Origin of the sequence: Streptococcus sp. S5, assembly GCF_034134805.1 — a bacterium.
In the GTDB taxonomy this organism is placed as follows: Bacteria; Bacillota; Bacilli; order Lactobacillales; family Streptococcaceae; genus Streptococcus; species Streptococcus lingualis.
This window is the reverse complement of sequence record NZ_CP139419.1, coordinates 1-56,172: the sequence shown is the minus strand read 5'-3', so window position 1 is coordinate 56,172 and position 56,172 is coordinate 1. Positions and strand designations below refer to the sequence as shown.

At 43.7% G+C, this 56,172-nt stretch carries 61 protein-coding genes, 2 tRNA genes, 3 rRNA genes and 1 pseudogene (1 of these 67 only partly in view); 61 read left to right on the top strand and 6 right to left on the bottom strand.

Annotation, left to right across the window (positions count from 1 at the left end; translation table 11 throughout):
- The 3 genes from SM123_RS00335 to SM123_RS00325 form a co-directional block, all read left to right on the top strand.
- Positions 1–983 carry the 3' portion of a V-type ATP synthase subunit B gene (locus SM123_RS00335; RefSeq protein WP_003002370.1) on the top strand. The gene continues 403 nt to the left of window position 1, outside the view, so 983 of the gene's 1,386 nt are visible here — the last part of the coding sequence; the start codon falls outside the window, past its left edge; it ends in the stop codon at positions 981–983.
- 3 nt (positions 984–986) lie between these two features.
- A complete protein-coding gene (locus SM123_RS00330) occupies positions 987–1,610 on the top strand; it encodes a V-type ATP synthase subunit D (RefSeq protein WP_003002380.1) in 624 nt (207 codons plus the stop codon).
- 371 nt (positions 1,611–1,981) lie between these two features.
- Complete coding sequence (locus SM123_RS00325; RefSeq protein ID WP_320909574.1) at positions 1,982–3,115, top strand: VldE C-terminal domain-containing protein; 1,134 nt, start codon at positions 1,982–1,984, stop codon at positions 3,113–3,115.
- An 84-nt stretch (positions 3,116–3,199) separates the two neighbouring features.
- Here SM123_RS00325 and SM123_RS00320 read toward each other — a convergent pair whose 3' ends face one another.
- Both SM123_RS00320 and SM123_RS00315 read right to left on the bottom strand, forming a co-directional pair.
- Positions 3,200–4,369 (bottom strand): CynX/NimT family MFS transporter, encoded by a 1,170-nt coding sequence (locus SM123_RS00320; RefSeq protein ID WP_320909573.1) that lies wholly within the window; start codon positions 4,367–4,369, stop codon positions 3,200–3,202.
- A 418-nt stretch (positions 4,370–4,787) separates the two neighbouring features.
- A complete protein-coding gene (locus SM123_RS00315) occupies positions 4,788–5,705 on the bottom strand; it encodes a helix-turn-helix domain-containing protein (protein WP_320909572.1) in 918 nt (305 codons plus the stop codon).
- A 211-nt stretch (positions 5,706–5,916) separates the two neighbouring features.
- Here SM123_RS00315 and SM123_RS00310 point away from each other — a divergent pair, with 211 nt between their 5' ends.
- The 4 genes from SM123_RS00310 to SM123_RS00295 all read left to right on the top strand — a co-directional run bounded on the left by SM123_RS00310 (position 5,917) and on the right by SM123_RS00295 (position 9,150).
- Positions 5,917–6,519: a hypothetical protein gene (locus SM123_RS00310; RefSeq protein WP_320909571.1), complete on the top strand. Its 603-nt coding sequence runs from the start codon at positions 5,917–5,919 to the stop codon at positions 6,517–6,519.
- Between the two features lie 578 nt (positions 6,520–7,097).
- Positions 7,098–7,379: an autorepressor SdpR family transcription factor gene (locus SM123_RS00305; protein WP_003009465.1), complete on the top strand. Its 282-nt coding sequence runs from the start codon at positions 7,098–7,100 to the stop codon at positions 7,377–7,379.
- A complete protein-coding gene (locus SM123_RS00300; protein ID WP_320909570.1) occupies positions 7,366–8,001 on the top strand; it encodes an SdpI family protein in 636 nt (211 codons plus the stop codon). Before SM123_RS00305 ends, SM123_RS00300 begins: the two co-directional genes overlap by 14 nt.
- Positions 8,002–8,346: 345 nt before the next feature.
- Complete coding sequence (locus SM123_RS00295) at positions 8,347–9,150, top strand: hypothetical protein (RefSeq protein WP_320909569.1); 804 nt, start codon at positions 8,347–8,349, stop codon at positions 9,148–9,150.
- A 446-nt stretch (positions 9,151–9,596) separates the two neighbouring features.
- Here the strand turns inward: SM123_RS00295 and rpmG are convergent, their stop codons facing one another.
- Positions 9,597–9,746, bottom strand: a complete 150-nt coding sequence (rpmG, locus tag SM123_RS00290; protein ID WP_001265622.1) for a 50S ribosomal protein L33 — start codon at positions 9,744–9,746, stop codon at positions 9,597–9,599.
- Between the two features lie 15 nt (positions 9,747–9,761).
- A complete protein-coding gene (gene rpmF / locus SM123_RS00285; protein ID WP_003009516.1) occupies positions 9,762–9,944 on the bottom strand; it encodes a 50S ribosomal protein L32 in 183 nt (60 codons plus the stop codon).
- A gap of 214 nt (positions 9,945–10,158) precedes the next feature.
- Between rpmF and ilvD the strand changes: the two genes are divergently transcribed.
- Together ilvD and SM123_RS00275 are read left to right on the top strand one after the other, a co-directional pair.
- Positions 10,159–11,862, top strand: coding sequence for a dihydroxy-acid dehydratase (gene ilvD, locus SM123_RS00280; RefSeq protein WP_049515503.1), 1,704 nt, complete (start codon positions 10,159–10,161; stop codon positions 11,860–11,862).
- A 587-nt stretch (positions 11,863–12,449) separates the two neighbouring features.
- The gene (locus tag SM123_RS00275) at positions 12,450–13,724 is read left to right on the top strand and encodes a uracil-xanthine permease family protein (protein WP_070586605.1); all 1,275 of its coding nucleotides are present in this window, start codon (positions 12,450–12,452) and stop codon (positions 13,722–13,724) included.
- 161 nt (positions 13,725–13,885) lie between these two features.
- Here SM123_RS00275 and SM123_RS00270 read toward each other — a convergent pair whose 3' ends face one another.
- The gene (locus SM123_RS00270) at positions 13,886–14,227 is read right to left on the bottom strand and encodes a metal-sulfur cluster assembly factor (protein ID WP_003010891.1); all 342 of its coding nucleotides are present in this window, start codon (positions 14,225–14,227) and stop codon (positions 13,886–13,888) included.
- A 170-nt stretch (positions 14,228–14,397) separates the two neighbouring features.
- Here SM123_RS00270 and hisS point away from each other — a divergent pair, with 170 nt between their 5' ends.
- The 16 genes and pseudogenes from hisS (at position 14,398) to SM123_RS00190 (ending at position 32,215) form a co-directional block, all read left to right on the top strand.
- On the top strand, positions 14,398–15,681 hold the full coding sequence (gene hisS / locus SM123_RS00265) for a histidine--tRNA ligase (protein WP_320909568.1): 1,284 nt from the start codon (positions 14,398–14,400) through the stop codon (positions 15,679–15,681).
- Positions 15,682–15,861: 180 nt separating this feature from the next.
- Positions 15,862–17,346: a threonine synthase gene (thrC, locus tag SM123_RS00260; RefSeq protein ID WP_320909567.1), complete on the top strand. Its 1,485-nt coding sequence runs from the start codon at positions 15,862–15,864 to the stop codon at positions 17,344–17,346.
- A gap of 50 nt (positions 17,347–17,396) precedes the next feature.
- Positions 17,397–18,677 carry an MATE family efflux transporter gene (locus tag SM123_RS00255; protein ID WP_320909566.1) on the top strand — a complete coding sequence of 427 codons (1,281 nt, stop codon included), beginning with the start codon at positions 17,397–17,399 and terminating at the stop codon, positions 18,675–18,677.
- Positions 18,674–19,303, top strand: a complete 630-nt coding sequence (locus SM123_RS00250) for an HAD-IA family hydrolase (protein WP_320909565.1) — start codon at positions 18,674–18,676, stop codon at positions 19,301–19,303. Before SM123_RS00255 ends, SM123_RS00250 begins: the two co-directional genes overlap by 4 nt.
- Positions 19,304–19,571: 268 nt before the next feature.
- Positions 19,572–20,000 (top strand): MarR family winged helix-turn-helix transcriptional regulator, encoded by a 429-nt coding sequence (locus SM123_RS00245; protein ID WP_023920160.1) that lies wholly within the window; start codon positions 19,572–19,574, stop codon positions 19,998–20,000.
- Positions 20,001–20,015: 15 nt separating this feature from the next.
- Complete coding sequence (locus SM123_RS00240) at positions 20,016–20,378, top strand: DUF1304 domain-containing protein (protein WP_003009544.1); 363 nt, start codon at positions 20,016–20,018, stop codon at positions 20,376–20,378.
- Positions 20,379–20,879: 501 nt separating this feature from the next.
- Positions 20,880–22,238: an anthranilate synthase component I gene (trpE, locus tag SM123_RS00235; RefSeq protein ID WP_070464646.1), complete on the top strand. Its 1,359-nt coding sequence runs from the start codon at positions 20,880–20,882 to the stop codon at positions 22,236–22,238.
- Positions 22,235–22,795: pseudogene (locus SM123_RS00230) on the top strand (aminodeoxychorismate/anthranilate synthase component II); the annotation flags it as partial. The gene trpE and the pseudogene SM123_RS00230, both read left to right, overlap by 4 nt.
- Before the next feature lie 9 nt (positions 22,796–22,804).
- Positions 22,805–23,809, top strand: a complete 1,005-nt coding sequence (gene trpD, locus SM123_RS00225; protein ID WP_320909986.1) for an anthranilate phosphoribosyltransferase — start codon at positions 22,805–22,807, stop codon at positions 23,807–23,809.
- Positions 23,806–24,573: an indole-3-glycerol phosphate synthase TrpC gene (gene trpC / locus SM123_RS00220; RefSeq protein WP_320909564.1), complete on the top strand. Its 768-nt coding sequence runs from the start codon at positions 23,806–23,808 to the stop codon at positions 24,571–24,573. Before trpD ends, trpC begins: the two co-directional genes overlap by 4 nt.
- Positions 24,560–25,147, top strand: a complete 588-nt coding sequence (locus SM123_RS00215) for a phosphoribosylanthranilate isomerase (protein WP_320909563.1) — start codon at positions 24,560–24,562, stop codon at positions 25,145–25,147. Before trpC ends, SM123_RS00215 begins: the two co-directional genes overlap by 14 nt.
- Entirely contained in the window at positions 25,137–26,342 is a 1,206-nt protein-coding gene (gene trpB, locus SM123_RS00210; protein ID WP_049517954.1) for a tryptophan synthase subunit beta, read from the top strand. The genes SM123_RS00215 and trpB overlap by 11 nt, the downstream gene beginning before the upstream one ends.
- Before the next feature lies 1 nt (position 26,343).
- Complete coding sequence (gene trpA / locus SM123_RS00205) at positions 26,344–27,120, top strand: tryptophan synthase subunit alpha (protein WP_320909562.1); 777 nt, start codon at positions 26,344–26,346, stop codon at positions 27,118–27,120.
- A 141-nt stretch (positions 27,121–27,261) separates the two neighbouring features.
- Positions 27,262–28,725: an alpha-L-fucosidase gene (locus tag SM123_RS00200; protein ID WP_320909561.1), complete on the top strand. Its 1,464-nt coding sequence runs from the start codon at positions 27,262–27,264 to the stop codon at positions 28,723–28,725.
- 257 nt (positions 28,726–28,982) lie between these two features.
- Positions 28,983–31,628 (top strand): DNA polymerase I, encoded by a 2,646-nt coding sequence (gene polA / locus SM123_RS00195; RefSeq protein ID WP_320909560.1) that lies wholly within the window; start codon positions 28,983–28,985, stop codon positions 31,626–31,628.
- A 134-nt stretch (positions 31,629–31,762) separates the two neighbouring features.
- Positions 31,763–32,215, top strand: a complete 453-nt coding sequence (locus SM123_RS00190; protein ID WP_320909559.1) for a CoA-binding protein — start codon at positions 31,763–31,765, stop codon at positions 32,213–32,215.
- A gap of 56 nt (positions 32,216–32,271) precedes the next feature.
- Here the strand turns inward: SM123_RS00190 and SM123_RS00185 are convergent, their stop codons facing one another.
- Complete coding sequence (locus SM123_RS00185) at positions 32,272–33,141, bottom strand: DUF975 family protein (protein WP_320909558.1); 870 nt, start codon at positions 33,139–33,141, stop codon at positions 32,272–32,274.
- Positions 33,142–33,291: 150 nt separating this feature from the next.
- Between SM123_RS00185 and tgt the strand changes: the two genes are divergently transcribed.
- The 36 genes from tgt to SM123_RS00005 all read left to right on the top strand — a co-directional run bounded on the left by tgt (position 33,292) and on the right by SM123_RS00005 (position 56,171).
- A complete protein-coding gene (gene tgt, locus SM123_RS00180) occupies positions 33,292–34,434 on the top strand; it encodes a tRNA guanosine(34) transglycosylase Tgt (protein WP_003010858.1) in 1,143 nt (380 codons plus the stop codon).
- A 432-nt stretch (positions 34,435–34,866) separates the two neighbouring features.
- Positions 34,867–35,175, top strand: a complete 309-nt coding sequence (rpsJ, locus tag SM123_RS00175; protein WP_003009585.1) for a 30S ribosomal protein S10 — start codon at positions 34,867–34,869, stop codon at positions 35,173–35,175.
- An 81-nt stretch (positions 35,176–35,256) separates the two neighbouring features.
- Positions 35,257–35,883 (top strand): 50S ribosomal protein L3, encoded by a 627-nt coding sequence (gene rplC, locus SM123_RS00170; protein ID WP_003010846.1) that lies wholly within the window; start codon positions 35,257–35,259, stop codon positions 35,881–35,883.
- Positions 35,884–35,907: 24 nt separating this feature from the next.
- Positions 35,908–36,531 (top strand): 50S ribosomal protein L4, encoded by a 624-nt coding sequence (rplD, locus tag SM123_RS00165; RefSeq protein ID WP_003009591.1) that lies wholly within the window; start codon positions 35,908–35,910, stop codon positions 36,529–36,531.
- On the top strand, positions 36,531–36,827 hold the full coding sequence (locus SM123_RS00160; RefSeq protein WP_003009593.1) for a 50S ribosomal protein L23: 297 nt from the start codon (positions 36,531–36,533) through the stop codon (positions 36,825–36,827). Before rplD ends, SM123_RS00160 begins: the two co-directional genes overlap by 1 nt.
- 17 nt (positions 36,828–36,844) lie before the next feature.
- On the top strand, positions 36,845–37,678 hold the full coding sequence (rplB, locus tag SM123_RS00155; RefSeq protein ID WP_000512900.1) for a 50S ribosomal protein L2: 834 nt from the start codon (positions 36,845–36,847) through the stop codon (positions 37,676–37,678).
- Positions 37,679–37,774: 96 nt separating this feature from the next.
- On the top strand, positions 37,775–38,056 hold the full coding sequence (rpsS, locus tag SM123_RS00150) for a 30S ribosomal protein S19 (protein ID WP_000533766.1): 282 nt from the start codon (positions 37,775–37,777) through the stop codon (positions 38,054–38,056).
- Positions 38,057–38,067: 11 nt separating this feature from the next.
- The gene (gene rplV, locus SM123_RS00145; RefSeq protein ID WP_000818139.1) at positions 38,068–38,412 is read left to right on the top strand and encodes a 50S ribosomal protein L22; all 345 of its coding nucleotides are present in this window, start codon (positions 38,068–38,070) and stop codon (positions 38,410–38,412) included.
- A gap of 12 nt (positions 38,413–38,424) precedes the next feature.
- Positions 38,425–39,078 (top strand): 30S ribosomal protein S3, encoded by a 654-nt coding sequence (rpsC, locus tag SM123_RS00140; protein ID WP_320909557.1) that lies wholly within the window; start codon positions 38,425–38,427, stop codon positions 39,076–39,078.
- A gap of 3 nt (positions 39,079–39,081) precedes the next feature.
- A complete protein-coding gene (gene rplP, locus SM123_RS00135) occupies positions 39,082–39,495 on the top strand; it encodes a 50S ribosomal protein L16 (protein ID WP_000960947.1) in 414 nt (137 codons plus the stop codon).
- Between the two features lie 9 nt (positions 39,496–39,504).
- On the top strand, positions 39,505–39,711 hold the full coding sequence (gene rpmC, locus SM123_RS00130; protein WP_003002350.1) for a 50S ribosomal protein L29: 207 nt from the start codon (positions 39,505–39,507) through the stop codon (positions 39,709–39,711).
- 23 nt (positions 39,712–39,734) lie between these two features.
- Entirely contained in the window at positions 39,735–39,995 is a 261-nt protein-coding gene (rpsQ, locus tag SM123_RS00125) for a 30S ribosomal protein S17 (protein WP_003009600.1), read from the top strand.
- Positions 39,996–40,020: 25 nt separating this feature from the next.
- Entirely contained in the window at positions 40,021–40,389 is a 369-nt protein-coding gene (rplN, locus tag SM123_RS00120; RefSeq protein WP_003002384.1) for a 50S ribosomal protein L14, read from the top strand.
- Positions 40,390–40,464: 75 nt separating this feature from the next.
- Positions 40,465–40,770, top strand: a complete 306-nt coding sequence (gene rplX, locus SM123_RS00115; protein ID WP_003002315.1) for a 50S ribosomal protein L24 — start codon at positions 40,465–40,467, stop codon at positions 40,768–40,770.
- A gap of 23 nt (positions 40,771–40,793) precedes the next feature.
- Positions 40,794–41,336 (top strand): 50S ribosomal protein L5, encoded by a 543-nt coding sequence (gene rplE, locus SM123_RS00110; RefSeq protein WP_003009606.1) that lies wholly within the window; start codon positions 40,794–40,796, stop codon positions 41,334–41,336.
- A 17-nt stretch (positions 41,337–41,353) separates the two neighbouring features.
- Positions 41,354–41,539, top strand: a complete 186-nt coding sequence (locus tag SM123_RS00105; protein ID WP_001085699.1) for a type Z 30S ribosomal protein S14 — start codon at positions 41,354–41,356, stop codon at positions 41,537–41,539.
- Positions 41,540–41,822: 283 nt separating this feature from the next.
- Positions 41,823–42,221, top strand: a complete 399-nt coding sequence (gene rpsH / locus SM123_RS00100; protein ID WP_003010897.1) for a 30S ribosomal protein S8 — start codon at positions 41,823–41,825, stop codon at positions 42,219–42,221.
- 189 nt (positions 42,222–42,410) lie between these two features.
- Complete coding sequence (gene rplF / locus SM123_RS00095) at positions 42,411–42,947, top strand: 50S ribosomal protein L6 (RefSeq protein ID WP_003009612.1); 537 nt, start codon at positions 42,411–42,413, stop codon at positions 42,945–42,947.
- A gap of 83 nt (positions 42,948–43,030) precedes the next feature.
- Positions 43,031–43,387, top strand: a complete 357-nt coding sequence (gene rplR / locus SM123_RS00090) for a 50S ribosomal protein L18 (protein ID WP_003010871.1) — start codon at positions 43,031–43,033, stop codon at positions 43,385–43,387.
- Positions 43,388–43,404: 17 nt separating this feature from the next.
- Complete coding sequence (gene rpsE, locus SM123_RS00085; RefSeq protein ID WP_003009617.1) at positions 43,405–43,899, top strand: 30S ribosomal protein S5; 495 nt, start codon at positions 43,405–43,407, stop codon at positions 43,897–43,899.
- A 14-nt stretch (positions 43,900–43,913) separates the two neighbouring features.
- Positions 43,914–44,096, top strand: coding sequence for a 50S ribosomal protein L30 (gene rpmD, locus SM123_RS00080; protein WP_002894509.1), 183 nt, complete (start codon positions 43,914–43,916; stop codon positions 44,094–44,096).
- Positions 44,097–44,241: 145 nt separating this feature from the next.
- Positions 44,242–44,682, top strand: a complete 441-nt coding sequence (rplO, locus tag SM123_RS00075; RefSeq protein ID WP_003002405.1) for a 50S ribosomal protein L15 — start codon at positions 44,242–44,244, stop codon at positions 44,680–44,682.
- Positions 44,683–44,694: 12 nt separating this feature from the next.
- Entirely contained in the window at positions 44,695–46,005 is a 1,311-nt protein-coding gene (gene secY, locus SM123_RS00070) for a preprotein translocase subunit SecY (RefSeq protein WP_049472515.1), read from the top strand.
- Positions 46,006–46,101: 96 nt separating this feature from the next.
- Positions 46,102–46,740: an adenylate kinase gene (locus SM123_RS00065; protein WP_320909556.1), complete on the top strand. Its 639-nt coding sequence runs from the start codon at positions 46,102–46,104 to the stop codon at positions 46,738–46,740.
- A gap of 116 nt (positions 46,741–46,856) precedes the next feature.
- Positions 46,857–47,075 carry a translation initiation factor IF-1 gene (infA, locus tag SM123_RS00060; protein ID WP_001029883.1) on the top strand — a complete coding sequence of 73 codons (219 nt, stop codon included), beginning with the start codon at positions 46,857–46,859 and terminating at the stop codon, positions 47,073–47,075.
- A 23-nt stretch (positions 47,076–47,098) separates the two neighbouring features.
- A complete protein-coding gene (rpmJ, locus tag SM123_RS00055) occupies positions 47,099–47,215 on the top strand; it encodes a 50S ribosomal protein L36 (RefSeq protein ID WP_001808836.1) in 117 nt (38 codons plus the stop codon).
- Positions 47,216–47,232: 17 nt separating this feature from the next.
- The gene (gene rpsM / locus SM123_RS00050) at positions 47,233–47,598 is read left to right on the top strand and encodes a 30S ribosomal protein S13 (RefSeq protein WP_003009631.1); all 366 of its coding nucleotides are present in this window, start codon (positions 47,233–47,235) and stop codon (positions 47,596–47,598) included.
- 23 nt (positions 47,599–47,621) lie between these two features.
- Positions 47,622–48,005, top strand: a complete 384-nt coding sequence (rpsK, locus tag SM123_RS00045) for a 30S ribosomal protein S11 (protein ID WP_003002390.1) — start codon at positions 47,622–47,624, stop codon at positions 48,003–48,005.
- A gap of 45 nt (positions 48,006–48,050) precedes the next feature.
- Positions 48,051–48,989 (top strand): DNA-directed RNA polymerase subunit alpha, encoded by a 939-nt coding sequence (locus SM123_RS00040; RefSeq protein WP_320909555.1) that lies wholly within the window; start codon positions 48,051–48,053, stop codon positions 48,987–48,989.
- 11 nt (positions 48,990–49,000) lie between these two features.
- Entirely contained in the window at positions 49,001–49,387 is a 387-nt protein-coding gene (gene rplQ, locus SM123_RS00035; RefSeq protein ID WP_003002399.1) for a 50S ribosomal protein L17, read from the top strand.
- A 253-nt stretch (positions 49,388–49,640) separates the two neighbouring features.
- Positions 49,641–50,912: a glutamate-cysteine ligase family protein gene (locus SM123_RS00030; RefSeq protein ID WP_320909554.1), complete on the top strand. Its 1,272-nt coding sequence runs from the start codon at positions 49,641–49,643 to the stop codon at positions 50,910–50,912.
- 258 nt (positions 50,913–51,170) lie between these two features.
- Positions 51,171–52,718: ribosomal RNA gene (locus tag SM123_RS00025) — 16S ribosomal RNA — on the top strand.
- Between the two features lie 53 nt (positions 52,719–52,771).
- Positions 52,772–52,844: transfer RNA gene (locus tag SM123_RS00020), tRNA-Ala, on the top strand.
- A gap of 123 nt (positions 52,845–52,967) precedes the next feature.
- Positions 52,968–55,869, top strand: a 23S ribosomal RNA gene (locus SM123_RS00015).
- Positions 55,870–55,948: 79 nt separating this feature from the next.
- A 5S ribosomal RNA gene (gene rrf / locus SM123_RS00010) occupies positions 55,949–56,064 on the top strand.
- Together the 16S, 23S and 5S rRNA genes with 2 tRNA genes alongside form the textbook arrangement of a ribosomal RNA operon.
- A gap of 34 nt (positions 56,065–56,098) precedes the next feature.
- Positions 56,099–56,171, top strand: a tRNA-Val gene (locus tag SM123_RS00005).
- Position 56,172 lies beyond the last annotated feature (1 nt).

Sequence of the window (56,172 nt, the reverse complement as noted above, 5' to 3'; positions counted from 1 at the left end):
CAGCCATTGACCATTTGAATACCTTGGTTCGGGGCCAAAAACTCCCAGTGTTCTCAGGTTCTGGTCTTCCTCACAAGGAGTTGGCGGCTCAGATTGCTCGTCAAGCGACGGTTCTTAATTCTGAAGAAAACTTCGCCGTGGTCTTTGCGGCTATGGGAATCACCTTTGAAGAAGCCGAGTTCTTTATGAACGACCTTCGGGAGACAGGTGCGATTGACCGCTCTGTCCTCTTTATCAACCTAGCCAATGACCCAGCTATCGAGCGGATTGCCACTCCTCGGATCGCCTTGACCGCCGCCGAATATTTGGCTTATGAAAAAGATATGCACGTCTTGGTTATCATGACGGATATGACCAACTACTGTGAAGCCCTTCGGGAAGTATCCGCTGCCCGCCGGGAAGTTCCAGGTCGTCGGGGCTATCCAGGTTACCTTTATACCAATCTCTCAACCCTCTACGAACGTGCAGGACGCTTGGTTGGAAAGAAAGGATCTGTGACCCAAATCCCGATCCTCTCCATGCCAGAAGATGACATCACCCACCCCATCCCTGACTTGACAGGCTACATCACCGAAGGTCAGATTATTCTGTCTCGCGATCTCTATAATAGTGGTTACCGCCCACCGATCAATGTTCTTCCATCCCTTTCTCGTTTGAAGGACAAGGGTTCTGGTGAAGGCAAGACTCGGGAAGACCATGCGGCGACCATGAACCAGCTCTTTGCGGCTTACGCCCAAGGAAAACAAGCCAAAGAACTGGCTGTAGTGCTTGGGGAGTCTGCCTTGTCAGATACCGACAAGCTCTATGTCAAATTTACCGATCGCTTTGAGCAAGAATACATCAACCAAGGCTTTACCACCAATCGGACGATTGAGGAAAGTTTGGATCTCGGTTGGGAACTCTTATCCATCCTTCCACGAACAGAGCTTAAACGGATCAAGGATGAGATGATTGACAAGTATCTGCCAAACAAAGAGGATTAGCCTATGGCACGATTAAATGTAAAACCAACTCGGATGGAGCTCAATATTCTCAAAGAGCGCCTCAAGACAGCAACCCGGGGGCACAAGTTGCTCAAGGATAAGCGGGATGAACTTATGCGTCGCTTTATTGAAGCTGTGCGAGAGAATAATCGTCTGCGCCAAAAGGTGGAGGCAGCGCTGGTGGGCAATATGCAAGATTTCGTGATGGCCAAGTCCTTAGAGAGTGACCTCATGGTGGAAGAAATCTTTGCTGTTCCTACTCGAGAAGTGATGCTCCATATCGAGGAAGAAAATGTCATGAGTGTGCGCGTGCCCAAGCTCCATGCACGTATCGATAATCCATACGGAGATGATGAAGGGGACGTGGTTTATAGCTACCTCGCCTCCAACAGTCAAATGGATAGCACCATCCAAGAAATGGGGGATCTACTCCCAGATTTACTCAAGTTAGCGGAAATCGAAAAAAGCTGCCAACTCATGGCAGATGAAATCGAGAAAACCCGCCGTCGAGTGAATGGACTGGAGTATGCGACCATCCCAGACCTCAAAGAGACCATCTATTATATCGAAATGAAACTCGAAGAAGCCGAACGCGCCAACCTCGTCAGAATCATGAAGGTAAAATAAGATACAAAGCCGTTAAGCAACTCAAAGGAAAATAGGAAATCCAACGACGAAGCGTCCGCTTCTAGTTGGATTTATCTTTTTCCAAAGAGTTGTAGGCGTGTTCAATTACTTAAAAAATACAAGAACCTCATCGAGGAACCGCTCCTTGATGAGGCTTTTTTACGCCCTCGCCCTCTTCTTCCACCACCCTCTTTTTATGTTACTAGTTTGTAACAATGTGACAAGAAAGACGAAATGTTACAAGAAAAATACAGTTTTGTTAAATAGCCAAAAAGGCCTTTTATTATTTTTAAATTGTGATAAGATAGTATGGTAGTTAATTTGTCCAAGAAAATCTTGAGCAAAAAAACAAAGAAAAAAGAGGATAAAAGATGAAATTAAAAGTTAATACGAAAGCCTTGATCGCTTCAACAGTAGCTCTTGCAGTGATTCCCTTTACAAAAGCCACTGCAGAAACACTTGAAGATTGGGTAGCTCGCTCAGTAGATGAAATCAAACATGATATCCAACAAAGCGGTGAAAACCAACAAACGTATACCATCAAATATGGTGATACATTGAGTTCGATCGCAGAAGCGCTTGGAATCGATGTTCATGTGTTGGCAAACTTAAACAACATCAGCAACATGGATTTGATCTACCCAGGTACTGTTTTGAAAACAACAGTAAATGATCAAAAAGAAGTAACTTCAGTTGAAATCCAAACTCCTCAAGCAGGTGCGACAGATACAACCGTTGCAAGTGCTGACTTGACAACAAACCAAGTGACAGTTGATGACCAAACAGTCGCTGTCAACGATTTGTCTAAACCAGTAAACGAAGATAACAAAGCTGTTCCAGTAGCTCCAGCAGCGGAAACTCAAGAAGCCCCAGCGGAAGCTCCTGTAGTTGAAGTACCAGCAGCAGAAACACCAGCACAACCAGCTGTTCCAGAAACACCAAACTACGGTGCTCCAGCTGTTAATGTTGAAGTGCAAAATCAAGAAGCAGCCCCGGCTGCTGCTCCTGAAGCTCCAGCAACTCCTGAAGCTCCAGCTGCTCCTCAATCTGCTCCTCAATCTGCTCCAGTAGCAGAAGAAGCTCCAGCAGCAGAAACGACTGCAGCACCTGAAGTGCAACCAGTAGCATCAACTCCAACAACTGGTAATGCTATTCCAACTGATCCAAATCTTCAACCTCAAGCGGAAGCTTTCCGTCAAGAAATTGCAGCGAAATTCGGTATCACAAACATCGGTGGTTACCGTGAAGGGGATCCAGAAGACCATGGTAAAGGACTTGCAGTGGACGTGATGGTTCCAACAAATTCAGAGCTTGGAGATCAAGTTGCACAGTATGCGATTGATAACATGGACCGTGCAGGTATCTCATATATTATCTGGAAACAACAATTCTACATGCCAGTAAATAACATTTACGGACCAGCTAATACATGGAACCAAATGCCGGACCGTGGTGGAGATACAGCAAACCACAACGACCACGTACATATCTCATTTAACGGATAATAAAACATTGAACTAGGCCTAGAGCCTAGTTCTTTTTTGTGTGCACAAAAAAGCCGGAAGACGAATCTTCCAGCCGGACAATGGTTATAAAATATGATCGACTTTTTCCACCTGATAAAGGGCAATGGCCATGATAATGGTTAAGACCAGTAGCATGATGATAGCCGGTGTCCAAGAGTGGAAGAGAGATTTACTGTAGCCGAAGAGGATGGGACCAAAGGCTGCAAAGACGTAGCCTCCTGTTTGGGCAAGACCGGAAAGTTGAGCTGTTTTTTCAGGTGTGCTGGATTTCATAGAGAAAGCGACCATGAGGTAAGGGAAAAGCGAACTAACGGAACTTCCAATCAGGGCATTTAATACCAACCAGTAGAAGAAGTTGCTGGTCGGGATTAAGAGCATGGCTACTCCCAGAATCCCTGCTCCGACAACAATCGTAAGCATCAAGTGTCGATTGCGATCGGATAACCGTGTGGTTAAACTTGGGATCGTCAAGGAGAATGGGAGACTGATCAGGGTGAAGACGGAGGCAAGTAGTCCAGATTCAACCTTTGAAAGGCCAGATTGAACAGCCATGGTCGGAAGCCAAGTCATACTTGTGTAGAAAAGCAGTGACTGCAAGCCTCCAAAAATCATGATAGCCCAGACATATTTATTGGTATACCACTTGCTACTAGATTCCGTAGTAGCAGCCTTTTTGAGTCGGTGGTTGTAGCGAAGGTTAGGAATCCAGATGACCAAAGCAAGAGCACACAAGGCTGTCAAGATGTTGACCAAACCTTGCCAAGAAGTGGCTTTGGTGATCGGAACGGCCACAGAAGAGGCGATCGCTGTGGACATCCCCATAGAAGTGATGTACAAAGTGGTCAGAATGCCTAGTTGACGGGGTCTGTTCGCTTGAATCAGGCTTGGAAGCAGCACATTGAGAAAGGCGATGCCAGCTCCAATCAAGATGGTTCCCAGATAGAGGAAGGGGAGGTTGATAATCCGAATGGCAGATCCGATCGTAATCGCGATCAAAACTAGGAAAAAGAGGCGCTCAATCCCCAACCTTTTAGCAAATTGAATCGCAAAAGGTGAGAAAATGGCAAAGGTGAGAAGTGGCAAGCTAGTCAATAGTCCCAGAGAGCTCACATCAACCCCCAAACCAGCTGCGATGTCAGACAAGACCGTCGGAAGCGTAGTAAATGGTGTTCGTAAAACAATCCCAAGCATAATGATGCCCGGGATGAATAGCTTAGAATGTGTTTTTTTCATAAATCCTCCTCAGACAAAAATTCTCTTCATTATAACACAGATTGAGCATAAATTGGAGTATTGATACAAATGAAGGAGAAGGACCGTAGTTCTCACTAGCGTTCGAACTGTGTCAACGTACCTAAGCTCACTAACGTTTGCTAAAGGAATAAGGATCGTAGTTCTCACTGTCGTTCGAACTGCGTCAACGTACCTAAGTTCGTCTACGCCCCTATTGGACTTGACTCACTAAGGTACGTAGAAAAAGCCACCGGTTTTGGTGGCTCTTATAGGGAGATTATTATGAAAAAGTTTAGGATTTTCTATCAAACAAAGTTAGGAGGTCTTTATTTGATGGTTTTATTATAAGGCGGTTTGCTTAAAGAAAACTTAAGAAAAGGCGCTGACCGAAAGAATCGGTCTAAAGTCTGAGACGTCTTTATTCGCTGAAGAAATCAATGCCGGTTTTGTTGAGTTCGTTGACTCGCAACATGAATTTTGTTTTGATTTGAACAAGTGGGCTTCCGAAATTTTCGAGGGCAATCAAACCTTCCAGGGCTTTTAGGACCTGCTTGGCACGATAAACCCCTTCCTTGTCATTTAAGCCAAGGAGGGCATAGACCTGCATAAATTCTAACTGCATGGAAATACTGGTGTTTAAAATCGGTTTGCGCTTGCGAAGCTGGTTAATCGATTGAAGAAAATTCAGAGCTTCTAAGTAGAGTTCTTTTTTAATAAGATAGTTGGCCAGATTTAACAGCAAAGAGGCCAATGCATTGGCAGAGTATGCTGAATAACTGCTTTCAAACAGTTCTAGTGACTCCTTTCGAATCTTAGCGACGACTTCATAGGGCAAGACAGATAAAAGGGCAATGGTAAAGTCTTGCTCAATTTCATTTTGATAGGCAAAAGGTACTTCTTGAGCGATTCGTTGAATAGAGACAGGTGCATCCTCCAGGTGGATTTCTTTTCCCATCGCGTTATTGACATTGATTTCAAGCGAGCGCAAATAGAGTTGCCAGAGCTCTTTGTTCTCTTCTGCAACAGGTGATTTTTCGTGCTTTAAGCGCTCAATAATGGCCAGAAAATCCATGTTTTCTTGATTGATGTGTTTCATCAAAATGGGGCTGAAATTTTGAATGGTTAAGCCAGGATAATGGGACAAAAAGGTATCCCAATCCACCCCCATAGACAGCAAGAGTCGAGAGAATGTCTCGATGGTTACTCCTTTTTGAGAACGCTCAAATTGGCTGAGGAACTGAGGAGAGACAATATCTGCAGCGACTTCTTTTAGAGAAAGACCGCGTGCTTCACGAATCTTACGAAATGTTGGACCAAATGGCGAAGATGAGGACATAGGGGGACTTCCTTTCAATTAGCATACCATTAGTATACCTCAAAAAAGGCTGGAATTAAACTCGGAGTTTAATTTTTGACAAAAAAACTAGAAATTCTTCGATTTTTAAGAAAAATGAAACTATAGTTTACATGGCCCTTTTTTAGGGAGGGATTTTTGATAAAATAAGGTCAATTCTAGAAGATACGCTTATAACAAAAGGAGATTTACAATGACGACACAAGAAATTTTACAGCTATTAGATGAAAAGCGCGTGCTCACAGCCCCTGCAGCAGTTGCTTGGAATGAAGTTCAGCGGCAACAAAACCGATTAAATCAAGCAGCGAAGAGACTCAATGGGCCAATTACGGTCACACTGGCCCTCAATCTTCTTTTTGCTTTTACGATTTTTCTCTTAGAACAAAGTCACCTGATGCACGGTTTTCTACTGATGCTCGGATTGATGGGTGGGTTGATTGCGATCAAATATTTTGTATTTGTAGCCCCAGCCAAGCAGGCTCTTGCCAATGCCCGGGCTCTTTATAACCAGGAAATCAGCCAACCAGCCTACCAACAAGGGATGCAAGGTTTCCCACAAAAATTTTACAATTACCACGACCTCTTCCGACTATATAACTTAATTGCAGAAGGCCGTGCCTCTACCTTGCCAGAAGCCTATAATCTGCTTGAAATGCAACAATTCCAAGAAACGCAAGTTAATCTGCAAGAGGAAGCCAATGCCCTACAAGCCGATATCGCACGTAGCTCAAGGGTCAGCGCCGTTGCTAATGTAGTCACTGCTTACAATACTTACCGTATCCACAAAGATATGTAATGTCAAAAAGATAAAAGATGAAAAAAACCTCCCGAGAGTCCAGATCAAAAATCAGAGCTCTCGTGGAGGTTGTTTTGTTGTCCTATAAAAAGTAGTTCCGCACGGCATCCATGTACCTAAGCTCACTAACGTTTGCTAAGGGAATAAGGAACGTAGTTTTCGCTTTGCTCAAACTGCGTCAATGTACTTAAGCTCACTAACGTTCGCTAAGGAAATAAAGATCGTAGTTCTCACTGTCGTTCGAACTGCGTCAACGTACCTAAACTCGCTGATGCTCGTAAAGGTACGTAGAGAAAAAGCCACCGGTTTTGGTGGCTCTTATAGGGAGATTATTATGAAAAAGTTTAGGATTTTCTATCAAACAAAGTTAGGAGGTCTTCATTTGATGGTTTTATTATAAGGCTGATTTCTTAAAGAAAACTTAAGGAAAGACGCTGCTTATAAGAATCGGTCTTAGGTCTGATATTTTTTTACAACAGAAACTATTTAGAATTTTTTCTAAATAGAGTTGACAAACCCATCCGAAAGTACTAGAATCTATTTAGAAAGATTTCTAAATAGATTAGAGGAGATAGAGAATGAATTTTGCGCAAACATTTAAAGCTTTATCGAATCCGATAAGAAGAAGTATCTTAGAACTGCTAAAGGCGGGGAAATTATCTGCTGGTGATATCGCTGGCCACTTTGATGTAGCAGGAGCGACCATTTCCCATCATTTAAGCCTCCTCAAGCAGGCAGATTTAATTCGAGAGGAAAAAGAGAAGAATTTTATCTACTATGAACTCAATACTTCAGTCTTGGAGGATTTAATGGTCTGGCTCGTTGATTTGAAAGGAGACTCTACTGATGAAAACGAATAAAAAACTATTGCTATTAACTTCTATGGTGATCCTTTTCCCCATGCTTTGGGGGCTGATGATTTGGTCGCAATTGCCTAACCAAATCCCGATTCACTTCAATTTTGCTGGCCAGGCCAATAACTTCCAATCGAAACCCCTGGTTGTGTTTGGTCTTCCTATTTTCGATCTCATGGTGCATCTGTTTGTGATCTTTATGATCGGACGTGATCCTAAGAATAGCGCTATGAATGAAAAAATGATCAGAGCGATTTACTGGTTGACCCCAATCGTTTCCTTAAGTACCTCCTATCTCATTTATAGCAAGGCGCTAGGATCTACTACCAATCCATCTGTTTTTGTTTCGGCTTTGCTAGGGCTCATCTTTGTGATCATGGGCAATTACATGCCTAAGTTGAAAGTGAACCATACGGTTGGAATCCGCCTACCTTGGACCTTACAGAGTGAAGATAACTGGCACAAAACCCATCGCTTGGCAGGGAAATTGTGGGTCCTCGGAGGTTTGATCCTCCTACTTGAAGCAGGCCTTCAATTCGCGCTTTCTTATGTACTGGTGCTGGTCATCCTCGCCATTGTCCTTATCCCTGTGATGTACTCTTATCAATTAAGTCGGAAAAATCGTTAGTATGAAAAAACAACCAGAGAAGAAGCAGTCGTGAACTGTTTCTTTTCCGGTTGTTTTTCGATTTTGGATAGGAGAACAGAAAACTTGCATTCACAGCCAGAGTGATCCACCATTTAAAATCGATATATAAGACTGAAGATATGATAAAACTAACGAAGAGAGCTAACAGAATGTATATTACCATTAAGAATTACTTTTCAAAGGAGTCATCTCTCAGAGTTGTAGTATGTATGATTATTTCAATGGATATTTTTCTTCTAAGTATATTAAAAAATGTGAGAAAAAGCTATAAATATCAGTATATGGTATAATAATTTGGAGGAATTTAATTTTGGAGAAATTAGAATGAAGACATGGATGAAATTAGTCTTTCTATCATTGATAGCAGTAGTGTTGGTCGCTTGTGAAGGGTTACATATTAAAATTAAAGGGATAAAAATGACGGAAGAGTTGAAAACGGATTCTGTATGGATTGATGTCCATCATGGGGAAAAAGTTACTTTGAATCCATATGATGCAGTTACCGCTGTGTATCATTTTGATGGGAAAGGGAATGTGGTAGCTTATTTGGGACTGGATATAGATCTTGGTGAATTTAGTGGGAAGAATGACAAACAGATACTCGAAATTGCAAAAAAAGCTCATGAACGTAATTTTTATCGCCAAAAACAACAGCTCAGGGAAAGGATGGAAGTTCAATTAGAATCAATGAAGAAGGAAGGTATACAGCTATCGTGGGACGCGAAAAACTCCGCTGACGTGAGAGAAAAATTGAAACGCTTAGATGAAACAATCAAAGATGTACAAAAACAGTTTGATGCAGTCGTTGCATCAAACTATAAGGAACCAAAGGCAAGGGTAGTGAACTACACTTTTGGGACATATGATCGAGATGAGTATAGCAAAAATCAAATGCAGATGGTTTTAACATTTGCCGTACAACAGCTTGCCAAAGACTCAATGTCCTATCAAGTAGAAAAAACTAAAAAGATATTGAGAGAAGGTTTCTTCTCAAAGAGTGCAGAGGAAGTAAAAGATTCTTATTATGTGGGATTAACTGAGGCTGATTCAGAAAATGATGTTCCAGGAGATTATCATGATTTTATGATTTCTGTGAGAAAAGGTCATAGTGGTATTGACTTAAAATAGATAAGATATAAAAATCAGGTTTTCTATAGGAAGAAGATCGAATCAAAAAATATGCTGCTAATAAAATTAATGGACTGTTAGATAGATACGTAGCGTATGACTATAGTTATCAATTTGAGATAGAATATATATGGAAAAATGAAACTAAAGACTTTAAACTTTTGATTTCAGGTTCAGATAAGAGGTTCGAATATTTTAAAGTTTTCGTGAGTGATAAAAGCCCTATCTTTAGAGATTTCCTATATTATTAAATATAAAGTTGTATAATAATATATAATTTTAGTAGTGTTCATATCATTAAATGCAAATATCATGGAAAGACAATATTTTCCCAACTTAATTTTTGGAAAAAGCCAGAGCTTGAATTGAAATAGAGTGCAATATACTGCATTTGGCAAAAAGAAAAAAGTCGTTGAAATTGATTTTCAACGACTTTTTAAACTCTATTATTTAACTTCTGTAAACACAACGTGTTTGCGAAGTTTTGGTGAGTATTTCTTCAATTGAAGACGGTCTGGAGTGTTACGTTTGTTTTTAGAAGTAAGGTACAAGCGTTCACCAGATTCTTTGTGTTCAAGTGTAATATTTACGCGCATGGTATCTCCCTTCTATTATTCAGCTGATGCAGCTTTAGCGATCTTACGTCCTTTGTAGTATCCTTTAAGTGATACACGGTGTGAACGTGAGTAATCTCCAGTTGCTTCGTCAAAGTTTACAGATGGAGCTGTTACTTTGTAGTGCGTACGACGTTTGTTTTTCTTCGCTTTTGATGTGCGACGTGCAGGTACTGCCATTTCGTTTTTCTCCTTTTAAGATATAAATTCAATTAGGTTTGATTTTCATCAACTGTAACAGTATAACAAAACTTTTTTGTAAAGTAAAGTTACTTGACAAAAAAATTGAAATTTTTGAAAGAAATTTTTCTGTCGTCTGTCTCTTCAAAGTCCTTGCCTATCTTTGTGGCCTCTTTTATGCTATAATGGTAAAAAATGGAACGAGAGGAATGACATGACAGAATTAGACAAACGCCATCGTAGTAGTGTCTACGATAGCATGGTAAAATCTCCCAACCGTGCCATGCTTCGCGCGACGGGAATGACCGATGAGAGTTTTGAGAAACCGATTGTTGGAGTGATTTCGACATGGGCGGAAAATACCCCTTGTAACATCCACCTTCACGATTTTGGAAAACTGGCCAAAGAAGGTGTGAAAGATGCAGGTGCTTGGCCGGTTCAATTTGGGACCATTACGGTTGCCGATGGGATCGCTATGGGAACGCCTGGGATGCGCTTCTCCTTGACGTCACGTGATATCATTGCGGATTCTATCGAAGCGGCTATGGGGGGTCACAACGTGGATGCCTTTGTAGCTATCGGAGGCTGTGATAAGAACATGCCTGGTTCCATGATTGCCATTGCCAATATGGATATCCCAGCGATCTTTGCCTATGGTGGTACCATTGCACCGGGTAATCTGAATGGCAAGGATATCGACTTGGTTTCTGTTTTCGAAGGGATCGGGAAGTGGAATCACGGTGATATGACCGCTGAAGAAGTGAAAGATCTTGAGTGTAATGCCTGCCCTGGCCCTGGTGGCTGTGGTGGTATGTATACGGCCAATACCATGGCGACAGCGATCGAGGTCCTTGGTATGAGCTTACCAGGTTCCTCTTCTCACCCTGCTGAATCAGCGGATAAGAAGGCCGATATCGAAGAAGCGGGTCGTGCTGTTGTCAAGATGCTGGAAATGGGTCTCAAACCATCAGATATCTTGACCCGTGAAGCCTTTGAAGATGCGATTACAGTGACCATGGCGCTCGGTGGTTCTACCAATGCGACCCTTCACTTGCTTGCGATCGCTCATGCGGCTAATGTGGACTTGACCCTTGAAGATTTCAACGATTTCCAAGAGCGCGTGCCTCACTTGGCGGACTTGAAACCTTCAGGAAAATATGTCTTCCAAGACCTTTATAATGTTGGTGGTGTGCCAGCCGTCATGAAATACCTTCTTAAGAATGGTTTTCTTCACGGGGATCGCATCACCTGTACTGGTAAAACGGTGGCTGAAAACTTAGAAGCCTTCGCTGATTTGACACCAGGTCAAAAAGTCATCATGCCACTTGAAAATCCAAAACGTGCCGATGGTCCATTGATCATCTTGAAAGGGAACTTGGCTCCAGAAGGGGCAGTTGCCAAAGTATCAGGTGTGAAAGTTCGTAACATCACTGGTCCTGCTAAGGTTTTTGACTCAGAAGAAGCTGCCATTGAAGCCGTTCTTTCGGATGAAATCGTGGATGGCGACGTTGTTGTTGTTCGTTTTGTAGGTCCTAAGGGTGGTCCTGGTATGCCGGAAATGCTGTCCTTGTCATCTATGATCGTTGGGAAAGGCCAAGGAGACAAGGTGGCCCTCTTGACAGACGGCCGCTTCTCAGGTGGGACTTATGGTCTCGTTGTCGGTCACATCGCGCCTGAAGCTCAGGTCGGTGGCCCAATCGCCTACCTCCACACAGGGGACATGGTAACAGTTGATCAAGATACCAAAGAAATCACCATGCACGTTTCAGACGAAGAGTTGGCAAAACGGAAGGCTGAAACAACCTTGCCACCACTGTATAGCCGTGGGGTTTTGGGTAAATACGCCCACATCGTTTCTTCAGCATCACGTGGTGCTGTAACCGACTTCTGGAATATGGAACAGTCTGGTAAACAGTAATTACAAGGACGACTTTGTCCAAAGAGAGAGTGGGACAGAAATCGGTAATTCGTTAGAATTCGATTTCGTCGTCCCACCTCCGCACAGTTGAGTAGGGCTGTAAAAGCTGATGAAATCAGTGTAGTAGAGCCCACTCAACCACTGCGTCTTGCTCGACAATCCAAAAACAATTGAGAGGCTAGGACTTTTGTCCCAGCCTCTTTTTGGGCTCAAAGTCGCTATTTTTAACCCTGTCGCTGAAGCGTATGAATATTACTTTTTGGGAGATTTGAGTGTATTATCTGTCATTTTTCTTGTAAATCCGTCTATAATTTGCTATAATTGTGACTAATCGAATCAATCCTTTAATACTGTCCAGAGAGGCAGGCAAGGAGCTATGGAAATGAAAGGCCTGGGAAGACCAGCCTATATTTTGTGTATCTCCTTGTTGTGGGGGATTTTTTTGTATAGTTGAAAAGTGGTTTGATAAAAAAGAAATCGTCGATGATGGAAGCAGGGAGTGCGTCCTTATGATTTGGTCATCGAAGGTAGACGTTTTTGTTCAGCCATAGCTTGCTGCATCTTAATTTTAGGAGGTTTTTACGATCGTGAATGACGTTAAATATGATGTGAATGATATGCCAAAACCTGGTTTATTGGTTGGTTTATCTTTCCAGCATTTGTTTGCCATGTTTGGGGCGACAGTGCTGGTGCCGATTTTGGTTGGGATTGATCCTGCCATTGCTTTGTTCTCATCTGGTTTGGGGACCTTGGCTCACTTAACCGTGACCAAGTATAAGATTCCAGCCTACATGGGATCTAGTTTTGCTTATATTGCAGCGATGCAAATGCTGATGAAGTCAGATGGGATCGCGGCAGTTGCCCAGGGTGCTATGGCGGGTGGTTTGGTCTACTTGTTTGTAGCTCTGATTGTTAAGCATGCGGGTAAAGATTGGATTAATAAGGTCCTTCCACCAATCGTGGTTGGTCCCATTATCATGGTAATTGGTTTGAGTCTTGCGGCAAATGCAGTCACTGATGCGACAACCTTAAATAAAAGCTATAGTGGTTATGCTCTATTGATTTCGATGGTGACCCTCTTTGCGGTTATCCTCTTTAACATGTATGGCAAGAAGATTGTCGGTGTCGTCCCAATTTTACTTGGATTAATTGTGGGCTATATTTTCTCATTGGCTCTTGGTTTGCTGACAGGACATAGTTTTGTCAATTTCTCAGAGGTAAGTGCGGCGCATTGGATTCAAGTTCCAAACTTTGACATTCCATTTGTGGATTATAGCTTTAAGCTCTATCCAAGTGCGATTTTGACCATGGCTCCGATTGCCTTTGTGACCATGACGGAACATTTTGGCCATCTCATGGTTTTAAACAGTTTGACTGAGCGTGATTACTTCAAGGATCCAGGGCTTGATCATACGCTTACTGGTGATGGCTTGGCACAGATTATTGCTGGATTCTTTGGAGCTCCTCCAGTAACTTCTTATGGGGAAAACATTGGGGTGATGGCCCTTAGTAAGGTCTACTCAGTTTACGTTATTTCAGGCGCGGCAGTGATTGCGGTTGTCATGAGCTTTATTGGGAAGCTATCAGCACTCTTGCACTCTATTCCAACTCCTGTATTGGGAGGTTTGTCTATTGCCCTCTTTGGGGTTATCGCTGCTAGTGGTTTGAAAATTTTAGTTGAACATAAGATTGATTTTGATAATAAAAAGAATCTCTTGATTGCAAGTGTGATCTTGGTATCAGGGATCGGTGGTTTGATGATTGACCTCGGTGGTCTTCAAATCACTGGTGTCGCAACGTCAACCATTCTTGGGATTGTGTTGTATCAAATCCTTCCAGAACCAAAAGCTGATGAGGCTTAGTCCATTCTGGTAGTGAAAAAGTTTGAATGGATTTAAACATTATAAAAAACGAGGAACAGACTCTGATGTCAGAGCTGGTGTTCCTCGTTTTTATTGTGGATCGGATTTCCAAAGAGGCCTTCCTTCGTTAGTTGAATGCATTTTTTAAAAGGTAATGCTTATTATCGTGGTGGAAGACCAAGGGCGATGCGCCCGTATCGGCTGATTCGTGTAATTTTCCAAGCGGGTGACCAAGTCACTTCAACCTTGACATCTTCGATCCCCTCGATTTCTTTTAGGCGAGCGACGATTTCGATCGGAAGGCTCTCAGCACAGCTACAAGCCGTATCGGTAAAGGTCATAACCACCTTGCAAGTGCCGGCTTCATCTAGATGGATCTCGTAGATCAGTCCCAGATTATAAACATCTAACTCAACATCGGTATCAAATACAAGCTCCAATTTTTCGATTAACGGCTTCTCTAGTGCCAGGGCGCGGTCATTGATTTTGATATCCTCTCTCATCGCAAGATCCTTTCAGTGTAGTATGGCTTCCATTTTCTCATAATTCGGCTGATAAGGCAAGAAGAGAAAGAGGTTTTGAACGTGTCGAACGAAGGAAATTCGGTCCAGCCTCCATTTCTCTTCGAATTTGTGGTAAAATAGAGGCAAAAGTAAGACAAAGGATGAAGGCTATGAAATTACAAAAACCAAAAGGGACCCAGGATATCCTTCCTGGCGATTCAGCGAAATGGCAATATGTAGAAGGCTTTGCACGCAAGGTCTTTGCGCGATACAATTATGATGAAATCCGCACACCGATCTTCGAACATTATGAAGTCATCAGCCGTTCAGTAGGGGATACGACGGATATCGTTACCAAAGAAATGTATGATTTCTATGACAAGGGAGACCGTCATATCACGCTTCGTCCAGAAGGAACAGCTCCTGTTGTCCGCTCCTATGTAGAAAATAAACTCTTTGCGCCTGAGGTACAAAAACCAAGTAAGTTCTATTACATAGGCCCAATGTTCCGCTACGAACGTCCTCAAGCAGGTCGTTTGCGTCAATTCCACCAAATTGGGGTAGAATGCTTTGGATCGAGCAATCCTGCAACGGATGTCGAAACAATTGCCATGGCCGCGCAATTCCTGAAAGAACTAGGGATTGATAATGTGACCTTGCACTTGAACACCTTGGGAAGCCCTGCTAGTCGTCAGGCTTATCGTCAAGCCTTGATTGATTACCTCTTGCCAATGAAGGATCAATTGTCTAAGGACAGCCAACGTCGCTTAGAAGAAAATCCGCTTCGTGTTTTGGATTCAAAAGAAAAAGAAGACAAGGCCGCGGTTGAACAGGCTCCTTCCATCCTAGACTATCTAGATGAAGAAAGCCAAGCGCATTTTGATGCGGTTCGTCGGATGTTAGAAGACTTGGGGGTAGCCTATGTCATCGATACCAATATGGTGCGTGGCTTGGATTACTACAACCACACGATTTTTGAGTTCATTACAGAAATTGAAGGCAATGAATTAACAGTCTGTGCGGGTGGTCGCTATGATGGTTTGGTTGAATACTTCGGTGGCCCTGCGACAGCTGGTTTTGGATTTGGGATTGGTCTGGAACGGATCCTTCTCGTTCTTGAAAAGAAAGGCATTGAATTACCGATCGAAACAGGCCTAGATGCCTATATCGCTGTCCTAGGAGATGAAGTCAATGAAGCAGCGCTTAGCTTGGTTCAGGCCCTTCGAATCCAAGGTTTCAAGGCAGAACGTGATTACCTTGGACGCAAGCTCAAGGCACAATTTAAGTCAGCAGATGTCTTTGCGGCCAAAGCCTTGATTACCTTAGGAAGTAGTGAAGTTGAGAGCGGTCAAGTTACTGTGAAAAATAACCAAACTCGTCAAGAAGTAACGGTAGCTCTTGAAAGCTTGAAGAAAGACTTCCCATCTGTTTTAGCAGAGTTGGGATTGGCTTGATCAAGTCTTGCAGACACCTGAAAAACAGATTCGCATGGGAGTAGGAGCAAAGTCGTTGCGCCTGCTCTCTTTTATCTAGCTTCTGTTTGCCGACCTTTGCCAAGATTTGGCGAAAAGCCGTTAAATTTTCTGACATTTATGATATAATGAGAAGACTACTAGTAAAGGAATGAAACAGTCATGACATTAGTTTATCAATCAACACGAGATGAAAAAAATACTGTAACAGCTAGTCAAGCCATCCTTCAAGGATTGGCGACAGATGGCGGTTTGTTTACTCCAGTCTCTTATCCTCAAGTAGAGCTGGATTTTGATACCCTCAAAGACGCTTCTTACCAAGAAGTGGCCAAGCTTGTTTTGTCAGCCTTTTTGGACGACTTTACAGCAGAAGAGTTGGACTACTGTATTTCTCATGCTTATGACAGCAAGTTTGATACCCCAGCTATTGCTCCGCTTGTCAAACTCGATGGGCAATACAACTTGGAACTTTTCCACGGTTCCACCATTGCCTTTAAAGATATGGCTTTGTCGATCTTGCCTTACTTTATGACAACAGCAGCTAAAAAGCACGGTTTGGAAAATAAAATTGTCATCTTGACGGCGACTTCTGGAGATACAGGAAAAGCTGCGATGGCAGGTTTTGCCGATGTTCCAGGGACAGAGATCATTGTCTTTTATCCAAAAGATGGTGTCAGCAAGGTGCAAGAATTGCAAATGACGACTCAAACGGGGGACAATACCCATGTCATCGCCATCGATGGAAACTTTGACGATGCCCAAACCAATGTCAAACACATGTTCAATGATGTGGCGCTTCGTGAAAAATTAGCAGCCAACAAGATGCAATTCTCATCAGCCAACTCTATGAACATTGGTCGTTTGGTGCCTCAGGTTGTCTATTATGTATACGCCTATGCGCAATTGGTGAAGACAGGCCAAATCACAGCGGGAGAAAAAGTCAACTTTACCGTCCCAACAGGAAACTTTGGAAATATCTTGGCAGCTTTCTATGCCAAACAAATCGGTCTTCCAGTTGGAAAATTGATCTGTGCGTCAAATGAAAACAATGTTTTGACAGACTTCTTCAAAACACATGTCTATGATAAGAAACGTGAGTTCAAGGTGACCACCAGTCCATCGATGGATATTTTGGTCTCTTCAAACTTGGAACGCTTGATTTTCCACTTGGTAGGCAATGATGCCACAAAGACCAAAGAATTGATGGAAAGCCTTGTTGCAACAGGTCAGTACCAATTGTCCAACTTTGATGCAGACATCTTAGATTTGTTTGCGGCTGCATACGCAGATGAAGCAGAAACTGCTACAGAGATCAAGCGGGTCTATGAAGCGTCTGATTACATCGAAGACCCTCATACAGCCGTAGCATCAGCCGTTTACCAAAAATACCGGACCCAAACAGGGGATACTGCTAAAACAGTCATTGCCTCTACAGCAAGTCCTTATAAATTCCCAGTTGTGGCAGTAGAAGCGGTGACGGGCGAGACAGGTCTAGGCGATTTCGAAGCCTTGGCTAAATTACACACACTCTCAGGTGTTCCTGTGCCACCGGCTGTAGACGGCCTTGAAACTGCACCAGTTCGCCATCGTACAAGCGTGGCAGCCAAAGACATGCAAGCAGCCGTAGAAGACTACTTGGGACTTTAATTCTCTGTATTAGAAAGATCAAAAGAGCCGTTTGGCTCTTTTATATACTCATGAATTCATACAAAAAAATCTTAAATATCGCCCTTCCTGCCATGGGTGAAAATTTCTTACAAATGCTGATGGGCATGGTGGACTCTTATTTAGTGGCTCACCTGGGCTTGATTGCCATTTCAGGTGTTTCCGTCGCAGAGAATATCATCACCATCTATCAAGCCATCTTTTTGGCACTGGGTGCGGCAGTTGCCAGTGTTATGTCCAAAAGCTTGGGTGAAAAAAATCAAGAAAATATTGCCTACCATGCGACAGAGTCACTGAAGGTGACCTTATTGTTGAGTGCTCTCTTAGGAGGGGCATCGCTGTTATTTGGGCGCCAGATGATTTCGCTGTTGGGGACTGAAGCTGCAGTAGCCGAAAGCGGGGGGATTTACCTTTCCTTGGTCGGCGGGACCATTGTTCTCTTAGGATTGATGACGACCTTGGGCTCCTTGGTTCGGGTGGCCAACAATCCACGTCTTCCTATGTATGTGAGCCTCTTGACCAATCTATTAAATGCTCTGTTCTCCTCTGTAGCCATTTTCCTTTTTGGCTGGGGAATTGTCGGAGCAGCTTTGGGGACAGTGCTGGCTCGTCTGGTGGGGGTTGTCCTCTTGTGGCAAAAGGTCCAGCTACCCTTTGCCCCCCTTCGTTGGGGATTGGATCGTAAGCTCTTGAACTTAGCACTTCCAGCAGCCGGAGAGCGGCTGATGATGCGGGCTGGAGATGTGGTAATCATTGCGATCGTGGTTGCTTTTGGGACCGAGGCAGTCGCAGGAAATGCCATCGGAGAGACCTTGACCCAGTTCAACTACATGCCTGTATTTGGAGTGGCCACAGCGACGGTTATGCTCGTGGCACGGAGCCTGGGTGAAGGTGATCTTGAGCAGATTGCCCGCCTTCGAAAGCAGTCTTACTGGTTGTCCTTCGTGTTCATGTTACCCATTGCCTTGGGAATCTTTTTTGGGGGCACCCTTCTGACCCATCTCTACACACAAGATACAAAAGCAGTCGAAGCTAGCCTTTCGGTTGTCCTCTTTTCTTTGTTAGGAACGCCGTTTACAGCAGGAACGGTCATCTATACAGCTGTTTGGCAAGGCTTGGGAAATGGGAAACTTCCATTTTATGCAACGACGATTGGCATGTGGGTCATTCGAATTGGAGCCGGTTATCTGCTTGGAGTAACCCTTGGCTTTGGCCTTCCAGGGGTCTGGACGGGGACGCTGCTCGACAATGGCTTTCGTTGGCTATTTTTGAGTCAGCTATATAGACGAAAAGTAGGAGAGAAGAAAAAATGACAAAACGAGCCTTTATTTGGGATTTGGATGGGACCTTGCTGGATTCCTATGATGCGATTCTGGCAGGTCTTGAGGAGACCTATGCAACTTATCAGCTTCCCTTTGACCGAGCTAGCATTAAAGACTACATCTTGAAGCATTCGGTTCAAGATCTTTTAGTAGCCGTGGCGGAGGAGTATCATCTGGATGTGACTGACTTGAATCATCGCCGAGCTGAAAGTCTAGCAGAGAAAAATGCCCAGGTCCTTCTGATGGATGGGGCGCCTGATGTCCTAGCCTGGGGACAAGAAGCTGGAATTGAGCAGTTTGTCTATACCCATAAGGGAGAGAATGCCTTTGTCATCCTGCGGGACTTGGGTTTGGAATCTTTTTTTACAGAGATTTTGACCAGTCAAAGTGGTTTTGCCCGCAAGCCTGACCCAGAAGCTGCCATGTATCTGATGGAGAAGTACGGGTTGGAGCCAGAAAATACCTACTATATTGGGGATCGGAGCCTGGATATTGACTTTGCAAGAAATAGCCAGATTCAGAGTATCAATTTCTTGACGTCTGACTATCAAGGCAATCATCAGATGAACACCTTACTAGATATCCCAGCTATTTTAAACGCTGAAAAGAATCTGTAAAGAATTTGTTTTCATTTTGAAATAAAGTCGTAAGCTTTCTTTAAGAAATGTCCGCTATAATAGAAGCATAAACAAAGACCTCCTAACTTTGTTTAGAAAAATCCTAAAACTTTTCTTTTTCATAATAATCTCCCTAAGAGTCGCCAAATCAGGCGGCTTTTTTTGTGTGAAAGAATAGTGCAAGCTCTTTTTCTTGCCAGAGGATATGAAATGTTTTATAATTGATTAGTCAATTATTGATTTATCAAAAATGAATAGAGGAAGGGACATGGCAGAAATAAATGATTTGCTCTACCAACTACGCTTGGCAGATCAATCAACTACACAGTTATTTGAAAAGCGCCTAGGGATTAGCTTAACACGTTACCAAATCTTGCAGGATTTGTTAGAACAAGCGCCTTGCAATCAGATCGCGGTTCAGGAGCGCTTGCAGATTGATCCAGCGGCTTTAACCCGACATTTCAAAATATTAGAAAAGGAAGGATTTGTCCATCGGAGTCGAAATCCAAAGAATCAGCGGGAAATCTTAATTCATTTGACGGATACGGCCTATAATCGTTTGGTCAAACATCCCCCTCGCTATCATGTGGCGGTGAAAGAACAGATGAGTCGGATTTTGACTGCTCAAGAACAAGAGCAATTTTCTTACCTGCTGGACAAATTAGTATCTGGCATTGAACAAATAACAGTTGAATAAAAAGGGGAATCTACGATGTCATTACTGACGATTATTTTAGCAAGTCTTGCTGCACTGGAGCATTTGTATATTTTTTATTTGGAGAGCATCAGAACCACATCTGATACCACAAGTCGGGTTTTCAACATGGATAAAGAAGAACTCGCTCGCCCATCTGTGACCTCTTTATTTAAGAATCAAGGGATATACAATGCCTTGATTGGTGTCTTCCTCTTGTATGGATTGTTTGTCTCTAAAAATAGTGAAGTTGTTACGATTTTTGTGCTTTTTATTATTGGAGCTGCAGCCTACGGTGCGATGACAGCCAATAAAAAGATTATCTTGACCCAAGGTGGACCTGCAATTTTAGCTTTATTGAGTATCCTATTGTTGGGATAAAAAGGACGGGCCGCTAGGGCTCTTTGAGCTGATTTTATTAAATAAGTGTAGAAAAAAGTATAAAAAAAGACTAAATTTTATTGACTTTCTAAGAAAAAGGGTTATAATGGTAGCAACAGAAAAGTAATGAGTCAGCTATTTTCAGGGAGCTTGTGGGAATTGTGAACAAGCAATAGCGACTGATGAAAATTGGACTGTTATGATCAATGAATTCTAACCCATGTGAATTCGGTTGGCACCCCTTACCGTGCAACTCCTTGATAGAGGAGATAGAGATGTAGGGAAAGACCAGCTATTTTTCCCTATAAAAGAGGTGGCACCGCGGACACTACGCCCTCACACAGTTTTTGTGTGAGGGCTTTTCTATGTGCCTTAGCGAGCGAAGCGAGCTTAGGCACATTGATCCCAAAGCGAAAATAGAGCGATGGGATACCCTTGCTCGCCTTAGCAAGCGACGTTACGATTCATTAGAAAAAGAGTTCTAGAAGAGAGGTTTCTGATATGAAAAAAGTTTTATCTGCTGATGTGTTGAGTCCAATTTTGGCTTATATGCGTTTGGATGCGCCCCATAAAATGATCTTGGAGTCGATCCCTCGTGAAAAAGAGAATGCGCGTTTTTCAATTGTAGCCTATCGGCCAGTCAGTGAAGTCAAGTTTGAAAATGGCGTCCTCTATTACAATGATCAAATTGTTGAAGAGGATCCTTTGGACTTTTTGAATCGCATCACGGTCAAAACGAAAACTTCTGAAGAGCTTCCTTTTAACGGTGGGGCGATTGGATTTGTCGGCTATGACTTGATTGGCCTCTATGAGAACATTGGTTCCATTCCTGAAGATACGATTGGCACACCAGATCTTCACTTTTTCTTATATGAAAGCTATGTAATTTTTGATCACAAAAAGGAAAAGGTTTATGTGGTGGAAGAGAACCTCTATAGTGGACGGAGTGAAGCAGAGCAAGCGTCGAGCTTGGAGCAAGTGTTAGCACAATTGGCAAGACCTGCAAAGGAAGAGTTTCAGGACAAGGATCTGCATGCGCTTCATTTCCACAATCATTTGGAGCAAAAAGAGTTTGAGGAAATGGTAGCCCTAGCGCGGGACTATATTCGAAAAGGAGATATGTTTCAATGCGTGCTCAGTCAACGTTTTTCAGCTGATTTTTCAGGAAAACCATTGGATTATTACCGCAATTTGCGCGTGACCAACCCTTCGAATTATCTCTACTTTTATGATTTTGGGGAGTACCAAATTATCGGGGCTAGTCCAGAAAGTCTGGTGTCGGTCAAGGATCGAGTGGTGACAACCAATCCCATTGCTGGCACGCGACCAAGAGGGATTGATGAAGAGAGTGATCGGCAATTGGCAACTGATTTGGCAGGGGATCCAAAAGAAGTCGCAGAACACCAGATGTTGGTGGATCTAGGGCGAAACGATATTGGTCGTATCGCTCAAAATGGGTCGGTTGAAGTAACTAAATATATGGAAGTGGAGTTCTTCCGTTATGTGATGCACCTGACGAGTGTGGTCAAGGGTCAATTGCTTCCTGGACTAGCCTCTATTGAGGCTCTGAAGGCAACTCTTCCAGCTGGGACCGTTTCTGGTGCTCCCAAGATTCGAGCCATGAAGCGAATCTATGAGGCAGAAAAAGAGAAACGTGGCGTCTATGCGGGTGCTATTGGCTATCTCTCTGTGACGGGGGATCTCGATTTTGCTATTGCGATTCGAACCATGATCCTCAAAAATAAGAAGGCTTATGTGCAGGCCGGAGCAGGAATCGTTTATGATTCGATCGCTGAAAATGAATACCAAGAAACCGTCAATAAGGCAAAATCAATGACAAGGATTGGAGAAGAAGGATGATTTTATTAGTAGATAATTACGATTCATTTACCTACAATTTAGCACAGTATATCGGAAAATTTGATGAGGTCCAGGTGCTTCGAAATGATGATCCGGACTTGTACCAAGCTGCCCAAGAAGCAGATGCCTTGGTCTTTTCTCCAGGTCCAGGTTGGCCAAAGGATGCGGGCAAGATGGAGGAGATGATTCGAGATTTCGCGGGGATCAAACCAATCTTGGGGATTTGCTTGGGGCATCAAGCGATTGCGGAAGTTTTTGGAGGGCGCTTGGGATTGGCACCACAGGTCATGCATGGCAAACAAAGCCAGATCCAGCTAGAAGCTCCATCTCCGCTATACGCGGGTGTCGCAAAAGAAGTCCCAGTCATGCGCTATCATTCGCTGACGATTGAAGACATGCCAGAGGATTTTGTCATTACCTCTCGGACGACGGATGATCAAGCCATTATGGGAATTCAACACCGTAGCTTACCGATTTATGGTTTTCAATACCATCCAGAAAGTATCGGAACACCAGATGGGCTAAAGACCATCGAAAATTTTGTCAAACTAGTCAAGGAGCGGAAGATGAAACAAGTGCTTGCAAAGGTAGCGGAAGGAATAGATCTAACCAGCGCAGAATTAGAAGCAGCCATGGAGGAAGTTGTCGCTGGTCGTGCTTCAGAAGCACAGGTGACGGCCCTTCTTCTAGGTCTCAAAATGAAGGGGGAAACGGTTGAAGAGCGGACGGCTATTGCAAAAGTGATGCAGGCCTATGCAGTTACTATTCCTACAGAAGTTCAAGGAGCAATGGACAATTGTGGAACTGGGGGAGATCGTTCCTATAGTTTCAATATTTCAACAACAGCTGCCTTCGTCCTTGCTGGTGGTGGCATCAAGATGGCGAAACACGGAAATCGTTCGATCTCTTCTAAATCTGGTTCTGCGGATGTGCTAGAAGCGCTAGGGATTAACCTTGATTTGGGTCCAGAAGACTTGGGACGAGTGTTTGAAAAAGCGGGCATTGTCTTTCTGTTTGCCAAAAATCTGCATCCTGGCATGCGCTATATTATGCCAGCTCGCTTGGCACTAGGGGTTCCAACGGTGATGAACTTAACTGGTCCTCTTATTAATCCGATTCCTCTAGAAACCCAGCTATTGGGAACCAGTCGTCCGGATATGCTGGGAAGTACAGCGGAGATTCTAAAGAATTTGGGTCGAAAACGCGCAGTGGTAGTGAGTGGCCCACAAGGTTTGGACGAGGCAGGCCTTGATGGAGAAACCCAGCTCGCTATTTTGGAAAATGGACAGGTTACCTTATCCAGCTTTCAACCAGAAGATATGGGAATGGAGCGCATCGAAATTGATCAAGTACGAGGTGGAGACGCCAAACGCAATGCGGAAATTTTGCTCAGCGTCTTGAAGAATGAAGCGAGTCCGTTCTTAGAGGTGGCTGTCTTGAATGCTGGCCTTGGTTTTTATGCCAACGGCAAAGTAGATTCTATCAAGGAGGGGATTGCCTTGGCACGTGAAGTGATTGCCAGTGGGGCCGCCCTTGAGAAATTGAGATTATTACAGGAGTATCAAAAATGAGTCAAGAATTCTTGCCAAAGATTCTAAAGGAAAAGGCGCGTGAAGTGGCTGTGATGAAAGAAGAGGAGCTCCAACCTTTGCGCGAGACCTACCGCCTGTATGATTACCTAAAGAGTCATCCAGAAAAGCTTCAGGTCATTGCGGAAGTGAAAAAGGCTAGCCCGAGTCTGGGAGACATTCATGTCGATGTGGATATCGTCGCGCAGGCTAAGACTTACCAAGAAAATGGGGCCGTGATGATTTCTGTCTTGACTGATGAAGTGTTTTTCAAGGGCAGTATCGAGTATCTCCGGGAAATTTCTAGTCAGGTGCGCATTCCAACCCTCAACAAAGATTTCATTGTGGATGAAAAGCAACTGATTCGGGCGCGAAACGCAGGGGCAACTGTGATCTTGTTGATTGTTGCAGCCTTATCAGAGGCTCGTCTGAAAGAACTCTTCGATTTTGCGACCCATCTTGGACTGGAGGTCTTGGTGGAGACCCATAATCTGACAGAACTAGAGGTAGCTCACCGGATTGGGGCTCAGATCATAGGGGTCAATAATCGCAACTTGGTGACCTTTGAGACAGATCTTCATACTAGCCTTGAATTGGCGACCAATTTTGAACAAGAACCGGTTTACATCTCGGAGTCTGCCATTTTTACAGCAGAAGATGCGTGCATGCTGGCTCCTTATTTTAATGGCATTCTCGTTGGGACAGCCCTCATGAAGGCATACAATGTGGCTGAAAAAGTAAAGGAGTTGCAGATTGACAAAGGTTAAAATTTGCGGATTATCCACCCCAGAAGTTGTCCAGACAGCTGTTGAGGCAGGTGCGGATTACATTGGTTTTGTCTTTGCACCAAGCAAACGGCAAGTGACGCTGGAGCAAGCTCGGCAGTTGGCTACAGGGATTCCAAAGGGGGTTCAAAAAGTCGGTGTTTTTGTATCGCCACAAAGAGAAGAAGTGGAGCAAGCTTGCCAAGTTGTGGGCTTGGATTTGATACAAGTGCATGGGCCGATAGATGAAACCATCTTGCAAGACCTTCCCCAACAAACGATTCGCGCTGTTCAAATGGGGAAAGATGTAGCTCTTCCTGAGACCAGTGCTGATTATCTGCTCTTTGATGCTCCTGTAGCAGGAAGTGGGCAGACCTTTGAGTGGCAAGAACTCGAAAGTCAAAACGTTACAAAGCCCTTCTTTATTGCAGGAGGCTTGACGGTAGACAATGTAGCAGACGCCATTCGCTTCTTTCATCCTTATGCGGTGGATGTATCCAGTGGGGTCGAGACAAATGGAAAAAAAGATCAAGAAAAAATAAAACGATTTATAGAAAGGGTCAAGCATGGCATATAAACAACCAGATAAAAACGGATTTTACGGGCGGTTCGGGGGACGATTTGTCCCTGAAACCTTGATGACAGCAGTTTTAGAATTAGAAGAAGCCTACAGAGAAAGTCAAGCAGATCCTTCTTTTCAAGCAGAATTGGATCAGCTTCTGAAACAATATGTCGGTCGGGAAACACCGCTCTATTATGCTAAAAATCTTACCAAGTATGTCGGTGGAGCCAAGATCTTTCTTAAAAGAGAAGACCTCAACCACACAGGGGCTCATAAAATTAATAATGCCCTAGGACAAGTTTTATTGGCACATCGGATGGGCAAAAAGAAGATCATCGCAGAAACAGGGGCCGGACAGCACGGTGTTGCAACGGCAACGGCAGCTGCTTTATTTGATATGGAATGCACCATCTACATGGGGGAAGAAGATGTCAAACGCCAAGCCCTCAATGTCTTTCGGATGGAGTTATTGGGCGCCAAGGTTCAATCAGTAACAGATGGGTCACGGGTTCTCAAGGATGCGGTCAATGCTGCCCTTAGAGCCTGGGTAGCAAATGTGGAGGATACCCACTATATCATGGGTTCTGCTCTAGGGCCTCATCCATTCCCAGAAATTGTCCGTGATTTTCAAAGTGTCATTGGCCGAGAAGCCAAACGCCAATTTGCAGAGCAAAATGATGGTGCGTTGCCAGATGCCGTCCTAGCCTGTGTAGGAGGCGGATCGAACGCTATTGGGCTCTTTTATCCTTTTGTTGAGGATACATCTGTTGCCATGTATGGGGCAGAAGCTGCTGGCCTTGGAGTGGATACAGACCAGCATGCAGCAACCTTGACCAAGGGGCGTCCGGGAGTCCTTCACGGCGCCTTGATGGATGTGTTACAGGATGCTCATGGACAGATTTTAGAAGCCTTCTCGATTTCAGCAGGTCTCGATTACCCAGGAATTGGGCCAGAGCATTCTTATTTCCATGAGATCAAGCGGGCAACCTATGTGCCTGTGACAGACCAAGAAGCCCTAGAAGCCTTTCAATTGCTTTCAAAAGTAGAAGGAATCATTCCAGCTCTAGAATCGAGCCATGCTATCGCCTATGCGGTGAAGTTGGCCAAGGAAATGGGGCCTGAAAAATCTATGATCGTTTGCTTATCAGGTCGTGGGGACAAAGATGTGGTACAAGTCAAAGACCGCCTAGAACAAGAGAGGGGAGAGTAAGATGGGAAAGACCTTAACAGAGCATTTACAAAAGCTGAAAGATCAGCAGCAAGGGATCTTTGTTCCTTATATCATGGCAGGAGATCATGAAAAAGGCTTGGCAGGTTTGCAGGAAACCATCCAATTTTTGGAGGGGCTTGGTGTCTCAGCTATTGAGGTTGGCATTCCTTTTTCAGATCCGGTGGCAGATGGTCCTGTGATTGAAGAGGCGGGACTACGAAGTTTAGCCCATGGGACGACGACAGAGGAACTGGTGCAAACGATCCAGCGTCTGGAGACAAGCGTTCCTTTGGTCATCATGACCTATTTCAACCCCTTGTTCCAATATGGGCTCGAAAACTTCTTTAGAGATGTAGAAGGAACAGCGGTCAAGGGAGTGATTATTCCGGATCTTCCTCATGAGCATGCGGATCTGGTAGAGCCTCTATTAGTGGATAAGGACATCGCTTTGGTGCCGCTAGTGAGCTTAACCACAGGAATCGAGCGCCAGAAGAAATTGATCCAAGATGCAGAAGGATTTATCTATGCCGTTGCTGTCAATGGGGTGACGGGAAAAGCTGGTAGCTATCGAGACGATTTGGACCACCACTTGACCCAATTACACGAAATAGCGTCCATTCCTGTTTTAACAGGTTTTGGAGTTTCCAGCATGGAGGATGTTCACCGTTTCAACAAGGTCTCAGATGGGGTTATTGTGGGGTCCAAAATTGTTAAAGCTCTCCACCAAGGGGAGACAGGCGCCATCGCTCGTTTCATTTCTCAAGCAGTGAAGGGCTAGAAGCTTCATTCCATTCATCATCAGCTTGATTCTCCTAGATCAAGCTCTTTGTCTACTATTTTAAACATTCCCCTCGTTTGTCTTTACAAACGAGGCTTTCTCGTTACAATAGAGGTAGTAACAAGAAAAGAGGAGAAGAGAATGATAAGCCTTGAAGAGATTGATCAAGTTGTCCAGTTAGGTCCTTTTGAACCTACCTGGGACTCTCTTAGCCATCAAGTCTGTCCAGATTGGTATCGAGATGCCAAGTTTGGGATCTTTATCCACTGGGGCGTCTACAGTGTACCTGCCTTTGGTTCGGAATGGTATTCACGAAATATGTATATCCAAGGGAATCCGTGCTATGACTATCATAGAGCGCATTTTGGAGACCAGGCTAGCTTTGGTTACAAGGATCTCATTCCTCTATTTACAGCCGATCAATTTGATCCGGCATCTTGGCTGGATCTCTTTCAAAAAGCGGGAGCCCAGTATCTTTTTCCAGTTGCGGAGCACCACGATGGTTTTCAGATGTATGCCTCTACTCTCTCGCCTTATAATAGCTTAGAAATGGGGCCGAAACGAGATGCCTTAGGAGAGTTGAGGGAGGAAGCAGAAAAACGTGGCCTGCACTTCTGTACGTCCTCTCACCGGGCAGAGCACCAGTTTTTCTTTTCACATGGCAAGGAATTCACTAGTGACATTCCGCAAGAAATCCCAAGAGACAGCCTTTATTGGCCAGCCGAGCCAGAGCCAAAGGATCATTTTGATCTGACTTCCAAGCCTTATCCAAGTAAAGAATTCTTGGAAGATTGGCTCTTGCGAACCTGTGAACTGGTGCGGGACTACCAGCCAGAGCTCCTATATTTTGACTGGTGGATCCAGCATGAGAGTTTCCGTCCTTACTTGATGCGCTTTTTGGCGTATTATTACAATCTAGCAGCACAAGAGGATCGCAAGGTGGCTGTTTGTTACAAACAGGATGCCCTCCCTTTCTGTTCAGGAATCGTTGAGATGGAGCGGGGAGGATACGGAGAGACGCAAGCCTTTCCGTGGCAAATGGATACCGCGATCGCCCGTAATTCTTGGTGCTATACCCAGGATCTAGCCTACAAGACCAGTAAGGAATTGTTGCAAAATTTAGTTGATGTTGTGGCCAAAAATGGCAATCTTCTGCTCAATATTGGACCCAAGGCAGATGGCACTATACCTGAGCAAGACCAAGACATCCTCACAGAGATCGGGGACTGGCTGGCGGTAAATGGAGAAGCCATTTATCAGAGTCGGCCTTGGCGGGTGTCATCGGACGGACCGACCGAGGCCCAGGAAGGTTCCTTCTCAGACGGGAAAGCGCCACTCTATACCAGCCAAAATTTCCGCTATACCATGCGTGAAGGCCTGCTTTATGCTATCCAGCTGGAACCAAGTGGAAGGATAGAAGAGCTGACCTTGCCGTCTCTCGCCTATGATCTCAAGCAACCGAGAATCCTTCATGCGCGCATTCAAAAGGTGGAACTCCTTGGAGAAAGTCAGCTTCTTTCTTGGAGCCAAGATGAGACAGGGCTCCATCTTCAGTTACCAGCTTGTAGGAAAAAACAACCGCGTGTTTTGCGCCTCAGCTTTTAGTTTTCTTGAAGCTTTCTATAAGGAATCGTTTAGGTTTCTCTAGTATACTGTACTCATCCAATAAGAAATGAGGTACAGAAAATGAAAATCTCAGTTAATTATCCAAAACGCTTTAAGAAATTGCCACAACAAGGTTCTTGTTACGGCGAATAAACACTTCTCTTCATTTTTCATAAGAAACTCCTAAAGAAGGCTCTACCCGAAAGGGTAGAGTTTTTATGTACCAGAGACCTTGTGATTCGTGGTATAATAGGCCTATGGAAAAAAAGAATAAATTACTACTCATCGATGGGTCTTCCGTCGCTTTTCGTGCCTTTTTCGCACTCTATAATCAAATTGATCGCTTCAAAAATGCCAATGGTCTGCATACCAATGCGGTCTATGGCTTTAATCTCATGTTGAGCCATCTCTTGGAGCGCATCCAACCAACCCATGTCCTCGTCGCTTTTGATGCAGGAAAGACGACCTTTCGGACGGAGATGTATGCCGACTACAAAGGGGGCCGTGCAAAAACTCCAGATGAGTTCCGCGAGCAGTTTCCTTTCATTCGTGAGCAACTGGATCATTTGGGAATCCGCCATTATGAGCTGGCCCAGTATGAAGCGGATGATATTATTGGAACGCTAGATAAGATGGCAGAAACTACTTCGGTGCCATTTGAAGTCACCATTGTCTCTGGGGACAAGGATTTGATCCAGCTGACGGATGACAATACGGTGGTTGAAATCTCCAAAAAAGGGGTAGCGGAGTTTGAAGAATTCACTCCAGCCTATCTGAAAGAAAAGATGGGACTGACACCCGAGCAGTTTATCGACCTTAAGGCCTTGATGGGAGATAAGTCGGATAATATCCCGGGTGTCACCAAAATCGGAGAAAAGACCGGGATCAAACTACTCCTAGAATACGGGTCTCTCGATGGTATTTACAAGCATATCGACGAGATGAAGGCTTCTAAGATGAAGGAAAACCTCATCAACGACAAGGAGCAGGCCTACCTATCCAAGACTCTTGCGACCATCGATACCGATGCGCCTATTGAAATTGGCCTGGACGATATCACCTATACGGGCCCTCATCTAGAAAATCTCGCCAAGTTTTATGAGGAGATGGGCTTCAAGCAACTCCGTCAGGCCTTGGATCTCAGTGGAGAAGAAGAGGCTCCTGTAGCCATTGACTATACAGAAGTCGAGCAGGTCACTTCAGATATGCTCACGGAAGATAGTTTCTTCCATTTTGAGATTTTTGGGGACAATTACCATACGGAACCCATCATCGGTTTCGCATGGGGGACCAAAGGTCAGCTCTACGCGAGTACAGATACTGGTCTTTTACAAACACCGATTTTCAAAGAATTTCTCGAAAAAACGCCCCTCAAGGTCTATGACTTCAAACGGGCCAAGGTCTTGCTCAGCCACTTGGGCATTACCCTTCAAAATCCCGCATTTGACAGTCGATTGGCCAAGTATCTCTTGTCGACCGTAGAGGACAATGAAATTTCAACCATTGCGAGTCTCTATAGTCAGATTGCGCTGCCGCTGGACGAAGTCGTTTATGGCAAGGGAGCCAAAAAAGCTATCCCAGAAAAGGCGGTCCTATTAGAGCATTTGGCACGGAAAGTCGCTGTTCTACTGGATACCGAAGAGCCCATGGTGGAACAGTTGCAAGCCCATGACCAGCTAGATTTGCTCTATGATATGGAGCAACCACTAGCAGCTGTTTTGGCCAAAATGGAAATCGCGGGGATCAAGGTAGAGCGCCAGACCCTCCAAGATATGCAGGTGGAAAACGAAGTGGTCTTGGAGCGCTTAACTCAAGAAATCTACGAGCTTGCTGGAGAAGAGTTTAATATCAATTCTCCAAAACAATTGGGGGTCATCCTCTTTGAAAAATTGGAACTTCCTCTTGAATACACCAAAAAGACCAAAACCGGCTATTCAACAGCCGTTGATGTCTTGGAACGCCTGGCTCCAATTGCCCCGATTGTGTCTAAGATTCTTGAATACCGCCAAATTGCTAAGATCCAGTCGACCTATGTCATCGGTCTTCAAGATTGGATTTTGGAAGATGGGAAGATCCATACCCGCTATGTACAGGATTTGACGCAGACAGGCCGTTTGTCCAGTGTGGATCCCAACCTGCAAAACATTCCTGTCCGTTTGGAACAAGGTCGTCTTATTCGTAAGGCCTTTGTCCCAGAAGAGGAAAACAGTGTCTTGCTCAGTTCGGACTATTCACAAATCGAACTGCGCGTCTTGGCCCATATTTCGGGAGATGAGCATTTGATTGACGCCTTTAAACATGGGGCAGATATCCATACATCGACTGCTATGCGAGTTTTCAATATTGCAAAACCTGAAGATGTGACGCCGAACGACCGTCGCAATGCAAAAGCAGTAAACTTCGGTGTGGTTTATGGAATTTCCGACTTTGGACTGTCTAATAACCTAGGGATCAGTCGAAAAGAAGCCAAGGCCTACATTGAGACTTACTTCAAACGCTACCCTGGCATCAAGGACTATATGGAGAGAGTGGTACGGGAAGCGCGTGACAAAGGCTATGTGGAGACCCTCTTCAAGCGTCGTCGGGAGATTCCAGATATCAATTCTCGCAACTTCAACGTTCGAGGCTTTGCGGAGCGGACAGCTATCAACTCACCAATCCAAGGATCTGCAGCAGACATCTTGAAAATTGCCATGATCCACTTGGACCAAGCGCTAGAAAGAGGAGCATACAAGACCAAGATGCTCCTTCAGGTCCACGATGAAATCGTTCTGCAAGTACCAAGTGATGAACTGGCGGCGATCAAAGAACTCGTCAAAGAGACCATGGAATCCGCTATCGAACTTGCAGTACCACTGGAAGCCGATGAAAACGAAGGCAAAACATGGTATGAAGCCAAATAAGATTGAGTTTGTCCAAAACAGAAAGCGGTAGGAGACTTTTCAGTTTCCTACCGCTTTTAACGACAAACACTTGCAATGCCTTCCGTATTGTTATACTATTTAAAGAAAGGAAACGCATACAAAAGGAGATTCTTATGGCTTATTCATTTCGCAATCCTAGTGATGGCATTATCAAACATTACCTAGAAACCAGCAAGATCATCGCTGTGGTTGGATTATCTGACCGTGAAGAGACGACCAGTCATCGTGTCAGCAAGGAGATGCAAGAGCGGGGCTATCGGATTATTCCTGTCAACCCCCGCGCAGCTGGAGGGCAAATCCTTGGAGAAACGGTGTATGCTAGCTTACAGGAGATTCCATTCCCTATAGATATCGTTGATGTGTACCGTCGCAGTGAGTTTTTACCAGATGTGGCACGTGATTTTATTGAGACGGATGCGAAAATTTTCTGGGCACAATTGGAGCTGGAAAATCAAGAAGCAGAAGAAATCCTTCGTGGAGCTGGACGAGAAGATATTGTCATGAACCGCTGTATCAAACGGGAACACACCCGACTGATCTTAGGAGACTCCCTATACGGTTTATAAATGATGAACAATTGAATAGAAGAAAACCCCAGCAAGCTGGGGTTTTCTTCTTACTCTTATTCAGTTTCATGGCTTGGATGGTCTGTAAAATGGCGCGGCCCTTGTTTAATCTGCTTGATTTGATCATAAAATGCAATTTGGCAGTTGATAAAGTAAGGCATGGTATAAAAGCCGATGACATCGCGCGTGAAGTAATTCAAGAAGTACCAACCAATCAAGGTTAGATCGAGTACCAAGCGATTGCTGCGGAACCCTTTCATGGTTTCACGACTTTTGCGAAGGACTCCAAAGGCTCCCTTGTAGTCGCCGTCTCGTAATTGCTCGTAGAGGATCAATTCGACCAAGCTGAGACTGTAGTATTGTGGCAGGTAAAAGAGGAGGCCGATCAGGCCAAGTACGACGCCAGCAGTCATCAGGGGCATTTGTTGCATGAGAGATTGGAATTCAGGACTGGAAGCACTCAAAGTGCTAGGGTTGCTCACCTTGTCGTAAATCGCTAAAAATCGAATGCTGGCGTAGGTGCTGATGAGACTTCCCGCATAGAGGATGACTCCCCATAAAAAGAGGACGGCTTGCTTCAAGATCAAGGTGGCAAATACAGAGGTAAAGCGATCTTGTTTAAAGATATCTAAGACGCGTGTTCGGTGTTCGATCTTGGGATTAATCGTATCTAAATAGCTAAAAGTCGCACCGACCACTAATATGGAGATGACAAAGGAGACGACAGAAGGAAAGACCTGACGCTGGATCATGTAGATACTTGCTTGCTGCAAGGTCATGTCCGGTAGTAGATCGACCAGATCTTGCCCGCTTAAGAGAAAGTTAGCAAGAATGGTCAACAGGACCGGAAGAGCAAAAAGGATAGCTAAGCCCGGTTGTTGGACTTGCATAGTACGTGCCCGGAGGCGAATCAATTTAAGGTTCATAGATGATACTCTCTTCATAGTAGTACTTTTTATTATAACATAAGTCCGTGACAGAGCCGGTAAAATTTGGTACAATCGTACAGGTGCTCACAGGAAAACTGTGACAGGAATAAGAAGGCTGGGACTGTATTTCCCAGTACGGAGGTAACCATGACAGATTCACCGATTCAATATCGATTAATCAAAAAAGAAAAGCATACAGGTGCTCGTCTGGGAGAAATTATCACCCCTCACGGGACCTTCCCGACCCCAATGTTTATGCCTGTAGGGACTCAGGCAACCGTTAAGACCCAATCGCCAGAAGAACTCAAGGAAATGGGTTCCGGAATTATCTTGGCCAACACCTACCATCTCTGGCTTCGTCCAGGGGATGATCTGGTCGCAAAAGCAGGAGGACTGCACCAGTTCATGAACTGGGATCAGCCGATTTTGACAGATAGTGGAGGCTTCCAGGTCTATTCATTAGCGGATACCCGCAACATCACTGAAGAAGGGGTAACCTTTAAAAACCACCTCAACGGCTCGAAGATGTTCCTTTCTCCAGAAAAAGCCATCTCCATCCAAAACAATCTAGGGAGCGACATCATGATGTCCTTTGATGAATGCCCGCAGTTCTATCAGCCCTATGATTATGTGAAAAAATCAATCGAACGGACCAGTCGTTGGGCAGAACGTGGCCTGAAGGCTCACCGTCGTCCTCATGATCAAGGTCTTTTCGGGATTGTTCAAGGGGCTGGATTTGAAGACTTGCGCCGTCAGTCTGCTCAAGATTTGGTCAGCATGGACTTTCCAGGCTATTCCATCGGTGGCTTAGCTGTTGGGGAAAGCCATGAAGAGATGAATGCGGTGCTGGATTTCACAACTCCGCTCTTACCGGAGAACAAGCCTCGCTATCTCATGGGAGTAGGAGCTCCAGATAGTCTGATCGATGGCGTTATTCGTGGAGTGGACATGTTTGACTGTGTCTTGCCGACGCGGATTGCGCGAAATGGTACCTGTATGACCAGCCAAGGACGCCTAGTAGTGAAAAATGCGCAATTTGCAGAAGACTTTACACCGCTGGATCCCGAATGTGATTGCTACACTTGTAAGAACTACACCCGAGCTTATCTTCGCCACCTTCTCAAGGCAGATGAAACCTTCGGTATTCGCTTGACTAGCTACCACAACTTGTATTTCTTGATCAACCTCATGAAGCAGGTCCGTCAAGCCATCATGGATGACAATCTCTTAGAATTCCGTGAGCATTTCGTCGAAAAATATGGCTATAACAAATCAGGACGGAATTTCTAGAAATAGATAAATAGGAAGAAAAAAGACTACATCCATCTGAGAATAATAGGAATAACTGCTAGACGCAGTAGTTGATTGGTATCTTTGTTCGCTTGTTAAGCTCCAAAGATAACCTAATCAACTGTGCGGGGGCGAGACGACGAACAAATTGGATATAAATTTGTTCTGTCTCGCTCCCTTTTTCCTATATAATAGCAACTTTTTTAGCACTCTATTTCTTTCGAAAACACTTTCATCAAAAAAACGAAAAAAATCTTCTCAAATCCCTTGCATTGGGCCTTTGTTTGTGTTAAACTACTATGGTGCTGTGAAAAACAGCTATTAGCTTTGATGCAAGAGGTTGCGACACGCTCGGTTGCATTGCCACGCAACGCGCGTCGGTTTTCTTGTGGAGCTAGCCTATTATCTTAAATAGACGAAAAGGAGAAAAAGATGGCAAACAAAAAAATCCGCATCCGTTTGAAAGCGTACGAACACCGTACACTCGACACAGCGGCTGCAAAAATCGTAGAATCAGCTACTCGTACAGGTGCACAAGTTGCGGGTCCAATCCCACTTCCAACTGAGCGTAGCCTCTACACAATCATTCGTGCGACTCACAAATACAAAGATTCTCGCGAACAATTCGAAATGCGTACACACAAACGTTTGATCGATATCATCAACCCAACTCAAAAAACAGTTGACGCTTTGATGAAATTGGATCTTCCAAGTGGTGTAAACGTAGAAATCAAACTTTAATCTAAAGCTTGATCCAGAGCATAAAAAACGCTCGTTAAAAACTTTTTGAATAAAAAACTATAGAAAAGGAACTATTTTCTCATGACAAAAGGAATCTTAGGGAAAAAAGTGGGAATGACTCAAATCTTCACTGAAGCTGGCGAATTGATCCCTGTAACAGTTATCGAAGCAACTCCAAACGTTGTTCTTCAAGTTAAAACTGTTGAAACAGATGGTTACAACGCTATCCAAGTTGGTTTCGATGACAAACGCGAAGTATTGAGCAACAAACCTGCTAAAGGACATGTAGCAAAAGCTAACACGGCTCCTAAGCGCTTCATTCGTGAATTCAAAAACGTTGAAGGCTTGGAAGTTGGTGCTGAAATCACAGTTGACACTTTCGAAGCTGGAGACATTGTTGATGTAACTGGTACTTCTAAAGGTAAAGGTTTCCAAGGTGTTATCAAACGCCACGGGCAATCACGTGGACCTATGGCTCACGGTTCTCGTTACCACCGTCGTCCAGGTTCTATGGGACCTGTTGCACCTAACCGCGTATTCAAAGGTAAAAACCTTGCAGGACGCATGGGTGGCGATCGTGTAACGATTCAAAACCTTGAAGTTGTACAAGTTGTTCCAGAAAAGAACGTTATCCTTATTAAAGGTAACGTACCAGGTGCTAAGAAATCTCTTATCACTATCAAGTCAGCAGTTAAAGCTGGTAAATAATAAGGAAAGGGGAATACAGTCAAAATGGCAAATGTAACATTATTCGACCAAACTGGTAAACAAGCGGGCGAAGTTGTTCTTAACGATGCGATCTTTGGTATCGAACCAAACCAAGCAGTTGTATTTGATGTAATCATCAGCCAACGTGCTAGCCTTCGTCAAGGGACTCACGCAGTTAAAAACCGTTCAGCCGTTTCAGGTGGCGGACGCAAACCATGGCGTCAAAAAGGAACTGGACGTGCTCGTCAAGGTTCTATCCGCTCTCCACAATGGCGTGGTGGTGGAATCGTCTTCGGACCAACTCCACGTAGCTATGCGTACAAACTTCCTCAAAAAGTTCGTCGCCTTGCACTTAAATCTGTTTACTCAGAAAAAGTTGCTGAAAACAAATTTGTAGCCGTTGATTCTCTTGAATTTACAGCTCCAAAAACTGCTGAATTTGCAAAAGTTCTTGCAGCTTTGAGCATCGATTCTAAAGTCCTTGTTATTCTTGAAGAAGGAAATGAATTCGCAGCTCTTTCAGCTCGTAACCTTCCAAACGTGAAAGTTGCGACTGCTACAACTGCAAGTGTTCTTGACATCGCAAATAGTGACAAACTTCTTGTTACTCAAGCAGCTATCTCTAAAATCGAGGAGGTTCTTGCATAATGAATTTGTATGATGTTATCAAAAAACCTGTTATCACTGAAAAGTCAATGGCTCAACTTGAAGCAGGCAAATATGTATTCGAAGTTGACACTCGCGCTCACAAACTTTTGATCAAACAAGCTGTTGAAGCTGCGTTTGAAGGTGTAAAAGTTGCGAATGTGAACACTGTAAACGTAAAACCTAAAGCAAAACGCGTTGGACGTTACACTGGTTTTACTTCAAAAACTAAAAAAGCTATCATCACGCTTGCAGCTGATTCTAAAGCAATCGAGTTGTTTGCTACTGAAGCTGAATAATCTAAGGAGGAAATATCGTGGGAATTCGTGTTTATAAACCAACAACAAACGGTCGCCGTAATATGACTTCTTTGGATTTCGCTGAAATCACAACAAACACACCTGAGAAAACTTTGCTTGTTTCTCTTAAAAACAAAGCAGGTCGTAACAACAACGGTCGTATCACTGTTCGTCACCAAGGTGGTGGACACAAACGTCATTACCGTTTGATCGATTTCAAACGTAACAAAGATGGAGTTGAAGCAGTCGTTAAAACGATCGAATACGATCCAAACCGCTCAGCTAACATCGCGCTTGTACACTACACTGACGGTGTGAAAGCTTACATCATTGCCCCTAAAGGTCTTGAAGTAGGTCAACGCATCGTATCAGGACCAGAAGCAGATATCAAAGTCGGAAATGCTCTTCCACTTGCTAACATCCCAGTTGGTACTTTGATCCACAACATCGAATTGAAACCTGGTAAAGGTGGAGAATTGGTACGTGCTGCTGGAGCTTCTGCTCAAGTATTGGGTTCTGAAGGTAAATATGTACTTGTTCGTCTTCAATCAGGCGAAGTTCGTATGATTCTTGGAACTTGCCGTGCTACAGTTGGTGTTGTCGGAAATGAACAACATGGACTTGTTAACCTTGGTAAAGCGGGACGTAACCGCTGGAAAGGTGTTCGCCCTACAGTTCGCGGTTCTGTAATGAACCCGAACGATCACCCACACGGTGGTGGTGAAGGTAAAGCACCAGTTGGACGTAAAGCGCCATCTACTCCTTGGGGTAAACCTGCGCTTGGTCTTAAAACTCGTAACAAGAAAGCGAAATCTGACAAACTTATCGTTCGTCGTCGCAACCAAAAATAATCATAAGCAACTAGCTTACACTTTCCGCCAGCTCGGTAGCGCTGCATAGCAGCGCAAGCCGCTGTGGTACTAAATTTTAAAGGAGAAAATTACAAAATGGGACGTAGTCTTAAAAAAGGACCTTTCGTCGATGAGCATTTGATGAAAAAAGTTGAAGCTCAAGCAAACGACGAAAAGAAAAAAGTAATTAAAACTTGGTCACGTCGTTCAACGATCTTCCCAAGTTTCATCGGATACACTATCGCAGTTTATGATGGACGTAAACATGTACCTGTTTACATCCAAGAAGACATGGTAGGTCACAAGCTTGGTGAATTTGCACCAACTCGTACTTACAAAGGTCACGCGGCAGACGACAAGAAGACACGTAGAAAATAAGGAGAACATAAATGGCAGAAATTACTTCAGCTAAAGCAATGGCTCGTACAGTGCGTGTTTCACCTCGTAAATCACGTCTTGTTCTTGACAACATCCGTGGTAAAAGCGTAGCCGATGCCATCGCTATTTTGACATTCACACCAAACAAAGCTGCAGGGATCATCCTTAAAGTGTTGAACTCAGCAGTAGCAAACGCTGAAAACAACTTTGGTTTGGAAAAAGCTAACTTGGTAGTATCTGAAGCATTCGCAAACGAAGGACCAACAATGAAACGTTTCCGTCCACGTGCGAAAGGTTCAGCTTCACCAATCAACAAACGTACAGCTCACATCACAGTAGCTGTTGCAGAAAAATAAGGAGGTAAACTCGTGGGTCAAAAAGTACATCCAATTGGTATGCGTGTTGGTATCATCCGTGATTGGGATGCCAAATGGTATGCTGAAAAAGAATACGCGGATTACCTTCATGAAGATCTTGCAATCCGTAAATTCATTCAAAAAGAATTGGCTGACGCAGCCGTTTCAACTATTGAAATCGAACGCGCAGTAAACAAAGTTAACGTTTCTCTTCACACTGCTAAACCAGGTATGGTTATTGGTAAAGGTGGAGCAAACGTTGATGCACTTCGTGCAACTCTTAACAAATTGACTGGTAAACAAGTACACATCAACATCATTGAGATCAAACGTCCTGACTTGGATGCTCACCTTGTTGGTGAAGGAATCGCTCGTCAATTGGAACAACGTGTTGCTTTCCGTCGTGCACAAAAACAAGCGATCCAACGTGCTATGCGTGCTGGAGCTAAAGGAATCAAAACTCAAGTATCAGGTCGTTTGAACGGTGCAGATATTGCCCGTGCAGAAGGATACTCTGAAGGAACTGTTCCACTCCACACACTTCGCGCTGATATCGATTACGCTTGGGAAGAAGCAGACACTACTTACGGTAAACTTGGTGTTAAAGTATGGATCTACCGTGGTGAAGTTCTTCCAGCTCGTAAAGACGCTAAAGGAGGTAAATAACCAATGTTAGTACCTAAACGTGTAAAACACCGTCGCGAATTCCGTGGTAAAATGCGCGGTGAAGCAAAAGGTGGAAAAGAAGTAGCATTCGGTGAATACGGTCTTCAAGCTACAACTAGCCACTGGATCACAAACCGTCAAATCGAAGCTGCTCGTATCGCCATGACTCGTTACATGAAACGTGGTGGTAAAGTTTGGATTAAGATTTTCCCACACAAATCATACACCGCTAAAGCTATCGGGGTACGTATGGGATCTGGTAAAGGGGCTCCTGAAGGTTGGGTAGCACCAGTTAAACGTGGTAAAGTAATGTTCGAAATCGCTGGTGTATCTGAAGAGATCGCACGCGAAGCACTTCGTCTTGCTAGCCACAAATTGCCAGTTAAAACTAAATTTGTGAAACGTGAAGCAGAATAAGGAGAGGTCATGAAACTTACAGAAGTAAAAGAATTTGTTAAAGAACTTCGTGGTCTTTCTCAAGAAGAACTCGCGAAGCGTGAAAATGAATTGAAGAAAGAATTGTTTGAACTTCGTTTCCAAGCAGCTGCTGGTCAATTGGAACAAACTGGACGTTTGAAAGAAGTGAAAAAACAAATCGCTCGTATCAAAACTGTTCAATCAGAAGCTAAATAATAGACTAGGGAAGGAGAATTTCAATGGAACGCAATAATCGTAAAGTTCTTGTTGGACGCGTTGTGTCTGACAAAATGGACAAAACAATCACAGTTGTAGTTGAAACTAAACGTAACCACCCAGTCTATGGTAAACGTATCAACTATTCTAAAAAATACAAAGCTCATGATGAAAACAATGTTGCTAAAGAAGGCGATATCGTTCGTATCATGGAAACTCGTCCGCTTTCAGCTACAAAACGCTTCCGTCTTGTAGAAGTCGTTGAAAAAGCGGTCATCATCTAATCATACCTGAAAGGAGAAAACGTAAATGATTCAAACAGAAACTCGTTTGAAAGTCGCTGACAACAGTGGCGCACGCGAAATCTTGACAATCAAAGTTCTTGGTGGTTCAAAACGTAAATTCGCGAGCATCGGTGATGTAATCGTTGCATCTGTAAAACAAGCTACTCCTGGTGGTGCGGTTAAGAAAGGTGACGTTGTAAAAGCTGTTATCGTTCGTACTAAATCAGGTGCTCGTCGTAAAGATGGTTCATACATCAAGTTCGACGAAAATGCAGCAGTGATCATCCGTGACGACAAAACTCCTCGCGGAACTCGTATCTTTGGCCCAGTTGCACGTGAATTGCGTGACGGTGGATTCATGAAGATCGTATCACTTGCTCCAGAAGTACTTTAATCAATAAAAAAAACAAACACAGTCCCCTGGCTCAGCCAGGGTGCCCATCGGGCGTAAGAATAAAAGGAGAATAAAATGTTTGTAAAAAAAGGCGACAAAGTTCGCGTTATCGCTGGTAAAGACAAAGGCGTAGAAGCTGTTGTTCTTACTGCTCTTCCAAAAGTAAATAAAGTTGTTGTAGAAGGTGTAAACATCATCAAGAAACACCAACGTCCAAATAACGAAAACCCTCAAGGTGCAATCGTTGAAAAAGAAGCTCCAATCCATGCTTCTAACGTTCAAGTTTTGGACAAAAACGGTGTTGCTGGACGTGTTGGCTACAAATTTGTAGACGGCAAAAAAGTTCGCTACAACAAAAAATCAGGCGAAGTGCTTGACTAATCACGAAGGAAAGGAGAAGTATAATGGCTAATCGTTTAAAAGAAAAATACCTTAATGAAGTAGTACCATCATTGACTGAACAGTTCAACTATTCATCAGTTATGGCTGTGCCAAAAGTTGATAAAATCGTTTTGAACATGGGTGTCGGTGATGCAGTATCAAATGCTAAAAACCTTGAAAAAGCTGCTGAAGAGCTTGCTTTGATCTCAGGTCAAAAACCATTGATCACTAAGGCTAAAAAATCAATCGCCGGCTTCCGTCTTCGTGAAGGTGTTGCGATCGGTGCAAAAGTTACCCTTCGTGGTGAACGTATGTACGAATTCTTAGATAAATTGGTAACAGTTTCACTTCCACGTGTACGTGACTTCCATGGTGTTCCAACAAAATCATTTGATGGACGCGGAAACTACACACTTGGTGTGAAAGAACAATTGATCTTCCCAGAAATCAACTTTGATGATGTTGATAAAACGCGTGGTTTGGATATCGTAATCGTAACTACAGCGAACACAGACGAAGAATCACGTGCATTGCTTACTGGCCTCGGTATGCCGTTTGCAAAATAATATAGGAGGTAAAACTAATGGCTAAAAAATCTATGATTGCTAAGAACAAACGCCCAGCGAAGTTCTCTACTCAAGCATACACTCGCTGTGAACGTTGTGGACGTCCACACTCAGTTTACCGCAAGTTTAAACTTTGCCGTGTTTGCTTCCGTGAATTGGCATATAAAGGTCAAATCCCAGGTGTCACAAAAGCATCTTGGTAATTTAAGATATCAAGGGCGTTAAAACTCCAAGTGAAAATAGGAAACTTGACGAAGAAACTTTAGTTTCTAGGAAAGTTTATCTTTTTCACACAGAGTTTAGCCCGGGTTCAGTTGGGCTTGCCAATTTGAACACGAGCTACAGCTTTGGCAAAAAAGACCAATTTTCTTTGGAGCATCGCTCCTGCATCAAATTGCCTATTTTTGCTCTCGCTGTTACGCTCTCTGTATCATGTATTAACTAGCAAGTGCAACTTGCAAACTACTAGTAAGAGGAGAAATTATAATGGTTATGACTGACCCAATCGCAGACTTCCTTACACGTATTCGTAACGCTAACCAAGCAAAACACGAAGTACTTGAAGTACCTGCATCAAACATCAAAAAAGGGATTGCTGAAATCCTTAAACGCGAAGGTTTTGTAAAAAACGTTGAATTCATCGAAGATGACAAACAAGGCATCATCCGTGTATTCTTGAAATACGGACAAAACGGTGAAAAAGTTATCACAAACTTGAAACGTGTATCAAAACCAGGTTTGCGTGTTTACAAAAAACGTGAAGATCTTCCAAAAGTTCTTAACGGACTTGGAATTGCTATCCTTTCAACTTCTGAAGGTTTGCTTACTGATAAAGAAGCACGCCAAAAGAACGTTGGTGGGGAAGTTATCGCTTACGTTTGGTAATATTTAGCTCCCAATTTCGTTGTGATTCTTCGTTATTGTCTCTTGCCTAACCCAAAGTTATGTCTGCGAGACAATGCCTCGATTCACTTAGAAATTGAGACCTAAACATTAACTTTTAAATCAAAAAGATTTAAACCCCGTGAAAACTGGCCCGCAAAGGCCTGACAATTTAACAGGAGAATAAAAAACATGTCACGTATTGGTAATAAAGTTATCGTGTTGCCTGCTGGTGTTGAAATCACTAACAATGACAACGTTGTAACTGTAAAAGGACCTAAAGGAGAACTTACTCGTGAGTTCTCAAAAGATATTGAAATCCGTGTGGAAGGTACTGAAGTAACACTTCACCGTCCAAACGATTCAAAAGAAATGAAAACAATCCACGGAACAACTCGTGCCCTTTTGAACAACATGGTTACTGGTGTATCAGAAGGATTCAAGAAAGAACTTGAAATGCGCGGGGTTGGATACCGTGCACAACTTCAAGGATCAAAACTTGTTTTGGCTGTTGGTAAATCACACCCAGACGAAGTTGAAGCTCCAGAAGGAATTACTTTTGAACTCCCAAACCCAACAACAATCGTTGTTAGCGGAATTTCAAAAGAAGTAGTTGGTCAAACAGCTGCTTATGTACGTAGCCTTCGTTCACCTGAACCATACAAAGGTAAAGGGATCCGTTATGTTGGTGAATACGTTCGCCGCAAAGAAGGTAAAACAGGTAAATAATGTAGTTTGGTTGTTTTTCAACCAACCTTCATCTTACCAACTCAGTGCTTAGCACATGATTTTAAAATTAAGAGGTGAAAATTGTGATTTCGAAACCAGATAAAAACAAAATCCGTCAAAAACGCCACCGTCGCGTTCGCGGAAAACTCTCTGGAACTGCTGATCGCCCACGTTTGAACGTATTCCGTTCTAATACAGGCATCTACGCTCAAGTAATTGATGACGTAGCGGGTGTAACGCTCGCAAGCGCTTCAACTCTTGACAAAGAAGTTTCAAAAGGAACTAAAACTGAACAAGCCGTTGTTGTCGGCAAACTTGTTGCTGAACGTGCAGTTGCTAAAGGTATTTCTGAAGTGGTGTTCGACCGCGGTGGATATCTATATCACGGACGTGTTAAAGCTTTGGCTGATGCAGCTCGTGAAAACGGATTGAAATTCTAATAGGAGGACACTAGAAAATGGCATTTAAAGATAATGCAGTTGAACTTGAAGAACGCGTAGTTGCCATCAACCGTGTAACAAAAGTTGTTAAAGGTGGACGTCGTCTTCGTTTTGCAGCTCTTGTAGTTGTTGGTGACCGTAATGGCCGTGTTGGATTTGGTACTGGTAAAGCTCAAGAAGTTCCAGAAGCAATCCGTAAGGCTGTTGAAGATGCTAAGAAAAACTTGATCGAAGTTCCTATGGTTGGAACAACAATTCCACATGAAGTAACATCAGTATTTGGTGGAGCTCGTGTATTGTTGAAACCAGCTATCGAAGGGGCTGGGGTTGCTGCAGGTGGAGCAGTTCGTGCCGTTGTCGAATTGGCAGGTATTGCAGATGTTACATCTAAATCACTTGGATCAAACACTCCAATCAACATCGTTCGTGCAACTGTTAACGGTTTGGCACAATTGAAACGCGCTGATGAAGTTGCTGCTCTTCGTGGTATTTCAGTTTCTGACTTGGCTTAAGAAAGGAGATTCAAATGGCTCAAATTAAAATTACTTTGACTAAGTCTCCAATCGGACGCATCCCGTCACAACGTAAAACTGTTGTAGCACTTGGACTTGGCAAATTGAACAGCTCTGTTATTAAAGAAGATAACCCAGCAGTACGTGGTATGATCACTGCTGTATCTCACTTAGTAACAGTTGAAGAAGTAAAATAATCTATTTGAAATAGAAACAAAGTTTTCAGGGGTATGAGAGGTTCTCATCCCCTAAAACTAAATATAAGTATAGGCGAGTTTGTAGTTAGGACACCTTTTCCTGATTACATGCGTTAGCAATTTACAAAAGAGGAGAAAATTAATAATGAAACTTCATGAATTACAACCTGCTACAGGTTCACGTAAAGTCCGCAACCGTGTTGGTCGTGGTACTTCATCTGGTAATGGTAAAACTTCTGGCCGTGGTCAAAAAGGTCAAAAAGCTCGTAGCGGTGGCGGTGTACGTCTTGGTTTTGAAGGTGGACAAACTCCATTGTTCCGTCGTCTTCCAAAACGTGGATTTACAAACATCAACGCTAAAGAATATGCTATTGTGAACCTTGATCAATTGAACGCCTTTGAAGATGGTGCTGAAGTAACTCCAGTAGTACTTGTAGAATCAGGAATTGTAAAAGCTGAAAAATCAGGTATCAAAATTCTTGGTAACGGAGAATTGACTAAGAAGTTGACTGTTAAAGCAGCTAAATTCTCTAAATCAGCTGAAGAAGCTATCACTGCTAAAGGTGGTTCAGTTGAAGTCATCTAAGTGAGGTGACCTATGTTTTTTAAATTATTAAAAGATGCATTTAAGGTGAAACAAGTACGGTCGAAGATTTTATTTACGATCTTCATCATTCTTGTTTTCCGCATTGGGACCACGATTACAGTGCCTGGTGTAAATGCGAAAATTCTGAACAACCTTCAAGATGTGTCCTTCTTGAACATGCTCAGTTTGGTTTCTGGGAATGCCATGAGGAACTTCTCAGTTTTCGCATTAGGGGTTAGCCCATACATCACAGCTTCGATCGTCGTACAACTTTTGCAAATGGATCTGTTACCTAAGTTTGTTGAATGGGGCAAACAAGGGGAAGTTGGTCGAAGAAAGCTCAACCAAGCAACACGCTATATTTCTTTGGTTCTAGCCTTTGTTCAATCCATCGGGATTACAGCCACCTTCCACACTTTGTCTCAGGCGAAATTAGTCGCTACTCCAAATGCCAAAACTTATCTGTTAATCGGTGCGATTCTGACGACCGGTTCCATGATTGTGACTTGGCTTGGAGAACAAATCACAGATAAAGGCTACGGTAATGGTGTTTCAATGATTATCTTTGCAGGGATTGTGTCATCAATTCCTGAGATGATTAAAGAAATCTATGAAAATGCATTTGTGAATGTTCGTTCTGGTCAAATGACCAATTCCCTCATTTTTGTTGGGGTATTAATCCTTGCTGTCTTGGTTATTGTTTACTTTACAACCTTTGTAGAGCAAGCACAATACAAGATTCCAATCCAATATACAAAGATTGCACAAGGAGCTCCGTCAAGTTCTTACCTTCCTTTGAAAGTAAACCCAGCAGGGGTTATTCCTGTCATCTTCGCTAGTTCGATTACAGCAGCGCCTGCTGCGATTTTCCAAGTGATTAGCGCTATGGGTTACAATGCAGGATGGGTGAAAACAGCTCAAGCCATGTTGGCTACAAACACACCAACTGGTGTGGCAATGTATGCCTTATTGATCATTCTCTTCACCTTCTTCTACACGTTTGTTCAGATCAATCCTGAAAAAACGGCAGAAAACCTTCAAAAGAGTGGTGCCTATATCCCAGGCGTACGCCCTGGTAAGGGGACAGAAGAGTTTATGTCTCGTTTGCTACGTCGTTTAGCAAGTGTCGGATCAGTATTCCTTGGCTTTATTACCATCATTCCAATCCTAGCTCGAGATTTATTTGGTTTGACAGATGCAGTTGCTCTTGGAGGAACTAGTTTGTTAATCATTATTTCAACAGGTATTGAGGGAATGAAACAATTAGAAGGCTACTTATTAAAACGTAAGTATGTCGGATTTATGGACACAACAACAGAATAGAATAAGGTTGACTTTGTCAGCCTTCTATTTTGTTTTTAAATGGAAATAGGAATTCGCTCCTGCTTCCATTTAAAAACAAAATAAGGAGAATTCATCATGAATCTTTTAATTATGGGGTTGCCTGGAGCAGGTAAAGGAACTCAAGCAGCTAAAATCGTTGAAGAGTTTCACGTAGCGCACATCTCCACTGGAGATATGTTCCGCGCAGCGATGGCTAACCAAACTGAAATGGGTGTGCTTGCAAAATCATACATTGATAAAGGTGAGTTGGTACCAGATGAAGTAACCAATGGAATTGTGAAAGAACGCCTTGCTCAAGATGATATTAAAGAAACAGGTTTCCTTTTGGATGGCTATCCACGTACAATTGAACAAGCTCATGCCTTGGACAAAACATTGGCTGAACTTGGAATTGAACTTGAAGGTGTTATTAACATCGAAGTAGATCCATCATGCCTACTTGAACGTTTGAGTGGTCGTATCATTCACCGTGAAACTGGCGAAACTTTCCATAAAGTATTCAACCCACCAGTTGATTACAAAGAGGAAGATTTCTACCAACGTGAAGATGACAAACCAGAAACGGTTAAACGTCGTTTGGACGTCAATATTGCACAAGGAGAACCAATCATTGAATTTTATCGTTCAAAAGGACTCGTACATGATATCCAAGGAAACCAAGATATCAATGATGTATTTTCAGACATTGAAAAAGTCTTGGCAAATTTGAAATAAAAGCGTTTTTCATGCTTGCAATATTGGACAACTAGTGTTACAATTAGTTAGTCTGACTTATAATTGTTACCTCTGTGCTCAGAGGAATGAATCGAAATTTATGGAGGTACTTTTGCGTGGCAAAAGACGATGTGATTGAAGTAGAAGGCAAAGTAGTTGATACTATGCCGAATGCTATGTTTACGGTTGAACTTGAAAATGGACATCAGATTTTAGCAACAGTTTCTGGTAAAATTCGTAAAAACTATATTCGTATTTTAGCGGGAGATCGTGTTACAGTGGAGATGAGTCCGTACGATTTGACACGTGGACGTATCACATACCGCTTTAAATAATCGAAAAACTTGGAGGGATAAAAATGAAAGTAAGACCATCGGTCAAACCAATTTGCGAATACTGTAAAGTAATTCGTCGTAATGGTCGTGTTATGGTAATTTGCCCAGCAAATCCAAAACACAAACAACGTCAAGGATAAGATAGAAAGGAGAAAACATGGCTCGTATTGCTGGAGTTGACATTCCAAATGACAAACGTGTAGTAATTTCATTGACTTATGTGTACGGTATCGGACTTCCAACATCTAAGAAAATCCTTGCTGCTGCAGGCGTTTCTGAAGATATTCGTGTTCGCGATCTTACACCAGATCAAGAAGATGCTATCCGTCGTGAAGTTGACGCAATCAAAGTTGAAGGTGACCTTCGTCGTGAAGTAAACTTGAACATCAAACGCTTGATGGAAATCGGTTCATACCGTGGTATCCGTCACCGTCGTGGACTTCCAGTTCGTGGACAAAACACTAAAAACAATGCTCGCACTCGTAAAGGTAAAGCTGTTGCGATTGCAGGTAAGAAAAAATAAAATAAAATAAGGAGGTAAAAATCTTGGCTAAACCAACACGTAAACGTCGTGTGAAAAAGAATATCGAATCTGGTATTGCTCATATTCACGCTACATTTAACAACACAATTGTTATGATTACTGATGTGCATGGTAACGCAATCGCTTGGTCATCTGCAGGTGCACTTGGATTTAAAGGTTCTCGTAAATCTACACCATTTGCTGCTCAAATGGCATCAGAAGCTGCTGCAAAAGCTGCTCAAGAACACGGACTTAAATCTGTTGAAGTAACTGTTAAAGGTCCTGGTTCAGGTCGTGAGTCTGCTATTCGTGCACTTGCTGCTGCTGGTCTTGAAGTAACTGCAATTCGCGATGTAACTCCTGTACCACACAATGGTGCTCGTCCTCCAAAACGTCGCCGTGTATAATCATCAACAATTACACAGCTTTTCGTTTAAGAGGGAGTATAGCAAATGATTGAGTTTGAAAAACCAAATATAACAAAAATTGATGAAAACAAAGATTATGGCGTGTTTGTCGTAGAACCACTTGAACGTGGCTATGGTACAACACTTGGAAACTCACTTCGTCGTGTACTTCTGGCTTCACTTCCAGGTGCAGCTGTCACTTCAATCAACATTGAAGGTGTACTCCACGAATTTGATACCGTTCCAGGAGTCCGTGAAGACGTTATGCAAATTATTCTTAACGTTAAAGGAATCGCCGTTAAATCTTACGTCCAAGACGAAAAGATTATTGAACTTGATGTAGAAGGACCTGCAGAAGTAACTGCTGGAGATATTCTTACTGATAGTGACATCGAAATTGTAAACCCTGATCATTATCTATTTACAATCGGAGAAGGAGCATCTTTGAAAGCAACGCTTACTGTAAACAGTGGACGTGGCTATGTTCCGGCTGATCAAAACAAAAAAGATGATGCACCAGTGGGAACACTTGCTGTAGATTCAATTTATACGCCAGTGACTAAAGTCAATTACCAAGTTGAACCAGCACGCGTTGGTAGCAACGATGGCTTTGACAAGCTAACCCTTGAAATTTTGACAAATGGGACAATCATTCCAGAAGATGCATTAGGTTTGTCTGCTCGTATTTTGACAGAACACCTAAATCTATTCACAAACTTAACTGAAATTGCTATTGCAACAGATGTTATGAAGGAAGTGGATACAACTTCTGATGATCGCATTTTAGAACGTACGATCGAAGAATTAGATCTTTCAGTTCGTTCATATAACTGTTTGAAACGTGCTGGCATTAATACTGTTTACGATTTGACTGAAAAATCAGAAGCAGAAATGATGAAAGTTCGTAACTTGGGACGTCAGAGTCTTGAAGAAGTTAAAATCAAACTTGCCGACTTAGGCCTTGGGTTAAAAAACGATAAATAGAGGAGGAATACATGGCTTACCGTAAACTAGGACGCACTAGCTCACAACGTAAAGCGATGCTTCGCGATTTGACTACAGATCTTATCATCAATGAAGCAATTGTAACAACTGAAGCACGTGCGAAAGAAATCCGTAAATCAGTTGAAAAAATGATTACTTTGGGTAAACGTGGTGATTTGCATGCACGTCGTCAAGCTGCTGCATTCGTACGTAACGAAGTTGCATCACAAAACTTTGATGAAGAAACAGGTAAATACTCAGAAACAACTGCACTTCAAAAATTGTTCTCTGAATTAGCACCTCGTTATGCTGAGCGCAATGGTGGATATACTCGTATCCTTAAAACTGAACCACGTCGTGGTGATGCTGCGCCAATGGCTATCATCGAATTGGTATAATATCATCAATTTTGTTGAGTGTTATGATGATGGAATACACTGTTATTCTTAGTCTAGCTCTGGTCTACCGCTGGGGATTTTCCCCAGCGGGAACACTCATCATATTGAATGAATGGTAGACGCTTGTTTACGAAATTGCTTTAATTTAAAACAATTTCGTAAGCAGGCGTTTTGTCTTGTTTTCGTGAGTAGTCGAGAATAGCAAAAAATGATATAATGGAACCCATATCTCCAATAGAAGAAAAAGGATTCAATGACAAAACAACAAGCAATTAAATTACTAAAAGAGAAGTACCTTAGTAATATGAAAGAGGATTCGGAACTCTTTGTCGGAGTTGAATTAGAGTTTCCGATTGTAGAAACAAATGGAAACAAAACAAATATAGAGGTGACGAAAAATCTTTTTCGAACCTTAGCCAACTTATCAGATTTTGAAGTTGAAAAAATAGATGACGATCAAAATCCTATTCAATTGATTCACTGCTCTTCTAAAGATCGTATTCTATTCGAGTTGAGTTACAATACAATTGAATTTGCATTTGAGAGAGCTCGTTCTATAAATGAGGTGGCCAAACGTTTTGAGGCCTATTTGAAGATTATTCAACCGATTTTGCAAGAAAATAATCACGAAATCCAAGGGCACGGAATCCATCCTCTGTGGCAAGAAAATGATAATAGCCCAGTGAAAATCGAACGATACAAGATGTTAATGGCTTTCCTTGCGCTGAATGGTACAGGGATGAAGACACACTCCTATCCTTCGTACGGAGCATTTATATGCGGAAACCAGGTTCAATTGGATGTAAGTCGCGATAACTATCTTCGCATCATTAATGCATTTAATAAAATTGAAGCAGCAAAAGCATATTTGTTTTCTAACTCAGAATTTACAGCAGAAGCTTGGGATACAAAAATTGCTAGAGATATTTTCTGGGAAGAATCCTTACATGGTTATTATAAGGAAAATGTAGGGGTTTATCCTAAGGACTACCAAAGCGAAGAAGAGTTTTTTAATAATCTCGCTAGAACGGCTATTTTTACAGCAACTAGAGAGGGGAAATCTTATTATTTTAAACCAATTCGAGTGGAGTACTATCTAGATCAAAAAGAAATTACAGCCTATACGGCTGATGGAAATGAGAAAATTATTAACCCTGTAAAAGAAGATCTAAAACAACATCGAAGTTACCAATTTCAAGATCTAACTGCTCGTGGGACTGTAGAATTTAGAAGTGTTTGTACACAACCATTAGAAACCACATTTGCCCCGATAGCCTTTGAGTTGGGCTTGTTTGTAGAATTAGAAAAACTGGAAAACTTTTTTGAAGATTCTTCATTTTTTAAAAATGAAGAACAGGACTATCGAAAACTTAGAAAGAAATATTCAAAGAAAATTCTAAGTAAAGAAGAAAAAGAAGCGATACAATCCTTTTCAAAAGATCTTCTAGATATAGCTAAAGCAGGTTTAATGAAAAGAGGCTACAAGGAAGAAAAATTTCTTATCATTACCAAAGAACTAGACTAATAGAAAAGCCTTATTACAGGCTTTTCTTTATTACTTTCAAAAAAACTTTCAAAAAAATAAAATTTTTTGGAAAAAAGTGTTGACAGTAAGGTGAGGTCATGATATACTAATATAGTTGTCGCGCGAGAGCGACAAAGACCTTTGAAAACTGAACAAGACGAACCAATGTGCAGGGCGCTATAACTAAGGTTATAGTAACTGAACAATAAAAAACAATAAATCTGTCAGTGACAGAATGAGTTTAAGACAAACAATTATTTTAATGAGAGTTTGATCCTGGCTCAGGATGAACGCTGGCGGCGTGCCTAATACATGCAAGTAGAACGCTGAAGCTTGGTGCTTGCACCGAGCGGATGAGTTGCGAACGGGTGAGTAACGCGTAGGTAACCTGCCTCTTAGCGGGGGATAACTATTGGAAACGATAGCTAATACCGCATAAAAGTCGATATCGCATGATATTGATTTGAAAGGTGCAATTGCATCACTAAGAGATGGACCTGCGTTGTATTAGCTAGTTGGTGAGGTAACGGCTCACCAAGGCGACGATACATAGCCGACCTGAGAGGGTGATCGGCCACACTGGGACTGAGACACGGCCCAGACTCCTACGGGAGGCAGCAGTAGGGAATCTTCGGCAATGGGGGCAACCCTGACCGAGCAACGCCGCGTGAGTGAAGAAGGTTTTCGGATCGTAAAGCTCTGTTGTAAGAGAAGAACGAGTGTGAGAGTGGAAAGTTCACACTGTGACGGTAACTTACCAGAAAGGGACGGCTAACTACGTGCCAGCAGCCGCGGTAATACGTAGGTCCCGAGCGTTATCCGGATTTATTGGGCGTAAAGCGAGCGCAGGCGGTTAGATAAGTCTGAAGTTAAAGGCTGTGGCTTAACCATAGTACGCTTTGGAAACTGTTTAACTTGAGTGCAGAAGGGGAGAGTGGAATTCCATGTGTAGCGGTGAAATGCGTAGATATATGGAGGAACACCGGTGGCGAAAGCGGCTCTCTGGTCTGTAACTGACGCTGAGGCTCGAAAGCGTGGGGAGCAAACAGGATTAGATACCCTGGTAGTCCACGCCGTAAACGATGAGTGCTAGGTGTTGGGTCCTTTCCGGGACTCAGTGCCGCAGCTAACGCATTAAGCACTCCGCCTGGGGAGTACGACCGCAAGGTTGAAACTCAAAGGAATTGACGGGGGCCCGCACAAGCGGTGGAGCATGTGGTTTAATTCGAAGCAACGCGAAGAACCTTACCAGGTCTTGACATCCCTCTGACCGCTCTAGAGATAGAGTTTTCCTTCGGGACAGAGGTGACAGGTGGTGCATGGTTGTCGTCAGCTCGTGTCGTGAGATGTTGGGTTAAGTCCCGCAACGAGCGCAACCCCTATTGTTAGTTGCCATCATTCAGTTGGGCACTCTAGCGAGACTGCCGGTAATAAACCGGAGGAAGGTGGGGATGACGTCAAATCATCATGCCCCTTATGACCTGGGCTACACACGTGCTACAATGGCTGGTACAACGAGTCGCGAGTCGGTGACGGCAAGCTAATCTCTTAAAGCCAGTCTCAGTTCGGATTGTAGGCTGCAACTCGCCTACATGAAGTCGGAATCGCTAGTAATCGCGGATCAGCACGCCGCGGTGAATACGTTCCCGGGCCTTGTACACACCGCCCGTCACACCACGAGAGTTTGTAACACCCGAAGTCGGTGAGGTAACCATTTGGAGCCAGCCGCCTAAGGTGGGATAGATGATTGGGGTGAAGTCGTAACAAGGTAGCCGTATCGGAAGGTGCGGCTGGATCACCTCCTTTCTAAGGAAATGGAAACCTGTACGTTGGTCTTGTTTAGTTTTGAGAGGTCTTGTGGGGCCTTAGCTCAGCTGGGAGAGCGCCTGCTTTGCACGCAGGAGGTCAGCGGTTCGATCCCGCTAGGCTCCATTAACACTGTAAGGGTGTTAAGATTGAACATTGAAAATTGAATATCTATATCAAATAGTAACAAGAAAATAAACCGAAACGCTGTAAATATTTAAAGAGTTTAGGTCGCAAGACCAAAAATAAGGTTAAGTTAATAAGGGCGCACGGTGGATGCCTTGGCACTAGAAGCCGAAGAAGGACGTGACAAACGACGAAATGCTTTGGGGAGCTGTAAGTAAGCGACGATCCAGAGATGTCCGAATGGGGGAACCCACTAGCTGATGGCTAGTACTCCTATCTGTTAAGGATAGGTAGAGGAAGACGCAGTGAACTGAAACATCTAAGTAGCTGCAGGAAGAGAAAGCAAAAGCGATTGCCTGAGTAGCGGCGAGCGAAACGGCAGGAGGGCAAACCGAAGAGTTTACTCTTCGGGGTTGTAGGACTGCAATGTGGACTTAAAGATTATAGAAGAATGACATGGGAAGGTCAGCCAAAGAGAGTAAGAGCCTCGTATTTGAAATAGTCTTTATACCTAGCAGTATCCTGAGTACGGCGGGACACGAGAAATCCCGTCGGAATCTGGGAGGACCATCTCCCAACCCTAAATACTCTCTAGTGACCGATAGTGAACCAGTACCGTGAGGGAAAGGTGAAAAGCACCCCGGGAGGGGAGTGAAATAGAACCTGAAACCGTGTGCCTACAACAAGTTCGAGCCCGTTAATGGGTGAGAGCGTGCCTTTTGTAGAATGAACCGGCGAGTTACGATATGATGCGAGGTTAAGTTGAAGAGACGGAGCCGTAGGGAAACCGAGTCTGAATAGGGCGTCTTAGTATTATGTCGTAGACCCGAAACCATGTGACCTACCCATGAGCAGGTTGAAGGTGAGGTAAAACTCACTGGAGGACCGAACCAGGGCACGTTGAAAAGTGCTTGGATGACTTGTGGGTAGCGGAGAAATTCCAAACGAACTTGGAGATAGCTGGTTCTCTCCGAAATAGCTTTAGGGCTAGCGTCGACATTAAGATTCTTGGAGGTAGAGCACTGTTTGGGTGAGGGGTCCATCCCGGATTACCAATCTCAGATAAACTCCGAATGCCAATGAATTATGGTCGGCAGTCAGACTGCGAGTGCTAAGATCCGTAGTCGAAAGGGAAACAGCCCAGACCACCAGCTAAGGTCCCAAAATAATTGTTAAGTGGAAAAGGATGTGGGGTTGCACAGACAACTAGGATGTTAGCTTAGAAGCAGCTATTCATTCAAAGAGTGCGTAATAGCTCACTAGTCGAGTGACCCTGCGCCGAAAATGTACCGGGGCTAAAACAATTTACCGAAGCTGTGGATACCTTTATAGGTATGGTAGGAGAGCGTTCTATGTGTGGAGAAGGTGTACCGTGAGGAGCGCTGGAACGCATAGAAGTGAGAATGCCGGTATGAGTAGCGAAAGACAGGTGAGAATCCTGTCCACCGTAAGACTAAGGTTTCCAGGGGAAGGCTCGTCCGCCCTGGGTTAGTCGGGACCTAAGGAGAGACCGAAAGGTGTATCCGATGGACAACAGGTTGATATTCCTGTACTAGAGTATGTAGTGAAGGAGGGACGCAGTAGGCTAACTAAAGCGTGCGACTGGAAGTGCACGTCTAAGCAGTGAGGTGTGAATTGAGTTAAATGCTTAATTCTGTAACATTGAGCTGTGATGGGGAGCGAAGTTTAGTAGCGAAGTTAGTGACGTCACACTGCCAAGAAAAGCTTCTAGCGTTAATCATACTCTACCCGTACCGCAAACCGACACAGGTAGTCGAGGCGAGTAGCCTCAGGTGAGCGAGAGAACTCTCGTTAAGGAACTCGGCAAAATGACCCCGTAACTTCGGGAGAAGGGGTGCTGGCTTAAAGTCAGCCGCAGTGAATAGGCCCAAGCAACTGTTTATCAAAAACACAGCTCTCTGCTAAATCGTAAGATGATGTATAGGGGGTGACGCCTGCCCGGTGCTGGAAGGTTAAGAGGAGTGCTTAGCGGTAACGCGAAGGTATGAATTGAAGCCCCAGTAAACGGCGGCCGTAACTATAACGGTCCTAAGGTAGCGAAATTCCTTGTCGGGTAAGTTCCGACCCGCACGAAAGGCGTAATGATTTGGGCACTGTCTCAACGAGAGACTCGGTGAAATTTTAGTACCTGTGAAGATGCAGGTTACCCGCGACAGGACGGAAAGACCCCATGGAGCTTTACTGCAGTTTGATATTGAGTGTCTGTGCCACATGTACAGGATAGGTAGGAGCCATTGAGATCGGGACGCCAGTTTCGATGGAGGCGTTGTTGGGATACTACCCTTGTGTTATGGCCACTCTAACCCGGTAGGTTCATCATCTACGGAGACAGTGTCTGACGGGCAGTTTGACTGGGGCGGTCGCCTCCTAAAAGGTAACGGAGGCGCCCAAAGGTTCCCTCAGAATGGTTGGAAATCATTCGCAGAGTGTAAAGGTATAAGGGAGCTTGACTGCGAGAGCTACAACTCGAGCAGGGACGAAAGTCGGGCTTAGTGATCCGGTGGTTCCGTATGGAAGGGCCATCGCTCAACGGATAAAAGCTACCCTGGGGATAACAGGCTTATCTCCCCCAAGAGTTCACATCGACGGGGAGGTTTGGCACCTCGATGTCGGCTCGTCGCATCCTGGGGCTGTAGTCGGTCCCAAGGGTTGGGCTGTTCGCCCATTAAAGCGGCACGCGAGCTGGGTTCAGAACGTCGTGAGACAGTTCGGTCCCTATCCGTCGCGGGCGTAGGAAATTTGAGAGGATCTGCTCCTAGTACGAGAGGACCAGAGTGGACTTACCGCTGGTGTACCAGTTGTCTCGCCAGAGGCATCGCTGGGTAGCTATGTAGGGAAGGGATAAACGCTGAAAGCATCTAAGTGTGAAACCCACCTCAAGATGAGATTTCCCATGATTTTATATCAGTAAGAGCCCTGAGAGAAGATCAGGTAGATAGGTTAGGAGTGGAAGTTGTGTGAGCAATGGAGCGGACTAATACTAATAGCTCGAGGACTTATCCAAAGAGTCAGAAGATATTGACAACGAAAGGTTAACTTGTTAGAATATAGATGTTCAATTTTGAATGTTTAATCATTCAGAGTTAAGTGACGATAGCCTAGGAGATACACCTGTACCCATGCCGAACACAGCAGTTAAGCCCTAGAACGCCGGAAGTAGTTGGGGGTTGCCCCCTGTGAGATAAGGTAGTCGCTTAGCAAGAGATTGAGCCTAGTAGATACTAGGCTCATTTGGGAGTTTAGCTCAGCTGGGAGAGCATCTGCCTTACAAGCAGAGGGTCAGCGGTTCGATCCCGTTAACTCCCAT

What these genes read in the sequence shown, in the direction of transcription:
- SM123_RS00330 (WP_003002380.1), top strand. Translation starts at nt 987, where the DNA reads ATGGCACGATTAAATGTAAAACCAACTCGGATGGAGCTCAATATTCTC.
- SM123_RS00325 (WP_320909574.1), top strand. Translation starts at nt 1,982, where the DNA reads ATGAAATTAAAAGTTAATACGAAAGCCTTGATCGCTTCAACAGTAGCT.
- SM123_RS00320 (WP_320909573.1), bottom strand. Translation starts at nt 4,369, where the DNA reads ATGAAAAAAACACATTCTAAGCTATTCATCCCGGGCATCATTATGCTT.
- SM123_RS00315 (WP_320909572.1), bottom strand. Translation starts at nt 5,705, where the DNA reads ATGTCCTCATCTTCGCCATTTGGTCCAACATTTCGTAAGATTCGTGAA.
- SM123_RS00310 (WP_320909571.1), top strand. Translation starts at nt 5,917, where the DNA reads ATGACGACACAAGAAATTTTACAGCTATTAGATGAAAAGCGCGTGCTC.
- SM123_RS00305 (WP_003009465.1), top strand. Translation starts at nt 7,098, where the DNA reads ATGAATTTTGCGCAAACATTTAAAGCTTTATCGAATCCGATAAGAAGA.
- SM123_RS00300 (WP_320909570.1), top strand. Translation starts at nt 7,366, where the DNA reads ATGAAAACGAATAAAAAACTATTGCTATTAACTTCTATGGTGATCCTT.
- SM123_RS00295 (WP_320909569.1), top strand. Translation starts at nt 8,347, where the DNA reads ATGAAGACATGGATGAAATTAGTCTTTCTATCATTGATAGCAGTAGTG.
- rpmG (WP_001265622.1), bottom strand. Translation starts at nt 9,746, where the DNA reads ATGCGCGTAAATATTACACTTGAACACAAAGAATCTGGTGAACGCTTG.
- rpmF (WP_003009516.1), bottom strand. Translation starts at nt 9,944, where the DNA reads ATGGCAGTACCTGCACGTCGCACATCAAAAGCGAAGAAAAACAAACGT.
- ilvD (WP_049515503.1), top strand. Translation starts at nt 10,159, where the DNA reads ATGACAGAATTAGACAAACGCCATCGTAGTAGTGTCTACGATAGCATG.
- SM123_RS00270 (WP_003010891.1), bottom strand. Translation starts at nt 14,227, where the DNA reads ATGAGAGAGGATATCAAAATCAATGACCGCGCCCTGGCACTAGAGAAG.
- hisS (WP_320909568.1), top strand. Translation starts at nt 14,398, where the DNA reads ATGAAATTACAAAAACCAAAAGGGACCCAGGATATCCTTCCTGGCGAT.
- thrC (WP_320909567.1), top strand. Translation starts at nt 15,862, where the DNA reads ATGACATTAGTTTATCAATCAACACGAGATGAAAAAAATACTGTAACA.
- SM123_RS00255 (WP_320909566.1), top strand. Translation starts at nt 17,397, where the DNA reads ATGAATTCATACAAAAAAATCTTAAATATCGCCCTTCCTGCCATGGGT.
- SM123_RS00250 (WP_320909565.1), top strand. Translation starts at nt 18,674, where the DNA reads ATGACAAAACGAGCCTTTATTTGGGATTTGGATGGGACCTTGCTGGAT.
- SM123_RS00245 (WP_023920160.1), top strand. Translation starts at nt 19,572, where the DNA reads ATGGCAGAAATAAATGATTTGCTCTACCAACTACGCTTGGCAGATCAA.
- SM123_RS00240 (WP_003009544.1), top strand. Translation starts at nt 20,016, where the DNA reads ATGTCATTACTGACGATTATTTTAGCAAGTCTTGCTGCACTGGAGCAT.
- trpE (WP_070464646.1), top strand. Translation starts at nt 20,880, where the DNA reads ATGAAAAAAGTTTTATCTGCTGATGTGTTGAGTCCAATTTTGGCTTAT.
- trpD (WP_320909986.1), top strand. Translation starts at nt 22,805, where the DNA reads ATGAAACAAGTGCTTGCAAAGGTAGCGGAAGGAATAGATCTAACCAGC.
- trpC (WP_320909564.1), top strand. Translation starts at nt 23,806, where the DNA reads ATGAGTCAAGAATTCTTGCCAAAGATTCTAAAGGAAAAGGCGCGTGAA.
- trpB (WP_049517954.1), top strand. Translation starts at nt 25,137, where the DNA reads ATGGCATATAAACAACCAGATAAAAACGGATTTTACGGGCGGTTCGGG.
- trpA (WP_320909562.1), top strand. Translation starts at nt 26,344, where the DNA reads ATGGGAAAGACCTTAACAGAGCATTTACAAAAGCTGAAAGATCAGCAG.
- SM123_RS00200 (WP_320909561.1), top strand. Translation starts at nt 27,262, where the DNA reads ATGATAAGCCTTGAAGAGATTGATCAAGTTGTCCAGTTAGGTCCTTTT.
- polA (WP_320909560.1), top strand. Translation starts at nt 28,983, where the DNA reads ATGGAAAAAAAGAATAAATTACTACTCATCGATGGGTCTTCCGTCGCT.
- SM123_RS00190 (WP_320909559.1), top strand. Translation starts at nt 31,763, where the DNA reads ATGGCTTATTCATTTCGCAATCCTAGTGATGGCATTATCAAACATTAC.
- SM123_RS00185 (WP_320909558.1), bottom strand. Translation starts at nt 33,141, where the DNA reads ATGAACCTTAAATTGATTCGCCTCCGGGCACGTACTATGCAAGTCCAA.
- tgt (WP_003010858.1), top strand. Translation starts at nt 33,292, where the DNA reads ATGACAGATTCACCGATTCAATATCGATTAATCAAAAAAGAAAAGCAT.
- rpsJ (WP_003009585.1), top strand. Translation starts at nt 34,867, where the DNA reads ATGGCAAACAAAAAAATCCGCATCCGTTTGAAAGCGTACGAACACCGT.
- rplC (WP_003010846.1), top strand. Translation starts at nt 35,257, where the DNA reads ATGACAAAAGGAATCTTAGGGAAAAAAGTGGGAATGACTCAAATCTTC.
- rplD (WP_003009591.1), top strand. Translation starts at nt 35,908, where the DNA reads ATGGCAAATGTAACATTATTCGACCAAACTGGTAAACAAGCGGGCGAA.
- SM123_RS00160 (WP_003009593.1), top strand. Translation starts at nt 36,531, where the DNA reads ATGAATTTGTATGATGTTATCAAAAAACCTGTTATCACTGAAAAGTCA.
- rpsS (WP_000533766.1), top strand. Translation starts at nt 37,775, where the DNA reads ATGGGACGTAGTCTTAAAAAAGGACCTTTCGTCGATGAGCATTTGATG.
- rplV (WP_000818139.1), top strand. Translation starts at nt 38,068, where the DNA reads ATGGCAGAAATTACTTCAGCTAAAGCAATGGCTCGTACAGTGCGTGTT.
- rplP (WP_000960947.1), top strand. Translation starts at nt 39,082, where the DNA reads ATGTTAGTACCTAAACGTGTAAAACACCGTCGCGAATTCCGTGGTAAA.
- rpmC (WP_003002350.1), top strand. Translation starts at nt 39,505, where the DNA reads ATGAAACTTACAGAAGTAAAAGAATTTGTTAAAGAACTTCGTGGTCTT.
- rpsQ (WP_003009600.1), top strand. Translation starts at nt 39,735, where the DNA reads ATGGAACGCAATAATCGTAAAGTTCTTGTTGGACGCGTTGTGTCTGAC.
- rplN (WP_003002384.1), top strand. Translation starts at nt 40,021, where the DNA reads ATGATTCAAACAGAAACTCGTTTGAAAGTCGCTGACAACAGTGGCGCA.
- rplX (WP_003002315.1), top strand. Translation starts at nt 40,465, where the DNA reads ATGTTTGTAAAAAAAGGCGACAAAGTTCGCGTTATCGCTGGTAAAGAC.
- rplE (WP_003009606.1), top strand. Translation starts at nt 40,794, where the DNA reads ATGGCTAATCGTTTAAAAGAAAAATACCTTAATGAAGTAGTACCATCA.
- SM123_RS00105 (WP_001085699.1), top strand. Translation starts at nt 41,354, where the DNA reads ATGGCTAAAAAATCTATGATTGCTAAGAACAAACGCCCAGCGAAGTTC.
- rpsH (WP_003010897.1), top strand. Translation starts at nt 41,823, where the DNA reads ATGGTTATGACTGACCCAATCGCAGACTTCCTTACACGTATTCGTAAC.
- rplF (WP_003009612.1), top strand. Translation starts at nt 42,411, where the DNA reads ATGTCACGTATTGGTAATAAAGTTATCGTGTTGCCTGCTGGTGTTGAA.
- rpsE (WP_003009617.1), top strand. Translation starts at nt 43,405, where the DNA reads ATGGCATTTAAAGATAATGCAGTTGAACTTGAAGAACGCGTAGTTGCC.
- rpmD (WP_002894509.1), top strand. Translation starts at nt 43,914, where the DNA reads ATGGCTCAAATTAAAATTACTTTGACTAAGTCTCCAATCGGACGCATC.
- rplO (WP_003002405.1), top strand. Translation starts at nt 44,242, where the DNA reads ATGAAACTTCATGAATTACAACCTGCTACAGGTTCACGTAAAGTCCGC.
- secY (WP_049472515.1), top strand. Translation starts at nt 44,695, where the DNA reads ATGTTTTTTAAATTATTAAAAGATGCATTTAAGGTGAAACAAGTACGG.
- SM123_RS00065 (WP_320909556.1), top strand. Translation starts at nt 46,102, where the DNA reads ATGAATCTTTTAATTATGGGGTTGCCTGGAGCAGGTAAAGGAACTCAA.
- rpmJ (WP_001808836.1), top strand. Translation starts at nt 47,099, where the DNA reads ATGAAAGTAAGACCATCGGTCAAACCAATTTGCGAATACTGTAAAGTA.
- rpsM (WP_003009631.1), top strand. Translation starts at nt 47,233, where the DNA reads ATGGCTCGTATTGCTGGAGTTGACATTCCAAATGACAAACGTGTAGTA.
- SM123_RS00040 (WP_320909555.1), top strand. Translation starts at nt 48,051, where the DNA reads ATGATTGAGTTTGAAAAACCAAATATAACAAAAATTGATGAAAACAAA.
- rplQ (WP_003002399.1), top strand. Translation starts at nt 49,001, where the DNA reads ATGGCTTACCGTAAACTAGGACGCACTAGCTCACAACGTAAAGCGATG.
- SM123_RS00030 (WP_320909554.1), top strand. Translation starts at nt 49,641, where the DNA reads ATGACAAAACAACAAGCAATTAAATTACTAAAAGAGAAGTACCTTAGT.